This window comes from Nocardia sp. alder85J (assembly GCF_020176955.2).
Taxonomy (GTDB): Bacteria; Actinomycetota; Actinomycetes; order Mycobacteriales; family Mycobacteriaceae; genus Nocardia.
In genome coordinates this window covers 1,309,057-1,365,543 of record NZ_JAIUCZ020000001.1, presented here as the reverse complement: position 1 = coordinate 1,365,543, position 56,487 = coordinate 1,309,057, and the positions used below count along the sequence as shown (strand labels likewise).

The window sequence follows — 56,487 nt, the reverse complement described above, 5'->3', positions numbered from 1 at the left end:
GCGGCGCGGATCGCGCCGGATTCGGCCGCGGTCAGGCTGCCGAGCGAATCATGCGGTGCGACACGGCCGTTCGCGCCGATATAGGTGGTGTCGGCGCGCGAGATGGCATAGCCGCCGGTGATGTCGTCGATGAACGACAGCTCCCGCGGGATACCGGCGCCGGTGACGGCCAGTTCCACCACACCCATCCGGGCCGGGCCGATCGGCAGTTCGTGGCCGCGGGTGCGCAGCAGATCCGCGGTGTGCGGGCCGCCCGCGAGCACCACGGCGGCGCTGGTGTACGACGCGCCGTCGGCGGTGGTCACGAGCCAGCGCCGCCCGGCCGCCGGGGCCAGCGAGACCACCGTCTCGGTCGCCAGCGCGCCGCCGTGGGTGACCAGGCCGCGCTGGAACGCCGCGACCACCGCCCGCACGTCCACCGATCCGGAGGCGGCTTCGAACAGTCCGAGATCGTCTGCCCGCCAGGTGATCTCGGGCCAACGGCGGGACAGTTGCGCATGGTCCAGCAGCTGCGCGGGGTAGTCCAGCGAGTGCAGCAGCGCGACGCGGTCGAGGATCGCCTGCCGCCGACCGCGGTCGGTGATGAACACGAATCCGGCGGCGGTGTATCCGAGGCCGCCCTCCGAAGCGAGATCCATGCGGCGGTAGGCCCGCGACGACTCGACGGTCAGCACCGTCTCGGTGGTCGCGGTGTGCACCGCCCGGACGATTCCGCCGGAATTGGCGCTGGCCGCGCTCCTGCGGTGCCCGGGTTCGGCGCTGTCGAACGCGATGGTCGGGATGTGCTGCACCTGGAGGTGGTGGGCGATGCCGGCGCCGATCACACCGGCGCCGACCACCGCCACGGCGAACGGGCCCGCGCCGGTCACGACGGCAGGGCCGGGTCGTGGACGTGCTGGTCGTCGGTCCACCAGACGGCCAGGAAGAGGAGGTCGCCGGGACCGGTGTTGGTGAGCGAATGGTGCACCCCGGGTGTCATGATCGCGGTGGTGCCGGGCCGGGCCTCGACCCGTTCGGCGCCGTGCGTGAAATATCCGGTGCCTTCGACGACGAAGTACATCTCCTTCTCGTCGTGCGCGTGCGGGGTGGTGGTCTCCCCGGGCCGGACCTTCACCCACGAACCGCCCCAATTGATTTCGCGCAGATCGTGCCACGGGAACAGGCGCCGGGACAGGGTGTTGAAGCTGTGCTCCTCGGCCCAGGGTTCGTTGTCGAGATCGAAAACCAGCATTGTTCGGTCTGCTTTCTGCTGTCAGGCGGGTGCGGTGGCGGTGGGCAGCGATCGGGTGGCGGCGACCAGCGATTCGGCGAGGTCGCCGGAGCGGACGGCGAGCAGGCTGAACGAGGCCGCGCTGCCGATGCCCTGCTGCCGCTCGGCGACCCCGTGCAGGTAGACGCCGGATTCGTGGCCGGGGTCGGCGGAGCGGATCTGCCCGGCCGGGTCGACGACGGGTTCGCCGTACACGTCGAGGGCGAAGCCGTCCGCGATCGGGATGAGCACCTCGGGAATCGTCGGCTGGAGGTAGCCGGTGCACAGGATCACCGCGTCGACCCCGATCCGGTCCCGGTGCCCGCCGGTGTGCCGATCGGTGATGTCGACGGTGATCGTGGCGCTGCCGGCGTCGATGATCCGGGCGGCGCTGCGGATGTGCAGGTGCAGCCGCTGCTCCCCCAGCACCCGGCCGCGGTACCAGTCGTTGTAGAGCGCGGTGGACACGTCCGGGTCGACGGCGGCGTAATTGGTCCGGGCCTGGCCGGCGTAGACCGCCGCGCGCACCTCGGCGGGATAGGCGGCGAACGCGGCCCGCTCCTGCGGCCAGTAGGCGCGATTCACGAAGTGCCCCAGGTCGTACATGCTGAAGCCGTTGTTGCGGACGATCGAATGCACGGTGGCGCCGGGGAATCGGCTGCGCAGATCGAGGATGATCTCGCCGGCGGTCTGGGCCGCGCCGACGACGGCGATCGAGCGCGGCCGATCCAGGCCGGCGACGCGGCTCAGGTAGTGCTCGGAGTGGAAGATCCGCCGATCGCCGACCTCGAATTCCGGTGGGATGTGCGGGGTGTACCCGGTGGCGACGACCACGGCCGGGGTGCGGATCGCGTGCGCGCGGCCGGTGGCCTCGTCGTGGTATTCGACGCGATACACCGGCGGCGTCCCGTTGGCCGCGGTGTCGCGGTGGACGGCCCGGACCGCGGCGCCGTACTGCTTGTGGCCGTCGGCCCGATCGGCGACCCAGCGGCAGTAGTCGTCCCACTCCACCCGCTCGGGAGATCCACTGCGCTGGGTGAATTCGTAGAAACGCTGCTGTGCGTGCAGATAGTTGACGAAACCGAAGCGGGTGTGCGGATCGCGCGGGGTGCCGAAATCCCGGAGGTAGTGGTGCTGGATGTCGGTGCCCGCCAGCATCAGTTCCGGTTGCCACCCGGCCTCGGGCCGCCGCTCCAGATACACCGCCCGCGCCGCCAGCCCGGCCGCCTCGGGTTCCCGGTGCGGCTGGTAGCTCAGGTCGGTGAGCGCGGCCGCGAGACCGATTCCGGCAGGGCCGTATCCGATGCACACCACCGGTGCGGACGTCTGCGCGGTCATCGCACCGCTCCCGCCGTCATGACGTCGTCGACCGCGGCCGCGATGACCGCGCAGGCCTCGGCGAACAGGTCGAGGTCGATGTTCAGCGGCGGCAGCAGCCGCAGCACGCTGTCGTTGCGGCCGCCGACCTCGGTGACGATCCCGCGGCGCACACACAGTTCCTGCACCGCGCGGGCGAGCGCGCCGCCGGTGTCGCGGCGGCCGGAGTCCGCGACGAACTCGATCCCCCACATCGCGCCGATCCCGCGCACGTCGTACACGTGCGGTGAGCGTTCCGGCAGCGGGCCCAGGGTGTCGCGGACGGTCCGCTCGATCGCCGCGACGTGGCCGAGGACGTCGTCCCGATCGAGGATGTCCAGGAAGGCGCTGCCGGTGGCGAAGGCGAGCTGATTGCCGCGGAAGGTGCCGGTGTGCGTGCCGGGCCCCCAGACGTCGTGCTCACTGCGGTAGAGCAGCACCGAGATCGGCGTCCCGATCCCGGACAGGGCCTTGGACAGGCACACCACGTCCGGGCGGATGCCGTGCCGCTCGTAGGCGAAGAAGGTGCCCGTCCGGCCGCACCCAGTCTGGATCTCGTCGACGATCAGCAGTGCGCCGAGCCGGTGCGCCAGATTCGCCACGGTCGCGAGGAAGACCGGATCGCCGAGGACCACACCGCCCTCACCCTGCACGATCTCCAGGATGACGGCCGCCGGCGCCGGGATGCCACCGTTGGGATCGGTCAGCAGGCTCTCGATGAGGGTGGTGTGGTACCGGTGGTCGCCGGGTCGCTGGTCGGGGTGATTGCGGCTGTCGCTGTAGGGCAGGAAGTGCACGCCGTCACCGATCCCGGCGATGCCCGCGCGCTGCGCCAGCAGCCCGGTCAGGCCCATGGTCAGGTGGGTGGTGCCGTGGAAGCCGCCCTGGAAGCTGATCACGCCGTGCCGGCCGGTGGCGATGCGCGCCAGCTTGATCGCCGCGTCCACGGCGTTGGCTCCGGTGGGGCCGCAGAAGTGGACCTTCCAGTTACCGGTGCCGGCGTCGTAGCCGGGGATCCGGGCGAGCAGTTTGCCGGTGAACTCGGCCTTGACGGGTGTGGGCATGTCGAGCCCGTGCACGAACAGTTCCAGTTGCCGCTGCGCGATCGTCACCAGTTCGGGGTGCGAATGTCCCAGTGCCAGCACGCCGGCGCCGGACAGCAGGTCGACGTAGTGGTTCCCGTCGACATCGGTGATGATCGAGCCGCGCGCCGAGGCGATCCCGAACGGCAGCCGGCGGGGATAGGTCCGGGCGTTGGACTCCTGCCGTTCCTGATCGGCCAGCAGCCGCGCGGACCGTGGTCCGGGCAGCGTGCGGGCAGCGAACAGCTCGAGGTCGTTGTGATGCGAGGCATCGAGAATGGTGGTCATGAGGTCTCCGCTCGTCTGTGCTTGTCGTGTCCGCGGTGTCAGGCGGTGACGGTGAGGGGGGTCCGGTCGCGGGTTTCGATGATCGAGCGCGCGATCACCTCGGCCCGCAGGCTCAACAGGCTGAAGGAGCCGGAATCGCCGATGCCGTGCGTGCTCTCGCACAATCCGTTGAGGTAGATCGGCGCCGTTCCCGCGACCGGGTGGACGCTGTAATCGCGTTCGACGACGAGGTCGCCCTCGGCGTCGGTGCGCAACTGCCGGTGGACGTGTTCCAGCAGCGGGTGGTGATGTTCGTTGTCCGGGTTGCTGCCCATGTCGCGGAACCCGGTCGCGAGGACGATCCGGTCGAAGACGAGTTCGTCGTGCTCGCCGGTGGTGGCGTTGCGCGTGGCCAGGACCACGGTGTCGTCGGAAGGTGTTGTGGCGTCCAGGATTTCGGTGTCACCGTAGATCCGGGTGCGGACCCGGCCGCCGAGTTTGTCCTCGTACAGCTCCACGTAGAGGCGTTCGAGGACGTCCAGGTCGGCGGCGGAGTAGTTCGTCGGCCGGGTGAACCGGTCCAGCCGGCGGCGCGCGGCCTTCGACGAGCCGTGATAGTAGTCGGTGAACCCGGGCGTGTAGACCTCTTCGCTGAAGGGGCTGTGGTCCTTGGCGCGCAGTGACCACGAGCGGGTCAGGATGTCGACCACGGCCGACGGGAAGCGGCGGCGGATGTCCAGGGCGAGTTCGACGGCCGACTGGCTGCCGCCGACGATGCCGATGCGGCCGTCGGTGCGCGGGTCGAAGGTGCGTACCGCCGGGAGGTAGTCGGTCAGGTGCACCACCCGCCGCCGCGAGTCGAGTAGCCCGGCGAATTGGCCGGGGATCAGCGGACTGCGGCCGGGACCGAGTGAAATCTGTTGTGCGAGAATAACTTCCCTGGCACTGGTGGTGACCTGGTACAGGTCCGACGCCGGGTCGAAGCCGAGGTGGACCACCGACACCCCGTAGTCGGCGCGGGTGGTCAGGTTGCGGCGGACCCAGGACACGTAGTCCGCGTACTCGGTGCGCAGCGGGAACGGGGTCGGGAGGTTGAGATGTTCGATCAGGCGCCGGTTCTCGTGCAGGTAGTTGATGAACGAGTACCGGCTGCGCGGGTTGCGCAGGGAGACCAGGTCTCGCACCGGGTGGTGTTGGATGTCGGAGCCGGTGAGCAGCATGTTCTCCTGCCACTGCGGCACCGGCGACTTCTCCAGGAACACCGCGCGCAGGTTCGCGTCGGCCTCCTCCTCGAGCGCGATGGCCAGCGCGACGTTGGCCGGGCCGAAGCCTATGCCGATCAGATCGTAAACCTTGGAATTGGTCATCGAATTTCCTCGACTGCCGTTGTTCGTTCTTCGACGCTGTCCGGTCGTATCGGATTCTCCGGGTCGGATCCGGGGCCGCCGCCGGCCCTCGATGTCAGCTCACCGCATTGCGGCGAGGGTCTCGACGATATCGATCTCGGATGCACTTCCGGATGTCTCTGCTCAGCCTGATTCGAAATATTATTCCGGATAGCCGAGTGGAAGCTGATCCATGGGGCGATCTGGTAGCAATTGATTCGGCAACGCGATCCGCTCGCGGTGCTCCGGGAAATGATCGGCATATTCGTACGCCGTCGTCGCGGGATCGGCCCCGGGGTATCACGGCACCCCGTCGAGAGATGCATATGAAGTGCTCATATGGCGTTGTTCGGCAACCGGAGTCGAAATGAGACAGCTCCACAGTGCATCCCTTGCCGGGCGGCGTAGATCCCTGGAAAGACGATCAGATCCTGTGCGGCATCTCGCGATCGCCCCTCGCTCGAGGGAAGTTAGGAGACGGCACCGTAAACCACGCGCAACGCTGCGGCGGTCGTGTCCGGACTTGTGAAAAATATTCCGCGGAACGACGCGGTCGTCCCGACGTGATGATTCAACACTACGGCTATGTAACTGTCAAGTTATGATTCGATTTCTTGCGTTATCGGATAAATGGCGAGTGTTTCGGGAGAGTGTGCACGTGCACGTGCACACCACCTACCGGAATTGTGTGCAGCCGGACCGGGGCCCGGCGAAAAATTATCGGTTACCGGCGGCTCGGGCCCGGTTTCGGGAGGCGGCTCCCGCGGCGAGGACCACGACGGCGATCGCCACGGGCAGCAGCAGTCGCCACCCGGCGAACGGAACCGTGATCAGCAGCAGCAGGATCGTGACGACGGCGAGCAACCGTAGCCACCCGCGGAACAGCCGGGCCGCCGCGGTGGCGCCGAGCAGATAGGTGGCGAGCACGAGAACCGAAGGGACGAAGACGATGTCGTCGGTGCCCCAGCCGAACAGCGCGGCCCCCACCAGCCCGGCGGCGCCGATCGCTCCCACGGCCAGCACCGACAGATACGGGACGCCGTGCCGATTCTGCCGGGACAGCACGCGGGGAGCCCAGCCGTCCCGGGCGAGGGCATAACCCAGACGCGAGACCGAGGCGACGAACGCGTTGGTGGTGCCGAGGCAGATGACGACCGCGGCGACCGCCACCACCGTCACCGCGGACAGGCCCAGCCCGTGCTGGATGATGACGCCGAGCGAGATGCGGTCCAGGGCCCGGTCCCCGTACGAGCCCGTGCCGACGACGGCGAACGCGACGCCGAGGTAGAGCACGCTGACGATGAGGATGGTCAGCAGCGTCGCGCGGGGCAGATTGCGGCGCACGTCCTGGAACTCCGCCGACAGATGCGCGATCGCCTCCCAGCCGGCGAAGGCGAAGAACAGCACGACCACCGCCTGCCCGATGCCGGATACTCCGTGCGGCGCGAACGGGGTCAGCTCGGTGGCCCGGATCTGCGGCGCCGCAACGGCTATCACGGCGAGCAGGATCACGGCGACCCCGGCCGCGAGCCCGATCTGCACCCGTGCGCCCAGCCGCAGGCCGACCAGGTTGGCGGCGAGGGCGACCGCGAGGATCACCGCGGCGATCGCCGGGGCCCAGGTCTGGTCCACGCCGACCGCGTCGGCCACGTAGTAGCCGGCGGTCAGCGGCACGATGGTCTGCCCGACCGAACCGGCGATGAAGTACCACCAGCCCGCGATGCCGCCCGCCGACGCCCCGAAGGCGCGGGCCGCGAACGTCGCGACGCCACCCTGGTCGGGGAACTGCGAGGCCAGCGCCGCGAACGTGAATGCCAGCGGCAGACCCATCAGCGCGCTGAACCCCCAGGCGACCAGCGAGGCGGGACCGGCGAGCGAGGCTGCCTGGCCGGGGAACACCAGGACCCCGGCGCCGAGGATCGCGCACACGTAGAGCGCGACGCCCTGAACCAGCCCGATCGACTCGGTGGGGGGTGCGGCTTGTTTCGTTATCGTCACCATCTCATCCCAGACTCGTGGCGCTGCCGGGACGAGTGTCATGATCGACGTCATGCGCAAGAAAACCGACACCCATCGGGTCGCGGTCGCTGTCATGCCCGATGCGCCCATTTTCGAGCTCGCCGTGCCGTGCGAGGTGTTCGGTGTCGCCCGGCCCGAACTCGTCGATCCCTGGTACGAATTCCAGCTGTGTGCCACCGAACCCGGGGCCACCATCGCCGGCGGTTTCGCCGCCACCACCCGCTTCGGGCTCGACGAACTGGCCGCGGCCGACACGGTGATCGTGCCCGCCTGCACCAATGTCCACGCGGAGCAGCCCGCCGACCTCGTCGCCGCGATCGTCGAGGCGCACGCCCGCGGCGCGCGCATCGCCGCGCTGTGTTCCGGCGCCTTCGTCGTCGCGCAATCCGGTCTGCTCGACGGCCGCCGCGCCACCACGCACTGGATGCACGCCGACGAACTGCGCCGCCGCTTCCCGCGGGTGATCGTCGACGAGGCCGTCATCAGTGCCAGCGACGGCCGCGTGCACACCTCCGCCGGCACCGCCGCCGCCATCGACCTCTGCATCGAACTGGTGCGGCAGGACCATGGGACGGCCGTCGCGAACGCCCTTGCCCGCCGCATGGTCACCCCGCCGCACCGCGACGCCGATCAGGCCCAGTACATTCTCAGCCCGCTGCCCCCGGCGGCCTCGTCCTCACTGAGTGCGGTCACCGCATGGGCGACCGCGCACCTGCACGAGCCGATCCGGCTACGGGATCTGGCCGCCCACGCACACCTCAGCGAGCGGCAACTGACCCGTCGCTTCCTCGAGGTGCACGGCCGCACCCCCGGCGACTGGCTCGTCCGCGAACGCCTGCGGCGCGCTCAGGAACTGCTCGAACTCACCGACCTGACCATCGACCGCGTCGCGGCGCAATCCGGCTTCGCCACCGCCGCCGGTCTGCGCGCCGCCTTCGCCCGCCACCTCCACCTGGCGCCCAGCGACTACCGCAACACCTGGCGAGCCGCCTGACGCCGAATGCCTTACCGCCACAGCATATTTCCGGTCGATGGGCCGCCGGGGCGCGGTCACCGCACGCGCAACTCGTCCGCCGCGTGATCCCGCCCGTCCCCGGCGGATCAGCGTGAGCGTGCCGATGGCTTCCGCGCCCCGGGAAATGATCGACGCTGTCACTTGCCGCCGGGGTGCCCGACGACGGCGAGGGCGGTCGTCCAGTCGCCCGCGATCGCACTCTGCGCCTCGGCCAGCGGCACCGTGTTCTTGCACACCAGTTCGTGCAACTGGTTCTCCACCGCGTCCTTCGGATTGTTCGGGCCGCCACCGGGCTGGTGGCCCGGCGACGGGGGCTCCACCCACAGGTTGCGCGGGTCGTCGGGGTCGCCGCCGAGCTCCAGGGAGATCAGGTGGTCGTATTCGGCGTCGTGCAGAGCGCCGGTGTAGCCGTAGGACTTCGCGTTGGCGTCCTTCTCCCGATCGGTGATCCCGGCCGGCGGCCGGATCGAGGCGGTGTACCCGCTGTGGCAGATGGTGGTACCGATGTTCGCCTGTGTCACAGCCGGATTCGTCGCCCCCGGCGTACACGCCGGATCCGGCAACGGCTGCCCGTCCGCGGTGGTCCGGACATGGCAGCTCCCGGCGGCGGGCTGCGCCTGCACCGTATAGGTACCCTGCGGCCCCGGCCCGACCGGCACCTGCCCCGCGGAGTGCACCGCCACCGCCGACTTCGTCGGCTGCGCGGTCACCGACTGCGCCACCGGTTTCGCCGTCTCCGGCCCGCATCCGCCGACCAGCAACGCCAGCGCCGCCACGGCGAGCAGCATCCTTCGAGTTTTCATGATCTCCTCTTCCCAGCCCGTTCGCTGCGACGATTGTGCGACATGACAACTCTGCCGTCACGCCGATCGCCGGATTCCGGGCCGGGCATCGGCCGGAGGTGTCTCGCAGGGGTGCCGGACCCTGCTGTCGGCCCATCTCGTCGAAACGTGGGTCGGCTGCGTCGGATTCGTGCCGGTGGCCATGGAGAATCCGGTGTGTGGGGCGCCGCCTGGCGAGGTGGCCCGGCAGGTTAGACTGTGGCGGCAAGGTTTCCGGATCCACTGATCGTGGTTCGGTACAAGGAGTCCGATCGGATGGATCGCCGGAACGCGCGGATCGGGCGGCGCGGTGCGCTGATCGCGGCCGGTGTCGCGGTCGCACTGACCGCCTTGGCGGAGCCGACGCAGGCGGCGATGATCACGCGCACGCCGTCCACCGGGCCCGAACAGGCCGGGGCGCGTGCGGATCTGGCGGAACGGGCCGTCGTCGAACGGTATGTGCACACGCTCTGGGAGTGGCCCCGGATGCAGCTGGGGGCGCTCACCTGGCCGGCGTCGATCGTGGACCATTTCCTGCCGGCCCGATGGTGCTACTGGTGGCAGGCCCACCTGCTCGACTGTGCCGTCGACGCCGCGGCCCGCGCGCGCACACCGGAGCGCATCGACCGGATCGCGGCGCTCGCACACGGTATCCGGGCCCGCAACATCACCGGCTGGACCAACTCGTACTACGACGACATGTCGTGGCTGATCCTGGCGCTCGAACGCGCCGACCGGCTGCTCGATGTCCGGTTCGGCGCCGCGCTCGGTGATCTGCGGACCGCCCTGATCGACGGCTGGAACCCGGCCGTCGGCGCCGTCCCGTGGAAATCCGGCAACGACTACTACTCCACCTCCGCGGTCGGCCCGGCCGGAATCGCGATGGCGCGCCTGGGTGAACTGCCGCGCGCCGGGCAGCTCGCCGAATTCCTGAACACCCGACTACGCGAACCCGGCAGCGGGCTGATCTTCGACGGCTTGCACGAGCCCGGCGGGACGGTCGACCGGGTCCTGCTCACCTACTGCCAGGGTGTGGCCATCGGCCTCGAGGTCGAATTGGCAAGGCGCACCGGCGAATCGGCGCATCGCCGCCGGGCGGCGGAGTTGGTCGCCGCCACCGCCGCCCGGATGACCGAGAACGGGGTGATCACCGCGGGCGGCGGGAACGACTCCGGGCTGTTCATGGGCATCCTCGCCCGCTATCTCGCCGAAGCCGCACTGTCCCTGGGCGATACCACCGCCGCGCACATCGTGCACGCCTCCGCGCGGGCGGCCTGGGAGCACCGCGCCGAGGTGGACGGGCTCCCGCTGTTCGGCGCGGACTGGACCCGCGCGGTGACGGTGCCGGAGTACTCCGGCACCTTCCCGCCGCCGGCCGACGACTCCTCGGCCGGTCTGAGCCGCGACCTCTCGGTACAGCTGAGTGGGTGGATGGTGCTCGAAGCGGACCATCGCCTCACCACCGCGGGATACTGACCGGTCATCTCAGGTGCCGGACCAGGAACCGGTTGCCCTCCTCCCCCGCGAACGGCGGGACGCCGATATGCCCGCCCATATTGGCGGACAGGGACTTCTCCTCGGAACCGAAGGCGTCGAACAGATCCAGGGCCAGCTGCCGGTCGTTGCCCTCATCGTCCCATTGCAACAGGACGTGCAATGGGATGGTGATCCGCCGGGCCTCCTCGAACATGCTGCGCGGCACGAAACTTCCGGCGAACAGGAGCGCGGCCGCGATGCGCGGCTCGGTCACCGCCAGCCGGACGGCGACGGAGATCAATCCACCCGCGAACCCCACCGGCCCCTCGAGTTCGGGCAGTGCCAGCAGCACGTCGAGGGCGGCCTGCCATTCCGGGGCGGCCTGGTCCACCAGCGGGAGGACCAGCCGGTCGACGATCTCGTCGACCGGCTCACCGGCGGCCAGCGCCCGGCGCAGGTCGGCGCGGGCCCGGTCGGCCTCGGCGGACCGCGGCCGGTCGCCGCTGCCGGGGAGTTCGATGGTGGCCGCGGCGAAGCCCTGCGCGGCGGCGGCCCGGGCCCGGTCCGCCAGCCGCGGATACATCGTGCCCAGTCCGCCGGGGTGGCCGAGCAGGAGCAGCGGGGCCGGTGTGGCGGCGGGCGTCCACAGGATGCCGGGGATGTCGCCGAGGGTGAAACCGCGTTCGAGGACGCCGTCGGCGAGGCACTGCTCGGAGGTGAAATGCATGGTCGTGCCTTTCGGGAATGCGCGTGAAAAGGCGCTCCCGGACGACCTACCGCCCGACCGTGACCCCGGAGGAGAGCACCCATGTCGATACAGCGTTCACGGGTACCACCTCCTCGTTCTCTCGCACGGCCACCGGAAAGGTAGCAGAGTCCGCCACGAGCCGCCAACAGCTTTTCCCGGGGTGCGCGGCCGCTCCGCGCCGACCGGCGGCCCCGGCGGCTCGCCGTCCGCATCGGAAGCGGCGAATTCGACTGTGCGGGCGGCGATTCGCGGTCATACTGGGGACGGACTGCGAGCGAGGAGCCGCCATGGACCGTGGGGCGCCCATCTGTGTCGTCGGGGCGGGCCAGAGCGGTATTCTCACCGCGGCGAAGCTGCACGACCTGGGGTACCGCGATGTCGAGATCCTCGAGGCGTCGCCGGAACTCGGTGGACTGTGCCGGACCGCCGAGGCGGACGGCGAAGTCTACGACTTCCAGGCGCATCTCATCGTGCAGCAGGATTTCGGAGCGGATATGGCGGACACCGCCATCCACGAACTGATCACCAGGCACCCCGTGCCCACCCAGCCGGAGATCCTGCATTTCGTCGCCCGTTCGCCGTCCGGCGGACCGCAGCAGGCCGTGCCGCCGCACTTCGTGCCGCTGCTGTCCACCCTGACCGCCGAGCAGGCCGCCGACCAGCTGACCACGGCGTGGACCATCATCGAGCGGGCCCGCCGGGAGCGCAGCGGACCGGGCATGGCCGGCTTGGCCTTCGACCGGATTCCCGGCGAGACCTGGGAGAGCTACCGGGCCAGGCATGCGCCGCTGGTCGGCGAGATCCTGCAGGGGCTCGTGCTGTACGCCAACATGCGGCGGCCGCGCCAGCCCGCCGAGACCGTCATCAATATCAACGCGCACATCAACGGGCACGTCTCGCAGCTGGCGAAGATGCTGCTGTCGCTGTATCCGGCGGACCGGGCGGCGCTGCTGCAACGGATGCCGCCGTCGCTGGTGGCGCAGATCGGCTCCCGGCGGCCGGTCAGCCTCGGCTTCCCGGGCGGGTTCCGCACCCTGTTGCGCCGGATCGCCGACGACCACGGGCTCGCCGTCACCCTGCGCGCCCGGGTGACCCGCATCGAATCGCTCGGCCCCGAAGCGGTTCGGGTGACCTGGCGAGCGGACGGCCGCGAACACTCCCGGGACTGTGCCCGTGTCGTCATGACCGGCCGGCCGTCCCAGATCCGGGAAGTGTTCCCCGACAGCGAAATTCGCGACCTCTTCGCCGAACGCAACTGCCCGCGGGCCTGGACCCGCAGCTACCTCGTCCGGGCCGGCGCCGAGCCGATCGCGTTCCCGCGCCGCCCCGGATCGCCGGAGCCACTGGGCTTCTGGGTGATCGACCCCTACGGCAGTTACACCGACACCGACCCCGATCAGGCGCTGCACCGCATCACCGCGGCCAACAAACAGCACCCCGGCCGGAACTGGGTGTGTTTCAGCAACTCCGACACCTCGGTCACCGACGCCGAGGCCTGGGCCGTCGCCAGGGACACCCTGTTCCTGTTCGACGAGCCGGAGTTGCTCGCCGAGACCATCGCCGAATGGCCCGCCTACCCCAGCGCGGCCGCCGTGCGCGACGGCTGGTTCGATCGGGTGGAAGCCGTCCAGGGCCGCGACGGCATCTACTTCGTCGGCGAGATCCTCTCCGGTCCCACCATCGAATGCATCAGCTCCTTCGTCCGCGACACCGTTGCGGTGTGGTTCGCCTGAGCCGCCGGTCACGATGGTGGCGGGTCTCCGGGATCCCGTAGTTCGGGCCCGATTCCGGCGAGGGTCAGCGACGGCGCGAAATGCGGATCGGTGTAACAGCGCTGGACCTCGGCGGGGTCGAGCGCGCCGAGTTGCTCCGCGCCGACGGTGTCGCCGGCTCCGGCGGCCCAGGCCGACTCCCAGATCATGGCGAGGGCGCAGGCGCCGCGCAGCATCACGTCGGCGGTCTGATCGCCGAGTTCCTCCCACATGGCGTCGAGGGTCGACACGTGGACCCGGCCATCGTCGAGATGTTTCTCGAAGCATTCCAGGATGGTCCGGGGCGGCAGGACCCCGGCGACACCGTCCATCAGCGTCAGTGTCGCGTGCGCGGCGTCCTTGCCGCTGTGGCACAGCGGCAGACCGTGCCGGACGGGCAGCTTGCCGGTGATCAGTTCCATCAGGTCGCTCGCCTTCCGGGTCACCATCTGGGATTCGTAGGCGCTGTGCGAACCCTCGCCGAACTTCGCCGGGTGGCCGCGCGCGTCGAGCCGGTCGGTGAGCCGGCGCGGATCACCGTCGGCCAGGACCGAACCGTGCAGCGGCTGTGATCCGTCGCCGACGTAGTGCGCGCACACGCCTGCGGCGGTGAGGAATCCGGGAATGTCGCGCCGGTGCAGCAGCGACACCATCACCTCGAACAGCTGCCAGACCCGCAGCGGGAGCAGGCCCTGGTGCAGCGGGTCGCGATACTGCTGGGCCAGATCGTTCTCGCCGTTGTCCTGACAGTATTGCGCGATGTCGGTGTAGTGGCGTTGCCAGGCGTCGGCGGTGATGTTGCCGTCCGGATCGTCGAGGCACTGCTGCCGCCAGGTCGAATTCGTCGGCGGGTACGGGTCGTCGATGTCCGCGTAGTGGTTGGGATGTTCGGGCCCGTCACTGCCGAACGGCGTGCCGCGGTCGTCGCGTCCGCCGACCCGGCCGTTCCTGGCCGGCGGCGGCCGCTTCTTCCAGATCTCGTCGGGGACGTCGGCGGCCGGGACGAATTCACCGGTCTTCTCCCGATCGGCGAGCAGTTTCTCCAGGGTGGCACCACCGCCGACGGTGTCGAGATCGAAGCTCAGCAGGTCCAGGTTCTGCGTCAGAAATGCCTTCAGGGTGGCATTCTCGACCAGCTGCGTGGCGAAGGTGGCGATGCTGTAATGCCCGACGCGTCCCCAATATCCGCTGACACCGCGCGAAATGTCGTTGACCAGTTCGACATTCAGCAGCCGGCACACGGTGCTGAGGTTGGTGGCCACGGCGAAGGTGGAACGCCGGTGACCGTCGACGAGCGGCTGGCCGCCCCATTCCATCGCCAGCGGACGCAGGTCCCGGTTCTTCAGGGGCGCCGGCGGCCCGCCCGCGCGTTCCTGGGTGAGGTCGAGACACCAGACCATGCCCGAATCGCCGTGCCGGGTGCTCGCGCCCTCGGGGCTGATCAGGAAATCGCCGATGTAGTCGAAACCGCCGACCGACCGGTAGCGATAGAACAGGGCCTTGATGCGGCCGCTCAGCAGGCCCGAGGCGGCGCCGTGACCGACCACCCGGCGGTCGATGATCCGCAGCGACACGTTCCGCTCGTGCACGTCCTCGATCGGCCCCAACGGCGGTAGGCCGTAGATGTTGCTGGTCCAGGCATTGGCGTCGTCGAGCCGGATCAGCCCGGCGTCCACCGAGGACAGTGAGCGGCGGCTGGGGAAATCGGGATAGACCGTCGCGAAGTCGATACAGCCGACCGTGCGGTCGCTGTGACCGGCCGGCACCGGACCGCCGCGGAGCATGCTGGTCACCGGGGTCTGCGGGTCACCGCAGACGTGCGCGGCGGTCAGCGCGTACAGGTAGTGCCCGTCGCCGACCAGGCAGCCGGCGGTGGCGAGATGGTCGACACCCTGGGAGAACACCCGCAGCGGCATCCCGCCGCCCAGCTTCCAGGCGGGCCGCACCTCCGGCGGCGCCGAGCGCGCGGGCTCGGGCGTGAGGTCCGGTTCGGCCTGCACCACGCAGACCGGCACCGCCTGCCCGTCCGGCAGGAACAATGTCTTCGGAACCAGCTGTGCCGGACTGTATCTGCCGCCGGCGGAGAATTCCTCCTCGTCCTCCCACCGCGAGACCAGCACCAGCACACACGGCCATGAATAGTCGCGGACCGAGGAATTCCCGAACGTCCGGATCCGATTTACGGTGCGGGAGTTCGGTTTTACCGATCGGCCCGTCCGATCGCCGTCGTCGCGGACGAGATAATATCCGATGGCGGTGCCGATGACATTCGCCTTGTTCATCAGATGGAAATGGTAGGCGTCGCGAGCGCGCAGCAGATCGGCGAGATTCAGCTGGGAATAGTCGTAGTGCAGTGCCAGCGGGTCCTGCCGATCGAGACGATCCTTTCTCGTGGCCACGATGCTGTTCTCCCTCCGGAACGTCGTCTGCCGAGGCGCCGGTACAGTGTCGGGAGGCTGCTACCGGCGTCGGATTCCCGGGCGCCACTTCGAATTCCTCGATAATGTCGATTCGTGCCCGGCGCGCCGGTCGTGCGGGTATATCCGTTGAGTCGCGCATACTGATGTGATCTAATTCACATGATAGGCTCGCGCGAGGGATCGCAGTAGGGGCCGGTAGCGGTCGAAGAGAACTCTCCCGTTTTCGCCACCGAATTGATGTCCAGTGCACACCCCGGCCGTCCTCGCGGGGCGGTCCAGGAGGAGGGCGCATGCACGACGATGGCGCACCGGGTGCGGCGGCGACGCCCCGCCGGACCGTCCCCCGCAGCGCCCGGACGGGACTCGCCCTCGCGGCGATCGTGACCGGCGCGGCGTTGACCGGATCGCGGTTGCGGGCCGCGCAACTCGCCGATCTCGCCCGGTACGCCTACCGTGATCGGGGCGATCCCACCGGGCCGGCCCCGGAATGGATCGACACCGTCCGGCAGCACCTCCCCGCGGCCCTGCCCGCCGATGTCGCGGTGGTGGTCGGCGGCGGGCTGGTGCTCGGCGGGTGCGCGTGGCTGTTCCGGCTGTGGGCGATCTCCCGGTTCGGGCGGACCGCGTCCGGCTGTGTGCTCACCGCGGTCGGGGTCGCGCTGGTCGCGGGCCTGGTGGAGGACGCACTGCTGTACTGGACGCTGCATTGGCGGCCGAATCCGGCGCCGCTGGTCATCGCGACGGCGGCGACGGCGACGATCAGGTGGTCCACCGTGCTGCTGGTGATGATCGGCGGGATTCCCGCGGTCGCCGGGATCGGCGTGCGAGCGCTGCGGGCCGGTTACGAGCGGGGACGGACCCGCGGGCACACACCGCCGTGGTGGGATCGAGTCTGGGTGGGGGCCGCGCTGCCGGTCGCGCGGTGCGGCGCCGAACAGGACAGCTGGCGCCGCGCCTACAACGTCCCCGGCGCCGAAGCCGTCATCGAGAACCGCAAACCCGAACCGGTACAAGCCATCTGCCTGTCCGGCGGCGGCGTGCGGTCGGCGTGCGTCGCGATGGGCGTCATGCAGGAATTCTCGAAGGCCCCGGCGCTGGCCCCGCCGCCGGATCCGCGGGCCCGGCTGCTCGACACCGCCGACTACGTGATCTCGGTATCGGGCGGCGGTTACAGCGCCGGGGCCCGGCTGCTGGCCGTGCAGCGATCGCCGGGCAGCGCCGAATCACCGCTGCTGTCACAGCGATTCGAGCAGGGATCACCGGAGTTCGACTATTTCCGCCGGCACTCGAGCTATATCGCGGACTCGCCGACGGGACTGATCCGGGCACTGTGGGAAGTGCTCCGGAATCTGCTCGCGTCGATGATCATCCTGTTCACCCCGGCCGTCGTCCTGGGTGCGGTGGCCGGTTATCTGCTGGCGCTGCCGTGTTTCTCGTTCGCCGTACTCGTTCCCGTACCCGCCGATATCGCCATCGATCCGGCGCATCCGCAGCGATATCCGGCCGCGCTGGTACCGCATCCGGCGTCGTGGGGCGCGGTGGTGTTCTTCGCCGTCGGCGCGGGGCTGCTGACGCTGTGGGCGATTCTGGTGGAATGCGTTTCGTCGAGTGAGCGCACCCGGGCCGCGGTATCGCACTCGGCCCGCGCCAGCGTGGTGTTCGCGCTGGCGATCCTGGTGGTGATCGCCGGACTGCCGGGGCTGATGCGGTTCTGTTCGACGGTGAGCGTCCCCGCCGGCCAGCACGTCGGCAAGACGGTGGCGACCCTCACCGGTGTCGTGGGCCTGAACTACGTCGCGGCGATCGCGGCGATGGCCTGGAAGAAGCGCACCGCGTTCCCGCTCGGGGCGGCGGCCGAGCCGTCGTGGTGGAAACGGGTGCTGCCGCCGAGCGTGCTGTGGCTGACGCTGGTGCTGGTGACCCTCGCCGTGCTGCTGCTGGTGTGGCTGCTCCTGCTGGGCAGCTTCGCGGCCGGCGTGTTCGGGCGGGTGACCGGCGACGGGCACACCGTGGACATCGACCGGGTGCCCTACTGGGAACTGTGGTTCGTGGTCCTGCTGCTGACGGTGCTGTCCTTCGGCCTGGTGGATGTCACGTCGTTGAGCCTGCACCCGTTCTACCGGACCCGGCTGGCCCGCACCTTCGCCGTCCGGCGGATACCGCCCGCGCCGGGCACCCGGCAGTGGCGCGCCGAATGCTACGGCGCCGACGAATGGACGTGGTTGCACGAACTCGGCAGCGTCCCCGCCGGTGGGCCGCGTTTCGTCTTCGCCGCCGCGGCGACACTCGGCGGCGACGCGAAACCGGCGCCCGGCCTGAATGCGGTGTCCTATGTGCTGAGCGCCGACCATATCGGCGGTCCGGAACTCGGCTGGCTGCGGACCGCCGCACTGCTCGACGTGGTGCCGCCACGAATCAAACGCGACCTCACCGTCGAGGCCGCGATGGCGGTCAGCGGCGCGGCGTTCGCTTCGGCGATGGGCCGGAAGAATCGCGGATTCCAGAAACTGCTGGCGGTATCGGGGGCCCGGCTGGGCACCTGGCTGCCCAACCCGAACTTCGTCGCCACCCTGGTCTGCGCCGCGAAGGGGAACTGCGCGGATCCGATCGACAACGAGACGCCGTGGCAGAAATTTCTGCCCAGGATCCGGGGCGCCGGATACTTCTACCGCGAATTGTTCGGCCTGAACTACGGGGACGCGCGGCTGGTCCAGGTCACCGACGGCGGTCACTACGAGAATCTCGGGCTGGTGGAGGCATTGCGCCGCCGCTGCGGACTGATCTTCTGCATCGACGGCGGCGGCGATACCCCGCCGCTGCTGACCGGGCTGAGCGACGCGATGCGACTGGCGGAATACGAACTGGGCGTGACGATCACACTCGACGACGAGGGTGATTACGCCGTCGACGCCATCGCCCCCGGTTCCGGAACGCCCTTCGGCGACGGCCACCCCCTGGCCCGCCTGAACCGCCGGCTCACGAAGGGAACGGTGGTGGCCGGCCGGATCAGCTACCCCGCGGCCGCAGGCCTGGACACCGGCGAGGGCCTGCTCGTCTTCGCGAAAGCCGTGGTGTGGGAAGGGTGTCCGGAATGGCTGCTCACCTACGCCGCGTCGAACGACAGCTTCCCCCACGATCCGACCGCGGACCAGTGGTTCACCGAGGACCATTTCGCGGCGTACACCGAGTTGGGCCGGATCATGGGCCGGGCAGCGGTGGAATGCGCCGAGGCCGCCCGGTGACGACCCGGCACACCGGCCCACGGTAGGCCGGGCCCACCGGCCCACGGGCGGGGCCGCTCAGGCGGGGTGGGTGATCGGCGTGAACGGCTCCTCGTCGCCGGTGCGCTGTGACCAGGTCCCCACCCCGCCGATGGCTCGGCCGTGGCCGTCGCACAGCAGCGAGAAGGTCCCGGGGAAGCTGCGGGCCCGGCCGTCCGCGCATCGGATCGGGATGTTGAACCTGCCGCCGGAACTCGCCGCCTCGCCGGTCTCCATCGCCTTGCGGAATCCGGACCAGTGCTGCGCCCGGAATTCGTCGGGAACGATGACGTCGAGGGTCTGGCCGACCGCGTCGGGATGGCCGAAAAGTGTTGTCGCACCGGCACTCCAGTATCGAATGGTGCCGGTGGTGTCGACCAGGACGACCGCGATCGACTCGTGTGATTCCATGCCTAGCTCGTTTTCGGTCGGTGGTCGCGGTCGATCAGGAGTTGCTGGAATTCGGAATAGCTCAGGAGGGGTTCGCCGCCGACCAGCCGAGCGGATTTCTGGAGCACCTCGAGCGGGCCGACGCGATCGGCGAGGTACTTCGCCTTGTGGTCGAGGCCGTCCAGGTTGTAATCGATGACACTGGATTTGGTGAGATCGGTGTGTTCCCAGATGATGTAGCAGTCCTTCAGCATGGGAGTGTCTTTCTCGGTCGCCTTCCGGCTGGCCCACAAGAACTGCCAGAGGTAACCGGAATAGTAATCCGCATTGTTCTCCACGGGAGTTATCCCGTGTCTGTCCGAATTCAGGAGCAGGCAATAGCTGAAGTCCTTCGGCAGTCCACTTCCGAGGATGCTCGCCAGTTCCGGATCGCGCCTGCCGAAGTAGTCACGGTGGCAGAGTAAACCGTTCACGACGGCGGGGTAGGCCAGGTTCCGGCGGTCGACGAGCAGGCTGTTCGCCTCGCTCCTGACGCGCTGTGTGCATTCCTTGACGGCCACCACCAGGATCGAGTTGACCTCGTCGCCCTCTCCGAGTTGTCCGAGAAAATATGGCGACTCGTCCGCCGAATTGCTCGTGAAGTCCCAGGAGGGCCCCCATTCGTCGAATCCCGTATACGTCCAGCGCTGGATGTAGTCGGCCCATTCACCGGAGGTCTCCTTCTTCACGCGAGACCTTTCCCACCATCCGGGGCTCAGGAGTACCGCCGGGGAGAACACTCCTCTGAGCCGGACCGGAATCGGCTGCTCCGACGGCTCGACCCGAGCGATCTTTTCGCGCAGCTCGGTGACGGTGTAGTTCAGATTTCCGGTCAGTGGACGATTGATCGGATCGTCTGCCACGAACCATTGGGTGTGTATCACTTTCCGGATCAACAACGAAGACGAGGCCACGGGATCGTCCAGGTTGTTTTCCGACGTCTGCGATGCGCCCGATTCATCGGGCTGCCACAGTGGATCCCCGCCCTTGTCGCTCATATCTCCATCACCTTCCGTACTCGAATGTGCATTCCCCGCGCCGGCTTTCTCGCGATCCGGTTCATTCCTGCAATCGGGTCAGCACGCGCTGTGCGCGCGGCATGCCGATCGCTGCCACCGGCGGATTGTGTTCGGCCAGTCGGCGATAGAGGTCGACAGCCTCGGTGGCGGCGGCCCGCCCCTCCTTCCGCCGACCCGTCTCACCGAGAGCTGCGGCGAGGTTGGTCACGGTCATCGCAAGGCTGGGCAGGTGGGCGCCGGGGTTGCCGGCGGCCAGTGTCCGGTAGAGTTCGACGGCTTCGGTGGCGGCCATCAGCTGGTCGTCCCGGCGGTTCACTCCGCCCAGCTGGACAGCGCGGTTGTTCAGGCTCGCCGCGAGATCGGGACGGTAGGCATCGGGATTGTCGGCGGCGAGTTTCCGGTAGAGTTCGACGGCTTCGGTGGCGGCGCCCAGCCCTTCCGCACGGCGGCCCGTTTCACTGAGCGGGACCGCGAGATTGTTGAGGCCGGCCGCGAGATCGGGCAGGTAGGTGCCGGGGTCGTCGGCGGCGAGCTTCCGATAGAGGTCGACTGCCTCGGTGGCGGCGGCCAGCCTCTTGTCCCGCTGGTGCGCATCACGCAGATCGACGACGAGGTTGCTCACGCTCATCGCGACTTTCGGCAGGTAGGCGTCCGGATCGTCGGCGGCCAGTGTGCGATAGATGTCGACGGCCTCGGTGGCGCCGCGCAGTCCTTCTTCCCGGCGGTCCATTTCACCCAGCGGGACCGCGAGATTGTTGAGGCCGGCCGCGAGATCGGGCAGGTAGGTGCCGGGGTCGTCGGCGGCCAGCGCCCGGTAGAGGTCGACGGCCTCGGTGGCGGCGGCCAGCCCCTCTTCGTGCCGGCCCAGTGTGCCCAACCGGATCGCGAGGTTGTTCAGACTACCCGCCAGCAGACTCCGATCCTCTGATGTGGGGCTGGTGCGGCGACGGCGTTCGACCAGGGCGCGGGCCACCGACGCGGCGACCGGGGCGAGCACCTGGGTGCGGTCGGGAAAGCTGTCGTACAGCTGGGCGAGGGCGGTCGTGCCGACGTCGGGATCGCTGGTGAGGTGATCGAAGGCGGCCAGCAGCGGAGCGGGCGCCTCGACGTGCGTCGCCACGCGAATCGCGGCCGGCATCAAGACATTCGGGTGATTCGTGCACCATGCGGTGAGTCGCTCACCGGCGGCCGGGGTGAGAGTATGGTGTGCGGCGGCGCGCACGCAGACACTGAGCAGGTGCTCGGTCTCGGTCTCGGTGAGAGTGCCGCTGGTCGCGACGGTTTCGATGAGGCACGGGCGGGTGCGGTCGAGCATCAGCCGCCCCACCAACTGCTCGGCCAGCCGGTCCGGCGCCAATCCGCCGAACACCCCCGCGGTCTGCCCCGGATACAAGCTCGTCAACCAGTCCCGCACCTCGATACTCGGCACCACACGTTCGGCGGCCACTTCCGGCACGCGGGTCAGCACTGCGTCCAAGTCCTCGAAGGTCTGCGGTTTGAGCACGATGGTGACAGCGATCAAGTCTTTCAACGTGGCCAGGCCGAGCTTGGCCACACCGCGATCGGTGTTGGTGTCCCAGTGGCGGTACTCGTGAGCGAGCACCTGATCCTCCAGGCCGCGCAGCCCCGCCGACTCCACGGCGGCCGTGGGCACCGTGGCGTCGAGGAGTTCGACCAGCGCTGCCATCTGTACTCCCAGCACGGTCGTTTCCGAGCCGAATTCCGGCACCGGGCGTGCGGCGACAGCGTCGGCGACGCCGGTCCAGTCGGTATCGGCCGGGCCGGGGACGTCGAGAGCGGGTAGTGCGGCGGCGAAGGCGCGGATCGCGTCCCGGTAGGTTTCCCGCCGGGCTGCGGCGGTGGTGTCCAGGGGTTCCAACGCCGTGGTCCGCACCCCGCTGAGAATTTCGGCCGCACTGTCGCTACCGACGGAGAGGTGTTGCAGCCATTCCCCGCCTACCCGGGCCAGCAGCAACACCTTCACCGGCGTCCCACCCGGACGGCCGGTGAGCGCGTCGAACAGGTCGGCCAGTTGCCGGGTGCGGATCTCGGCGTAATCGACGATCACCAGCAACGGGGCGCCGACCACCTGACCGGCTCGCCGCAGCCGATCCCGGTCGGCCCGGGAGTCCAGCCACAGCACCGCCCAGCCCGCGGCGGCCAGTTCCTCGCCGAAGAAGTGCGCCAAGCGGGTCTTGCCCTGCCCACCCGAGCCGTGCAGCAACCACATTCCGATCCCGGGCTCGGCGGCCCAGTCGCGCAGGCCGGTCAGCAGCTGGTCGCGACCGTGGAACGGGACGACCGCGCGGCGTGCGGTCAGCAGGCCCGCCGGGGTTCTCGCCGCCGTGGCGCGCAGCGGGGACTGCTGGTCCATCAGCTCCTGCAATTCGACCGACTCGCAACGGATTCCGAGCCCGTACGGTGTGACCGCCGCCCGGAATCCGGGGTCGTGCAGCAACAGGTAGACCGGAACCGCGACCAGCGCGGAATGACCCAGGTGGGCGGAGTCGGCGGCGACCACGCCGGTCAGCAGGTCCCCGCAGAACACGGCCGCGCCGGAGATCCCCCGCCACGGTGACGCGGTCCCGTCGTCCGGTGGAAAGCCGTCGAGTTTCACGACATACCGGTCACCGACGTAGCCGTCACCGGGATTCAGAATGCCGGTGGACTGCGCCACCTCCAGCGGGTGACCGGTCCGCTGCGCGAACTCCGGCAGTCCCCAGGTGATGCATCGGATGCCCGGTTCGTGGGTGACGGTCCGCCCCCACACCACCGGCCCGGGCTCCGGTTCGGGCCAGTCCGGGTCGTCGACCTCGGCCAGGGCCGCATCGGTGCCGTGGGCGGAGACGCCACGCCACACCACGGTGGCGGTGAATATCTCCACCCGGCCGGGCCGGAACACCGTCACCCGGGACGTGTCGGCGCCTGTGACGTGTGCGGATGTCAGCACCAGCCGAGGGGCGATCACGTACCCCGACCCCGACTCGGCGCCCGACACTCCGACCACTCGATCCCATCGCATGTCTTCCTCCCCCGACGTTGTCAGCGTCCGAGGGGACCGGACACGGGACCGGGTCCCGGGGCCCGATCACTGCTGCCGACCAGGATGTCGCCGCCGCCTCGATTCTTCGGGGTCAAGGTGATCGTCACTTTCTGGTGGCGAACCCGCGATGCGCCGGCCTCGATCTCGCCGGTGACCACATAGGCCTTCAGGCCGCCCTTGACCTTGGTGTCCAGATGCAGCTCGACCTCGAACGACAATTCGACCGGGCCCACGACGAATCGCAGATTCTCGTCCGCGCCGCGGGCTGCCGCGTCCAGCAATTGGTCCCGGAGCGCGGCGACCGCGTCCCCCAACTCGATTTCCATATCCCACCCTCTGTCGCGTCCGGGCCGGCGGCCGGAATCGCCGGCGCCGAATTTCCCCTTGACACAAGGCACATCCTGCCCCTCCGCAGCAGAAGTTACGACCCCGTCCGAGTATCCATCTCGGTGAAACGGCAACTGGCAACAGGCAACCGCGCCGGCCGCTTCGGCTGGGTCACCGATCCGGAGGGCAATCGGATCGAGCTCCGGCAACCGCCCTGAGCCCGGTGGTCATCGAATATCGTTGCGCTGCCACGGGAACGGTGTGAGGTCGGGCTCGACCCAGCCGGTCCTGGCCGCGGCGCCGGCCAGGGTGGCCGGTCGGTAGAACCGCAGGAGCAACCTCTTGTCCAGTAGTGCGGGGTTGGCGCCGAGGAAGGCGTCGAAGTCCCGCGGCGGGGATTCCAGGGTGTGGTGGGCGACCAGTTCGACCCAGGCCCGGCTGACGGTCGCGTGATATTTCTGCGGTGCGCCCTTGTCGCGGGCGGTGCGCCGGATCCCGTCGCCGATCAGTTCGATCGCCCGGGGTGTGCCGTAGCGGCGGACGGCGAGGTAGGTGAGGTGCAGGTGCTCCCGATGCCCGAAATGCCCACTGTCGGCGGTCACCTCGGCCACGAGTCCCGGGAAGGGTGTCATCGGTTCTCCTCGGTCAGGGCGCGCAGCACCGCGTGGAAACCGGCGATCGCGTCCGCCGGCAGGCCGCCGAGCAGGCGGGATTCCAGCGCGGTGAAGGTGTCGCGGATGGTGCCGGCGGTGGCGCGGCCAGTATCGGTCAACTCGATCAGGACCGAGCGCCGGTCGCCGGCGCGGGTGGTGCGGCTGATCAGGCCGCGTTTCTCCAGCCGGTCGAGCACGCTGGTCAAGGTGGTGGGGCGGGCCCCGATGGCGGCGGCCAGCTGGGAGACGGTGCGCGCGTGCCCGTCGGCGAGATTGGCCAGGGCGTTGAGGTCGGAGGCGGTCATATCGAGATCGACCAGCTCGGTGCTGATCCGGTGCAGCGTGGCATGGGTGGCGCGTTGTAACGCCAGCAGTGCCGATCGCTCGGATGATACGAAATCGGACTTCACGATTTCATATAGTACGAAATCGTTGTAACTGGGGCAAGTGCGGCCGCTGATCGGGGTCCCGGTAGTAATCGTGCGAAAAACAACGACAATGGCTTGACCAGCGGTGATGCCGGGCTTCCGGTTCGGGCTGCGGGGCAACGGGATTGGTGCTTGGCTTGGCTGCCGATGAGGTTGGTCGGCGCGGGTGGAGGTCGGGGTTCGTGGCGATACAGGTGTTCGCGGACGAGGAGTTGGCGCGTCTGCGGGAGTTTCCCGATATCAGCCGCGAGGAGTTGTACCGGTACTTCACGCTCACCCCGGCCGATATCGCGTTCCTTACGCCTGGTCGCGGGCGCGGCCCGGCGGAGCGACTCGGTCTGTCGGTGTCGCTGTGCACACTGCCGTGGCTGGGGTTCGTCCCGGACAAGGTGGCCGCCGCGCCGCCGGTGGCGGTGGCACGGCTGGCCGAACAGCTGAAAGTCGATGCGTCACTTGATCCGTTCGTACGGCAAGCGGGCGCAGACGCGCACCGAGCACCTGCGGTTGGCGGCGCAGTATCTGGGCTGGCGGACAGGGGGATCGATGGAGCTCAAGGAGCTGGACGAGTTCCTGTTGGCGCGGGCGATGGAGCATGATTCGCCGACCTTGTTGTTCCGGTTGGGGTGTGAGTATCGTGCGCCACGAGGCGCCGCTGTCCATATTGGAGGTGGAATGACTCCGAAGTGATTGTGTCGCAGCATGATCGCTGTAGCCGGGGGCAGCCTGATCCGGGAGACGCCGGGGAGGGTGGGAGCAGCCCCGACAAAGCCGGGACGTGTCAGCACTGCCGGATGGTGCGGGTCCGGTGAGCGTGGGACAAAGGTGGACGCGAGGAACCGGTGTCATAAAGCTCCTCAAGCAGGCCGTCAGCTCGAACTCGGTGGATCTGGGCTGGCTTGCGGCGCGTATCCGACTCCTCATTACGAGTCGGGGAACTCTCTCGAGGGCTGGTATGCCCGACAGGGAGGTCACGGTGAAGGTCTGCGGCGTAGCCGTGACGAGGCCGCTGGAGCAAAGCCGGCCACCTCCTGTCCCGAATGGATAGCGGTGAACGTGGGAACCATCCTGTCTCGCCCATTGTGGCTCGTAGCCAACGGGTTTCGGTGGGCGGGCCCGTCGTCGGCTGAAGGGACGTGGATGGGGCGGAGGGGCCGTAGTACTTCGAGCCGGGGAAAGCCCGGTGCATGGGGAAGGGCCCCAGTGGATGTCAACGGTGAGGAACTGTAATGGACGGAGCCATCTGTGAACTCGGATGAGTCGTGGCCGGACTTCGATGAAGCCTGGTCACGGGTACGACGGATGCAGGCCAAACTGTACTTGTGGGCGACCCGCGATGCGGGTCGAGTGTTCGACGATCTACACAATTTGGTGTGTGATCCGGCGTTTCTGGTGCATGCGTGGGAACGGGTTCACAGCAACATCGGCGGGCGGACTGCCGGGGTCGACGGGGTTGTGCCTCGGGCGATCCCGAAAGATTCGACGGTGTTGTTGTCCAGGCTTCGGGTCGAGTTGCGGGGCAAAATGTTTCATCCCGAACCGGTCCGTGAGAAGCTGATCCCGAAACCAGGCGATCCGCTGAAGAAACGCCGGTTGGGGATACCGACGGCAGCGGACCGAGTGATGCAGGCCGCGCTGAAGTTGGTGCTCGAGCCGATCTTCGAGGCCGGATTCCAGTCCAGTTCTTATGGATTCCGGCCGCGGAGGCGTGCTCAGGACGCGATCGCAGAGATTCATCTTTTCGGATCCCAGGGTTATCATTGGGTGCTCGAAGCTGATATCGAGGCGTGTTTCGACCGGATCGACCATACGGCCCTGATGGATCGGGTACGTCGCCGGATCGGAGATAAGCGCGTGCTGGCCCTGGTCAAAGCCTTCCTCAAAGCCGGGGTTCTCGGTGAGGACGGCGTGAATCGGGATACCCACACGGGAACTCCGCAGGGCGGGATTCTTTCGCCGCTTTTGGCGAATATCGCCTTGTCGGTGCTGGACGACCACTATCAACACAAGTGGGACGCCGACGTCGTGGGCCGTAAATACCCAGGCAGGCGGCGGAGTTACCTGCACCGTGTCGGAAGAGCGACTTATCGGCTCGTCCGTTTCGCGGACGATTTCGTGGTCCTGGTCCACGGCGGGCAACATCACGCCGAACAGGCCAGGACCGAGGTTGCTGAGGTTCTGCGGCCGATGGGATTGTCCCTGTCACCGGAGAAAACTTGCGTGGTACACATCGACAACGGGTTCGACTTCCTCGGCTGGCGCATCCAGCGCCGGGTGAAGCAGGGAACGAACCGCAGAAAGAAAGTGATCTATACCTACCCGTCGAAGAAATCGCTGCACTCGATCGTCGGGAAGGTCCGGATCATGACGAGTAGATCGACAACCGGTAAACCGCTGGAAGAGTTGCTCAAATACCTGAACAGTGTGGTTCGGGGCTGGTGTATGTATTTCCGGCACGGTGTCTCATCGGCGACCTTTCGCTACCTCCGCCACTACATGTGGCGGGAAGTGGGAAATTGGCTGAGAATGAAACACCGGCGAATGAGCTGGCCGAATCTGAGACGCCGGTATTCCGACCCTCGGTACCCGGTGTATTGGCCAGCCGCCAATGGGACCGTGCTCTATGACCCTGCGACAATAGTTATCGAGCGATATCGATGGCGGGGTTACACGATCCCGACACCATGGAGCGCTCGGGCGGAACAACTCGAAGCACTCGCACAGGCATGACATCCATGGAGAGCCCGTTGCGTCGAGAGGCGCACGGCGGGTTCGGCGGGCGGCCACGGGAAACAGACCCGAGGCAACTCGGGCACTGCGCCCGTGGCCGACCCAACTGCTCTCGGCGCGGGTGATCCGGCCCAGCCCCGACACGGTCGTTCGCCGCATCGTGCACGCGCGCGAGCAGGCACAACGGGAGACCTACGACCGGCTCGCGCACGAGCTGACGCCGCAACGATGCGCGGAGTTGGACGGGCTGCTGGTCACCGATGCGTCGATCCGGATGTCGCGATTGCGGTGGCTGTCGATCGGCCCGGTGGAGGCGTCGGCGGCCGCAGTGCGCAACGAGGTCGAGAAGCTGGGTTTTGTGCGCAGCCTGGGCGCGGACACCCTGGACATGTCGGTGTTGCCGGCCGAACGCCGCCGGTTCCTGGCGACCATGGGCCGCCGCCTGACCGGTCAAGCCCTGGAACGGCGCGATCCGCAGCGCCGGTATCCGATCCTGTTGACGGTGCTGGCACAGTCGGCCGCCGAGGTGCTCGATGAGGTGGTGGCGCTGTTCGATCAGTCGCTGTCGGCGAAATTCAGTGCCGCCGAGAACCGGATGCGTGAGGAACTGGCCGAACGCGGCAAATCCGGCGAAGACCGGCAAGCGCTGCTCGATGACCTGCTCTCGATCATCATCGACCCGCAGATCCCCGATGAGGACGTCGGTGGATTGATCCGGGGCGAAGCCGTCGGGTGGGAGCGGTTGCGGGCCGCGAAAGCCCAGGCCCGCCCGCGGTTGCCGCGCGATCATGGTCACCTGGCCGCCCTCGATACGTCGTATTCGTATCTGCGGAAGTTCACTCCGGCGGTGTTGTCGGCGGTGCGCTTCGCCGGCGGCACGGCATCGACGGAGTTGCTGATCGCGGTGAACATGTTGCGCGAGCTCAACGCGACCGGCCGCCGGAAGGTATTCGACGACGCACCAACGGGATTCGTGCCGACCAAGTGGCGCGGCTATCTCGATGAAGCGCGCAAGAGCGGGAACACCGTGGCCTATCGGCACTTTTGGGAGCTGTGCGTGCTGCTCGGATTACGGGACGGGCTGCGCACCGGGGACGTGTTCGTGCCCGGGTCGCGCCGCTACGCCGACCCGACCGCCTATCTGCTCATTCCGCAGCAGTGGGAGCCTCAACGCGGCGAATTCTGCCGCCTGGTCGGCAAATCCGGGGATCCGGCTCGTGCGCTGGCCGCGCTCACTGATGAGTGGGGTCAGGCGGTCGGCGAGCTGGAGCAGGTCCTGGCCGCAGGTGACGGGCCGGTGCGCGTGGATGAGGCCGGGGAGCTGGTGATCTCGCCGCTGACCGCGGAGGACATCCCGACCGAGGCCACCGCGTTGAAGGCGGAGCTGACGGAAATGCTGCCGTTCGCGCCGATCGTGTCGCTGCTGATCGAGCTGGACAAGCGCACCGGTTACCTGGACTGTTTCACTCACGCGGGTGGTAAGCACGCCCGCAGCCCGGAATTGAAGCGCAACCTGATCGCGGTGCTGCTGGCCTCGGCGACCAATCTGGGGTTGACCCGCATGTCCGAGGCGTCCGGGATCTCCTACGACATCCTGACGTGGACGGAAGAATGGTACGTGCGGGAGGAGACGCTGCGGGCGGCGAACCTGGCGCTGATCGGCTATCACCAAAGACTGCCGCTGACAGCGGTTTTCGGCACCGGCACCCTGTCCTCCTCGGACGGGCAGCGGTTCCCCACGCGCGGTAAATCGGTCACCGCCCGTACCGTGCCGCAATTCTTCGCTGACCAGGGCTTGTCGACCTATACCCATGTCACCGACCAGCACACCACCTACGGCACCAAAGTGATCGTCACCACCAGACGCGAAGCCCACTACGTGCTCGACGAAATCCTCGGCAACGCAACCGATCTGCCGATCACCGAACACGCGACCGATACCCACGGGGTCACCCTGGTGAACTTCGCGTTGTTCGATCTGCTCGGGATGCAGCTCTCCCCACGCATCCGGGACCTGGGCAAGATCACTCTCTACCGGCCGGGCCCGCGCGCCGATGTCGAAGCCCGGTTCCCACACACGGGTCCGCTGCTCACACGCAAGCTGAATCTGGACCTGATTGCCGAGCACTACGACGACCTACTGCGGCTGGCCGGATCGCTGAAGTTCGGACACGCCACCGCGTCCCTGCTGGTCGGCAAGCTGTCGGCATCGGGCCGACAGAACACCCTCGCCGCGGCACTGAAGGAATACGGCGCTGCGCGCCGCACCATCTACGCCTGCCGGTATCTCAGCGATCCGGACTACCGACGCAAGATCTCTCGCCAGCTCAACAAGGGCGAATCCATCCACGCGCTCAAACGCGACCTCATCTACGCCCACGAAGGAGCCTTCCGCGCCCGCCACCTGGAAGCCCAGACCGAACAGGCATGGTGCCTGACCCTGGCCACCAATGCAGTAATCGCCTGGACGACAGAGTATTACGGGCTCGCGGTCGATCAGATGCGCCGAGCCGGGCGGCGAGTGGACGACGAGGTCCTGGCCCACATCTCGCCCGCGCACAGCGCGAACATCAACTTCTTCGGCGCGATCGAGGTCGACATCGACGCCGAACTCGCCCAGCTCGGGCCGACCGGGTACCGGCCGCTGCGGGTCCGCGACACCCTGTTCTGATACCCAGCCCGCTACCATCCGCAAAGTAACAGCTGTTACATTTTTATCTGTGACAGATGAGCGTGGTGTGGTGCGGTGGCTGGTGCTGGTCGTGCGGATACCGGCCGAGCCGTCGCGGCATCGGGTGGCGGTGTGGCGGGAGCTGCGCCGGGTCGGGGCGTTGCAGATCGGTCAGGGCGTGTGGGTGGTGCCCGATGTCGCGGTGTTCGCCGACGGAGTCGCCCGGGTCATCGAGCTGGCACGTCGCGGCGACGGCGAGGTCCTGGTCCTGGACGCGGCCGGGCGCGAGGAGGCCGACGCGGCCCGGTTGGAGGGTTTGTTCACCGCTGAGCGTGGCGAGGAGTGGGCGGAGTTCCTCACCGAGTGCTCCCGCTTCGACGCCGAGATCGACAAGGAGATCAGCACCGGCAAGTTCACGATGGCCGAGCTGGAGGAGGAGGAACACAGCCTGGAACGGCTACGCCGCTGGCATCGCGATATCAAGGCCCGCGACGTGTTCACCGCGCCGGCCGCCGCCGAGGCCGCCGCGCGGCTCGAGCATTGTGCAGGCCGGTTGGCCGATTACACCGAGCGGGTCTTCGCGGCCCTGCACCAGATGTGACCGCCGAGAGACCAGGAAACCGACCGATGAACCTCGATACGCGAATCTTCCTCGATATCAACGACTTCGCCCGCAACACACCGTGGCTGCACCCGATCATGTCCGGCTATGCGAACTACGGCGTCGCGCTCTTCGCGATCCTGCTGCTGGCAGGGTGGTGGGTCGCCCTTCGGCAAGTGAGCCGAGAGAAAATGGTCGCGGCCGTGTGGGCGCCGCTCGGTGCGCTCGCCGCGCTGGCGATCAACCAGCCGATCTCGGGTGCGGTGAACGAGACCCGCCCGTGCAACGCGTTGCACGACATCGTGGTGTTGCACTGCAATACCGACGGGTCGTTCCCCAGTGATCACGCGATGATGGCCGGCGCGGTCGCGGCCGGTCTGTGGCTGGTGGACCGGCGTCTGAGCGTCCTGGCGACAGTGGCGGCGCTGCTGATGGCTTTTACCCGTGTCTACATCGCCGCCCACTACCCCCAGGACGTACTCGCCGGGCTCGTGTTGGGCGCGGTCGTGAGCCTGGCCGGGTTCTGGTTGGCGCGGCCCGCGCTGCGCTGGCTGCTCACACAGCTCACCCACACCCCACTGCGAATCCTGATCACCGCGCAATCGACTGCCGCGCAGGAGAACTCACGATGAGTACGCCACCGGCAGAACAGGCCGTCGTGCCACGGGCGCGGTTGCTGCCGCTGTATGCGGCCGGGTTCGTCACCGCGTTCGGCGCGCACAGTATCGCGGCCAGTCTCGGCGGCTACACCCGTTCCGAGCACGCCAGCCTGTTGACCCTGGGCCTGCTGCTGGCGGTTTACGACGGCGCGGAGATACTGCTCAAACCCGTGTTCGGGACGTTGGCCGACCGCATCGGCCCGCGCCCGGTGCTACTCGGTGGGCTGATCGCGTTCGCGGTCGCGTCGGCGGCGTTCGTCCTGGCGGGCAACCCTGCCCTCGTCGGGTTCGCCCGGCTCGGTCAAGGCACCGCCGCGGCGGCGTTCTCCCCGGCGGCGGGGGCGATGGTGGCGCGGCTGACCCCCAGCGGCGGTCACGGCCGCGCGTTCGGCGGATACGGCGCCTGGAAAGGGCTCGGCTACACCCTCGGCCCCCTCCTCGGCGGTGTCCTGATCACGATCGGCGGCTACAACCTGCTGTTCGCCGTCCTCACCGTTCTCGCCATCATGGTCGCGGGCTGGGCGGCGATCACCGTTCCCACCGTTCCCGCGCTGCCGCGCGCCCGCCAGACCGTGCTGGATCTGGTGCGGCGCCTGGGCAGTTCGAACTTTCTGCGCCCCACCGTCGCTCTCGCCGGGGCCACCGCGGCCCTGGCGGTCGGGATCGGGTTTCTTCCCGTGATCGGGGCCGGTCACGGCCTCGGTCCGCTAGCCACCGGCGCGGCGGTATCGCTGCTGGCCGCCACCGCCGCGCTCGTCCAGCCGCGCGTCGGCCGCGCTCGCGATGCCGGGCGGCTGCGCGACGGCGCGACGATGGCGGCCGGGCTGGTCCTGGCCGCAATCGGCATGGCCGCGGCCACCGTGGTTCCCGGGATCGCGGGAATGCTGGTCGCGGCGTTCGTGATCGGCGCGGGGACCGGGCTGGTGACCCCGATCGGATTCGCGTACCTGGCCACCACCACACCACCGGAACGGCTCGGCCAGACCCTGGGTGCCGCCGAGATCGGCCGCGAACTCGGCGACGCCGGCGGCCCGCTGCTCGTCGGCGCGATCGCTGTCGCCGCCACGCTCAACGCCGGACTCCTCGCACTCGCCGTCCTGCTGGCACTCCTGGCCGTCCTCGTCGCCGCCGCGCTCACACCACACGGCGGCGGGAAAGCCGACACCGCCGGATGAACCGGAATCTGAACTGCCACAGTCCTATTGGTGCCGGTTCCGCGGGTGGCTGTCGCGTTCGAGGTTGCGGTAGATAGTTTTCCGGGACACCGAGAAGGTTTCGGCGATCTGATCGACGGTGTATTTGCGTTTTCCGCGCTCGTCTAGTTCGTCGTACATCTCCCGCGCTTTGAGCACCTGCAACGCAGTCATGCTCGGTGCCCGGCCGCCGACCCGGCCTCGGGCACGGGCGGATTCGAGGCCCTCGAGGGTGCCCTCGCTGATCAAGTCGGCGGTCATCTCGTCCATCGCGGCGATGACGTGGAACAGGAACCGCCCAGCCGGGGTGGTGGTGTCGATGCCCTGTTTGAGCACGATGAGGTCGATACCGCGCTCGTCGAGCCGGGCGGCGAGTTCGGTCATGTGCCGCACCGAACGGAACGGCCGCGACAGCCGGGTGATCACCAGCTCGTCGCCCCGGCGCAGATGCTCGAAGCACTTGTCCCACTCCGGCCGCCGCGCGAGCTTGCCGGAGGCCTTGTCCACCCAGATCCGCTCGCAGCCAGCCGCGTTGAGCGCATCGAGCTGGGAGTCGTCTTTCTGCCCGCGGGTGGAGACCCGCGCGTATCCGAACCGAGCCATGCCCCGAACTGTCCAACAAAGGGCTGACAGGTCCGGTTTCGTCCCGTAGATAACGCACACGGGTTCTGTCCCAAATCATGCTCGGGCTGACCTGCGGATTCGCGATCGCGCCCGCGGCGGTGCGGATCGGGTCACAGACGATCGTTTCCGACCCAACCCCAAGCGCCCCACCGTGGCGAGGGCATCGTCGCATCACGGAATCACCGCTGGTGTGCGAGAACACCGCCACTTATCGCTGCGAGTTGCCGTCAGGTGGCGCCGATGACGAGGGTGCTGCGGGCGGTTTCGACGACGTCGGCGGTGATGTGTGACTCGCGGTGATGACCGACGGTATTTTCGCGATGTCGGGTGGCGCCGACGGGAAAGGTCACGCGTTTGTCCGCAGCTGTGGCGTGGCCCGCATCAGGGTTTCGGCCGCCGACTCCGCCACGCCCGCAGGCCCGCTGCGGTCAGTACGTCACCATGGCCGACACAGACGACGTCGGCATCCAGGTCGGTCAGCCGGTGGGCGGCTACTTCGACGGCGGTGCTGTCGAGGTTGAACACGCCCGCCATGGTGGCACCACGAACGTTGGCCAGTGTGTCACCGGTGAACAGCACGCGGTGGCGCGGCAGATGCAACGCCATACTGCCTTCGGTGTGACCGGGGACAGCCAGGACCTCGGCTCCGGCCCCGAAGTCGAGCACCTCACCGCCGCGCAGTTCGCGGTGCACCGGGGCCGGCCGCGGCCGTGGGCCCGGTGCCAGGGCGTCGGCGATCGGGCGTTCCCAGTCGCGCAGCAGCGGGGCCGGCGGCCGGCGTTCACCCCGCACGATATCGGCATCGGCGTAATGGGCCCAGATCTCGGCTCCCCACTCGGCAAGATCGGCCGCCGAACCGATGTGATCGTCGTGGGCATGGGTCAGAACCACCCGCCGCACCTGGTCGCAGGCGAAACCCAATGCACGAAGCCCGTTTTCGATCTCGCCGGCGGTGCCGGGCAGACCACTGTCGATCAGCGTCACCTCTGCTCCGTCGTTCCACACATAGACATTGAGGTCGTTCACCTCGGCAAACCGCAGCGCTGCAAGCTGCGGCAACACAGATACGATCTCCATACGGCGAACCTATCGAGGGCGAGCCGGTCCTATCCACCGGATCTGCTCTGGGCAGCGGCGACACATCAACACCGGACCCACAGGTACTATCGCCGTCCTCGACGCTTGCCCGCAGCGCCCTCGTCATCAGCGCCACCTGAGAGTGCGAGAACACCGCCACATATCGCTGCGAGTCACACACCGCTGGTCAAGCCATTGTCGTTGTTTTTCGCACGATTACTACCGGGACCCCTGATCCCGCCGACCTTCGAAAGCTTCCTCTCCGAGGAGGTGAATTGTATTCTTGTACAGATGAGCAACAAGGAGGACGGGCGGATGGCTGCCGGTACGACGGATCTCGAACAACGGCTGCGGCGCCTGGAGGATCGGGCGGAGATCCTCGACTGCGTCGCCCGGCACGCGCGCGGCTGCGATCGGCACGACGCCGAATTGATCAGCAGCGCATACCATCCCGACGCGAGCGACCAGCACGGCAACGCCACCAACACCGGCGCCGACTACGCGGACTGGGCCAATGCCGCGCACGCCGCCACCTCGCAGGTGCACACCCACAACATCACCACCCACAGCTGCGAGATCGACGGCGACACCGCGCACGCCGAGAGCTACTCGATCGTGGTTCTGCTCGGCGCCGACGGCCGCACCGCGCAATTCGTCAGCGGTCGCTACCTGGATCGGCTCGAACGCCGGAACGGGCACTGGCGCATCGCATTACGGCGCTCCACCGTCGAGGTCATGTTCACCGCCGACGCGCGGGTGCTGCACTCGCCGTTCTTCACCGGACAGGGATATCCCAAGGGCACGCGCGACACCGGAGATCTGTCATATCAGCGCCCGCTGCAAGCGGATTCACCCGCCCCCGCCCGCTGGGGCGACGTGCCGGTCCCGGATGCGGCGGCCGCCGGGCAGCCGGAGCGGAGGTAGCCGATGCCGGGAGCGCGCGGGGTCGGGTCGCGCAGTTCGCAGACCCGGGCCGATATCGTCCGGGCCGCCGCGGATCTCATGCTGGAGCAGGGGTACGCGTCCGTCACCTACCGCAGCGTCGGCGCTCGCGCGCAGGTGACCCCGGGCCTGGTCCAGTACTACTTCCCGGTGTTGGACGACCTGTTCGTGGAGATCCTGGAAGCGGGCACCGACGATCTGGTGCGGCGGCTGGAGCGGGCCGCCGGCGCCGACCGGCCGCTGCGCGCGATCTGGGCCTACGCCAACGACAAGGCCGGCGCCGCGCTACTGCTCGAATTCATGGCACTGGCCAACCACCGCAAGGCCGTCGGGCCGGTGATCGGCCGCGGCGGTGAGCGCCTGCGGCAGGCCCTGGTGGCCGCACTCGTACCCGCCCTGCGGCGCTACGGGCTGGCGGCCGACGAGCGGGTGCCCGCGGCCGTGGTGTTCCTGATGTCGGCCGTCCCCCGGATGATCCAGCTGGAGGAGAGCTTCGGCACCGTCACCGGTCACGCGGAGATGATCGACCTGGTCGAGGACTATCTCGACCGGGTCGAGCCACTGGCCGGTGCGGAGACGGACGGTCCGCCGATCACCAGGGGGTGAGCACGAGTTTCCCACGGACGCGGCCGGATTCGCTGAGGCGATGCGCCTCGGCGGCCTCCGCCAGCGACAGCACCCGGTCGATCCGGACCCGCACCAGGCCGGCGTCGACGAGCTTTCCGATCGCCGTCAGGTCCGCGGGCGACGGCCGGCCGGTCACCCGGGCGGCGCGGGGATCGTCACCGGCGTCCGACGATTGGGCCGTCACATAGCGTCCGCCGGTGCGCAGCACCCGCAGCGAGCGGGACCCGTACCCGCCGCCGACCAGATCCAGCACGACGTCGACATCGGCGATGGTCGTGGTGAAATCGGTTGTGGTGTAGTCGATCAGCTCGTGGGCGCCGAGGTCACGCAGGAAGTCGTGGTTGGCGGCGCGAGCGGTCCCGACGACGTGCGCGCCCCGCAGGGCGGCGAACTGGACGGCCAGGTGCCCGACCCCACCGGCGGCCGCGTGGATCAGGATGCGCTCGCCGGCCCGCAGCCCGGCCAGTTCCAGGGCCTGCCAGGCCGTCAGCGCCGCGGTCGGCAGCGCCGCGGCGTGCACGTGATCCAGGCTCGCCGGCCGCGCGGCCAGGCTGTCCGCGCGGGCGAGGACATATTCGCCGTAGGTGCCGGTGCGGCTGTGCACCATACCGAAAACCTCGTCGCCGGAACGGAATTCGGTCACGCCGTCGCCGATCTCGGTGACCGTGCCGGAGACGTCGAAGCCGAGGGTGAACGGTGGCTCGCCCAGGAAGGTCACCGCCCCGGCGCGCAGCTTGCAGTCGGCGGGGTTCACCGAGGTCGCACCCAGCCGGATCAGCACCTGCCCGGCCCGCGGTGCCGGACACGGCACCTCGACGGTCTCCAGGACCTCGGGTCCGCCGAGGGACCGCTGACCTACCGCTTTCACAGGGTGTCCTTCTGTTCGACAATCACGACCGGCTGCTGTACGAGAATATCATTCTTGTACAGATGGCCAACAGGAGCGCCGCTGCCGCCGGTCAGGCTCGGTCGATGGCCCGCTCGGCGCGACGGCGGCGGTGCACGACCACCGCGATCGCGAGCGCGGCCACCGCCGCGACGAGATAACTGGGTCCGCGCAGGGTCTGTTCGAGGTGGTGCCAGTTGGCGCCGACGCCGTATCCGGCGAAGGCCAGGGCGGCGGTCCACGGCAGGCAGCCGGCCAGGGTGTACAGGGCCGGTCGGCCGCCGAAGCGCCCGGCCAGCCAGGCGAGATAGCTGCCCGCGACGTTGCCGAGGGTGCCGGCGGCGATCACCGTGGCGAGATCGGGGTGGGAGCCGCCGACCGCCCCGGCGGCCAGCGCGCCGCCGAGGAGCATGGTGACCTCCGAGGGAATCGGGATACAGGCCGACTCCGCGACCATGAGCAGGAAGATCGCGGCCGGGCCGTAGGTGACGATCAGATGTTGCACGCGGCCACTGTCACCGATCGGTGCTGTGAACACGCTGAGATCGTGCGTGCGTTCGGCCGGGGACTGCTCGAGAATGGCGCCGTGATGGATCTCGCGATGCTGTGGAGCCCGGCGCGGTGGGGCCTGCGGGTACGGTCGGCGCTCACCGCGGCGGGCGTGGTCGCGGTGGTGGTGCTGTTCGGTGGGATCGTGATGATGGCCATGCTGTACCGGTCGCTGTACGGGTCGGTCGATTCGTTCGCGGTGGCGCGCGTCGGCGAGATCACCGGCCGGCTGCGCACCACGCCGGTGGCGGGACTGGATCCGGGATTGCTGTCCACCGCCGGGCGCATCGAAGCGGTGCGCGTTCTCGACAGCACCGGCGCTGTGCTGCTCGAATCGCCGGAATCCGCCGGGCTGGGCCGGATGACGCTGCCGTCCGGGACGGTCACCGGGTGGGAGGCGCCCGGCGACAACGACATGCGGGTGTCCGCGCGGCAGGTGACCGGCCCGGACGGGCAGCTGACGGTGCTGGCGGTGGTCAGCGGCGAGCCGGTCGAGGACGCGTTGCACGAGGTGGCGATCGCGCTGGCGCTCGGCGGCCCGCTGGTGGTGCTCGCGGCCGCGGCCGCCACCTACGGGCTGGTCGGACGGTCGTTGCGGTCGGTGGAGGAGATCCGCGCGCGGGTCGCCGAGATCGGCGCGGGTGAGTTGTCGCAACGGGTGCCGGTGCCGCCGTCGCGCGACGAGATCGCCGGACTGGCCACCACGATGAACGAGATGCTGGTGCGGATCGAGGCCGCGCATCGAGCGCAGCAGCGGTTCCTGTCGGACGCCTCGCACGAATTGCGCAGTCCGCTGGCCACCCTGCGCGCTGGTCTGGACCTGGCGGTCAGCCATCCCGAGGCCGCCGACGAGCAGCTGTTCACCGGTGCGCTGCTGCCGGAGGCGATCCGGATGCAGCAGCTGATCGAGGATCTGCTCACCCTGGCCGCCGCCGACGAACGCGGAATGACGCTGCGCCGCACCGATGTCGACCTCGACGACATCGCCGCCACGGTGGTCGCCGCGGTCCGCGGCCGGCGCGGGCTGCGGATCGGGACGCGGTTGCCGCCGGTCCGGTCGATCGGTGACCCGCACGCGCTGACCCGGCTGCTGCGCAATCTGCTGGACAATGCGATCACTCACGCGAACAAGCGAATCCTGGTGTCGCTCATCGAGTCCAGTGATCACGTCGATTTCGTCGTCGACGACGACGGGCCCGGAGTGCCTGTCGCACAACGGGACCGGATCCTGGAGCGGTTCGTGCGGCTCCAGGACGACCGATCCCGGGACAGCGGCGGCACCGGACTCGGCCTGGCCATCGCCGCCGAAATCGTTGCCGCACATCACGGCCGGATCCACGTCGAGGACTCCCCGCTCGGCGGCGCGCGATTGCGGGTCCGGCTGCCGCTCGCGCCGTGAGCGGTCTTGTGTGGGCTTCCTCAGCGTCGTCACAGCGAGAACTCGTCAGCGTCCGGGCGCCGTGCGGGCCCACAGTCCCGACCCGGCGACCGAAACCCGCACTCTCACAGCCTTTATCACCGCCCTCGGTCGAGATGCGTTCCGGCCGAACACCTCCGGCGGCCGCTCCCGTCCTCGGCAACGGGTGAACCGCGGCGCGGCCGGAGATTTCTCGTGCGCGGCGCCGCCACGGCCCGGGGTCCGCCCGGACGGGCCCGGCGGCGCCGTCTGGCATGCTGGGGCCGTGCGGGTGCTGGTGGTGGAGGACGAGGTGCGCTTGGCGCAGACGCTCCGGCGCGGGCTGGAGCTGGAGGGTTTCGTGGTCCAGACCGCCCGTGACGGCGCCGAGGGGCTGTGGCTGGCGCGGGAGAATCCGTTCGACGTCATCGTGCTGGACATCATGCTGCCGCAGCTCAGCGGCTACGAGGTGGTGCGGCGGCTGCGCGCCCGGGACGTGAGCACCCCGGTGCTCGTGCTGACGGCCAAGGACGGCGACTACGACCTGGCCGACGCGCTGGAACTGGGCGCCGACGACTACCTCACCAAACCGTTCTCGTTCGTGGTCCTGATCGCCCGGCTGCACGCCTTGCTGCGCCGCCGGGCGACTCCCCAGCAACCGGCCCTGCTGCGTGCGGACGATCTGGTGCTGGATCAGGCGCAGCGCACCGTCCACCGCGGCGGCGATCTGCTCACGCTGACCCCGCGGGAATTCGGTCTGCTCCGATTCTTCCTGCGGCACAAGGGAATCGCGGTCACCAAGACCGAGATCCTGCAGAACGTGTGGGACGCGCACTACGACGGACCGGAGAACGTGGTCGAGGTCTACGTGGGATATCTGCGCAAGAAGATCGATGCACCGTACGGGCGCAACAGCATCGAGACCCTGCGCGGTGTCGGCTACCGGATGGTCGACCCCGGACCGGTGGCCGCCGAGCAGCTCTGACCCCGGTCGCGGCACGATCTCAGCGTGCTCTCAGCGACAGCTTGCCAGGCTGGCCCAGCGACCCGGCAATCACTCGTCGACAGGGACGGTATGGTTCTCACGTACAGGTTCGAAACCAGAACCCTCACCCCGTTCGCCGTCTACTGCCTGATCGCCGGGGCGGTCAGCACGGCGTACTTCACGCTGCGCTGATGCAGCCGGGGGCCGGTCAGTACTGGGTGAGGCCCTGGTCGACGGGGATCTGTGCGGCGGTGACGTAGCGCGATTCGTCGGAGGCCAGCCAGCAGACGGCGTCCGCGACATCCTCCGGTTCGGAGACCCAGCCGGACAGGAAGGGGGTGTTCATGTTCGCCAGTCGCGGGAAGGTGTCCAGTGCGCGGCTGATGGCGGCCGCCATGTCGGTGGTGCCCATCGGGGTGTTGACCGGTCCGGGGTGCACGCTGTTGACCCGGATGTCGTGTCTGCCGAGTTCGGCGGCCAGGGCGCGGGCCATGCCGGTGACGGCGAGCCGGTCGGTCATGGCGATCTCCTGTCGGGTGGATCGGTTGTTCGGTGTTGGCCCTGCTCGCTCCGAGTGTCGCTGACCAGAGACTACTGTATCTACGGCATCGGCATTCAGGATGTATCTGAATATGTTGTACTGCAACAGATATGCTTGATTTCCTGATTTCTTGACACCAATCCTATTGACTCGAGTCAGTAAAATGCTCTACAACTAGCAGACGAGACGACGACCTCCCCGACCGCAGGGCTTCGCTTGCGGACGCGAAAGGGTAAGGCGCGCATGCTCATCTGTGCATACAGCCGTTCGAACGACCGCATCGCCATCGCGGAAGTGATTGCGCCCGAAAGTGTTCGCGCGACCCGTGACCGGGCCGGTGCACACACTGCGGCGGCCGGCGAGGTTCGTCACCGCACATCACCGAGGAGGTTCGGCCATGTCATGGCTCTGGGAAGGCGTTCGCTATCTCGCCGCGTACGGCGGCACCGCGCTGATCATCGCGTTCTGGTACTGGATGTTCAGCAGGCTGGGCACATTCTGAGCGCGGCCGGCGGCGGTGTCCGGCCGTGACCGCGCCGGCCTCCGCGGCGGCGACCGCCCTCGAACGCAGTTGCGGGATCACCGCGGTGGCGTTCGGGGAGACCCGGCGGGCGGGCGCGCGGCTGGTGACCGGCGCGCGGCGGCGCTTCGGACTCGACGCCACGCTGACCGTGGTCCACGTTCCCTATCCGATTGCCCCGGACTGGACTCGCCGGACCGTGACATGCGCTGTGGCGCTGCAATGTTCACCGTCGAAGGAGCGCATCGCCGGATATCGGCTCGGCGAGCTGCCGGCTCGGGAGCTGCGGGCGCTGGTCTATGTCGAGGCCGGGGTGGCGCTGGGCTGGATCGCGTCGCGCTGGCCCGGCCTGCTTAGCGAATTCCGCAGGGCGCTACCCGAATTGGAACCCGAGGCCGAGGACATGGCCGCCGCCACGATGTTCGATCGCGCGATCGCCCTGGCCGGCAGCGACCGGCCGCTGGATCCGCCTCCGCTGCTCGGCGCGCTGCCGCTGTCCGCCGCCGGGCCGGGCGGGGCGCTGGAGCGACTGCGGCGCACCCGCGGCCGCCTGCCGTGGACCAGCGGATCGCGGCGGCGGCGGCCGCGGCCGCGGCCCTGGTCGGTGCCGGTGGGCGGGGACGGCGGTGCGCCCAACCGGAATCCACCGCCGCCGAGCCGCCCGGACGACAACGATCCCGACCTCACCCCCGAGCATCGGCCGGGCATCCCCTACCCGGAATGGAACATGTGGACACAGAGTTTCCGGCGCGATCACGTCGCCGTCGTGGAACGCGCGGACGCCGCGCGGATTCCCGAACAGACCTCGGCCGCAAGCGATCTGCGCCACTGGTTCGAGCAGCACACCCACCGTGCGATGACCGGACGGCTGGAGGACGGCGCGGACCTCGACGTCGATCGCTACGTCGGCCACTACATCGATGCGCTGACCGGCGCGGCGGCCCAGCCGCGGGTGTTCCGGGATCTGGCGCGCGCCGACCGGGACGTCACCACCGCCGTACTCCTGGACGGCAGCTCGTCGCTGGGGATGCGCGGCGGGGAGGCCTTCCGGCTGGAACTGGCCTGCGCGGACGCCTTGTCCAGCGCCATGACCCGAGCCCGGGAACGGCACGGCGTCTTCGTGTTCACCGGCAACACCCGGCACCGGGTGGAGGTCCGCTGCCTGAAGAACTTCACCGACCGGCGTTTCGTCCCGCCCAGCGCACAGGGACTGGTCACCGGCGGATACACCCGGCTGGGCGCACCGCTGCGGCACCTGACCGCGCGGTTGCTGGCGCAGCCGGCGCAACGGCGGCTGCTGCTGGTCATCGGGGACGGACTGCTCTCGGACGAGGGATACGAGGGGCGCTACGCCTGGGCCGACGCGGCGCACGCCGTCGAGGAGGCGGACCGGGCGGGTGTCCGCATCTACTACCTCGGCGTCGGCCCGGTCCGCGTCGACCCGCTGCCGGAGGTGTTCGGCCCCCGTCGCTCCCGGCGCATCCGGCGCGTGGACGAGCTGCCGCGGGTGCTCGCCCGGGTCCACCGCGAACTGACCGCACCGTGACCACCATCGGGACAGGACGACGATGACCGGCACCTACCGATCCAGCGGCAACGAACAGGCGCTGTTCGAGCACGCGTTCCGCAGTGGCGTCCCGGTGATGCTGACCGGGCCCACCGGGTGCGGGAAGACGCGGTTCGTCGAGCACATGGCCGAACTGCTGCACCGGCCCCTGGTCACGGTCAGTTGCCACGACGATCTGACCGCGTCCGATCTCGTCGGCCGCTTCCTGGTGACCGGTGGCGACGTCGTCTGGACCGACGGTCCGCTGACCAGGGCCGTGAAGTCCGGCGCGATCTGCTATCTCGACGAGGTGGCCGAGGCCCGGCAGGACTCGCTGGCCGTCCTGCACTCGCTGACCGACCACCGGCGCACGCTGTATCTGGACCGGGCCGCGGAAACCGTCACCGCCCCGTGCACATTCATGCTGGTGGGCTCCTACAACCCGGCCTACCGCAGCTCGTTCAAGGAGCTCAAACCCTCGTTCCGGCAACGCTTCGTCACCATCGCGATGGACTATCTGCCAGCGGATGCGGAAGCGGCGACGATCGTCGCGGAGACCTCGGTCGCGCTGCCGGTCGCGCAGCGACTCGTGCGCTGCGCCAACGCAGTTCGATCCGCCGATCGGGCCTTCCACTTCGAGCCGCCCTCGACCCGGGTACTGGTGACCGCAGCCCGGCTGATCGCCTCCGGCGCAACGGAATCCGACGCCGCCGAGGCCTGCATCCTCGCTCCGACGAGTACCGACGCGGCGATCATCGACGGGTTGCGCGAAATCGCCGCCGCCACACTGCAACCCGCCGACACCACGACAACGTCCTGAGTACGGGAAAGGAATCGGCATGGATCGACAGGAACAGGGCAGGAAGCGGGCGCTGATCGTCCTGCAGATCGTCATCTACGGCTTCCTGCTGACGATGTTCGGCATTCAGCTCTACATGTCCTTCGCCCGAGGGTGGTGGGACCTGTGACCCTCGAGGTACACGAGGACGATTCCCGCCGCGCGCAACGCACGGCCGACAAGTGGATGATCACCGGCGCGGCCCTGATGGGGATGTGGGCGCCGGGCATCATCGGACTGCCGATCTTCCTGCGCGGCGTGGTATTACAACGCCGCGCCCTGCGCGCCGGACTGTCGGTGCGGCCGATGATCGTCACCCTGCTCGGCTATCTGGTGCTCATCGACGGCTGTCTCAACAGCCTGGGCTGGGCCATGGACATGGTCGCCAACCACACCCTGCTCAGCCGGGTGCTGCTGGTCGGCTGGGGCGATATGTTCGACGGCGGCTACTTCTGGCACTACAACGAGATGTGGGTCGGCGGCGCCTCCGGGCCGGGCGAGAAATCCTATGTGTACGGCCTGATCCTGACCGTGTTCTCGATGCGGGTCGCCGCCGCGATCGGCTTCCTCCAGATGAAGCGCTGGGGCCAGCAGTGGATGATCGTCACCTGCTGGATGGGCATCGTGATCTGGTGCGCCTACGTGTTCAACATGACCATGTACGCCGATGTCCGCTTCCGCGGCACCATCTTCCCGGTCGTGGGCTGGTGGCTCTACGACATCTTCTATATCAGCCCCTTCCTGGCGATCCCGTACCTGCACACGGTGAACCGCGAGATCTTCACCGACTGAACGCATCGGAGCACTGCCGTGACCACCTCACCTGCCGCGAAAGACGCTGTGGCCCAGGATCTCCCGGCCGGGACCACCCCCTACTACGCGAACATGCACACATGGATCCAGCGCGTGACCCTGATCTGCCTGGTCGCCCTGGTCGTCGAAGGCGCGTTCACGCTGCCGTTCATGGCCGTCTACTACGGCTACCCGACCCTGAGCCTCACCCAGATCTGTAGTGAACTGCGCAAGATCCAATACTCCGACGACACCCAGGAATGCCAGGTTCCCTACCCGATCCTCGGACCGCCGGAGGGCGCGCGGGCCAAGGACAAGGCCCAGGACCGGTGGGGTGTCCAGCCCACGCCCGGCTACCATCGGCTGGGCTTCCGGGAACTGGTTCGCATCCACGACCAGCGCGCGGCCCGCGACGCCGCCGCGCACGCGACACCGAAATAGCCCCGCCGTCCCGCGGTACCCAGCGATTGCCCCGAGGTGTCTGCGCGATACTGTGCGGAGGACCGGCTGGGGTCCGCACGGAGAGGGGATGGCGGCGATGGTGACGGACGGGCCGTCGGTGCGCGAGGTCAAGCGCATGCAGACCCGCGAACGCCTGCTCGGCGCCGCGATGGCCGAGTTCAAGCGGGCCGGGATGGCTGAGGCGGACGTGAGCGCCATCGTCACCGCCGCGGGCGTCGCCCACGGCACCTTCTACTTCCACTTCCCCACCAAGGAACATGTGCTGCTCGAACTGGAGAACCGCGAGGAGGATCGGATCGCGGCCCAGCTGAACCGCTTCGCCGATCAGCACCGCGATCTCGCGGCGATCCTCGCGGAGACGGTCCGGCGGGTGCTCGGACTCGAGCGGCGCCTCGGCCAGGCCCTGTTCCGGGATCTGCTGGCGCTGCACTTCTCCCAGACCCGGCCACCGGTCGACGACAGCGAGAACCACGCCGTCATCGTCCTGATCGCCCGCGAGATCGGCGCGGCGCAGGACCGCGGCGAGGTCGGCGCACAGGTGCAGCCGATGAACAGCGCGGTCTTCTTCCTCCTCGGGCTGTACGCCCTGCTGACCACGATGAACGACTGGGCGAACCGGGACGGCGTGCTCGCCGACTTCCTGGCGCGGACGCTGGACAGCGTCCGCTCCCGCTGAGCCGCTCAGACCCGGGCGAGGATTTCGCCGTGCACCAACGAGATCCACCCGTCCTCGGCGTCCGTCCACCGACGCCAGGCGCGGCTGATGCGCTCGAGGTCGGCGGTGGTGGCGAGGCCGGAGTCGACCAACTGCCGCGACAGCGCCGATTCGAGGATCCGGTCCGCCCACATGCCGCCCCACCCCTCGCGCTCGTCGGGAGTCGCATAACACCAGGTCGACGACGTCGCGACGATATCGGTCAGCCCGGCGGCCCGGGCCCAGGACAGCAGCCGGCGCCCGGCGTCGGGCTCGCCGCCGTTGGCGCGCGCGGCGGTGCGGTACAGCCGCAGCCACTCGTCGAGTTCGGGTAGTCGCGGCCACCAGACGAATCCCGCGTAATCGGCGTCGCGCGCCGCGACCAGCCCGCCCGGCCGCGCGACGCGCGCCATTTCCCGCAGTGCCGCAACGGGATCCGCGACATGCTGGAGCACCTGGTGCGCGTGCACGACATCGAACGACGCGTCGGCGAACGTCAGGGCGTGGACATCCTGGACGCTGAACTCGATACCGGTCACCCCGCGTTCGGCGGCGAGCTCGCGCGACAGCGCGAGCTCCGCCTCACCGATCTCGGTGGCCGTCACCCGGGCCACCCGCGCCGCCAGGTCCACGGTGATGGTCCCGGGGCCGGCCCCGACATCGAGCAGCGAGAGATCCGGACCCAGCTGGGGCAGCAGGTACGCGGCCGAGTTGGCGGCCGTGCGCTGCCGATGCGAACGCAGCACCGACTCATGATGACCGTGGGTGTACTTGCTCATCGGGGCTCTCCTCTCCGTGCCGTCGATTCTGCCCGCCCGCCCGAGCGGGGTCCACATTCGAAGATGACAGTCTCGAATATTGGGATGCTGCCCTCGCGGCAGTGCCCGGTACTCGCGGTGGTCGCGAGGAGCCGGCTACTCCCGGGGAGGATCTTTGCGGTGGCGGATTCCGCAGTCCGAATCTGGAGAATGTGCTGGTCAGCGCTTTTCGAGGGGGGTGCCGTGCGGGGCGTGGGGAGCGGGAGCGTTGCTACGGTTCGTCCGTGGTCACGGCGCTGCGTTCTGGTGATGCTCGCCTATCGGTCCGGGCCGGTCGCGACCGGCGGTCCTGACGGTCCAGCCGGGCCGCCACGCCGTCGAGGAAGATCTGCACGCCGTGCGTGAAGACCTCGTCCGCGGGCGCGGCGACGTAGTCGGCGCCGGCGGTGCGGATGGCGGTGAAGCGGTCGGCGGGCAGGTCGTGTACGAGTTCGGCGAATCCGGCGGACCGGGTGGCGCCGCGCGCGCCGCGTCCCACGGCGCTGCGCTGGATGTCGGCGCCGCCGGCGACGAGCTGGATCATCGCGGTGGTGGTGTACGCGGCCTGTGCCGGATCCAGCCCGGCCGCGAGGAACAGTTCCAGTGCGGCGTCGATCAGGCGCAGGGTGTTCGGCCCGTATCCGGCGGTGTTGCGGGCCGCGGACGCGGGCAGCGGCTGCGAGAGCATGACGCGGCGCATCTCGTGCATCAGCGCCTCGACGTCGGCGCGCCAGCCGCGATCGGTGCGTTCGATGCGGATATCGCCCATGACGTGATCGGCGATGAGCGCGATCAGCTCCTCGCGGCCGGCGATGTGCCGGTACAGCGAGGCGCTGCGGGTACCCAGCCGATCGGCGACCGCGCGCACGGTGAGCGCCTCCACGCCGCCCTCGCGGAGCAATTCCAGTGCGGCGTCGATGATCCGCGCGGTGGACAGGCCACCCGAGCGCGGGCGGCGGCGATGCTCGGTCGCGGCGCGGTCGGCCCACCAGCGGGCCGAACCCGGTTCGGCCTCCGAAGACGTGCCCAGATCGTCCTGCGAAGACACGTGCGGTTCGATCTCCGGAGACAGGCCCGGCTCCGCCTTTGCGGGCGTGCCCGGGTCTGTCTCGATCTCGCTCCGGGGTGCGAGAGGCGGCGGGTGAGAGTGCATGTCGCTCCGTCCTCCGAGTCCCGGCCTTGACACTGTGCGATCAACGCTCGCATAATACCGAATCGAGTAATGCGATCGGTGATCGCATACCAGTGGGCGACACCGACCGTCGTGATTCGGCGACCGCGCCCGAATTCTCTTTCGGTACCAGGGATTCCGCGGGCAGGCGCCGCGGCCGAGCAGGAGGTCGTCCGTGACCGCGGTGATGCAGGGTGTCAGGATCATCGAGGTCGCCGAGCGCACCTTCGTGCCCGCGGCCTCGGCGTTGCTGTCCGACTGGGGTGCGGACGTGATCAAGATCGAGCACGTGGAACGCGGCGACGCGATGCGCGGCCTGGCGTCGTCGGGCATCGCGGTCGTGCCGGACGACGTGCACGTGCTGTTCGAGCATTCCAATCGCGGCAAGCGCAGCCTCGGCCTGGACCTGACCTCCGAGGCCGGACGCGACATCCTGCACCGGCTGGTCGTGGCCCCGGTGCAGTTCGGCGAACGGCCCGTGACACCGCGGCGCGCGCCGGAATTCAACGAGCACGGTGACGAGGTGCTCGCCGAACTCGGACTCGATCCGGACGCGGTGCTGGATCTCGAGATCCGTGGCGTCGTCACGTAATCGGCGCGAAAGACCGTGCGGCAACTCGAATCACAGGAGAGACGAATGACGTCGTTCGATGCGTTCCGGTTCGACGGCAAGCGAGTGCTGGTCGTCGGCGGGGCCAGGGCAAGGCCGACTACATGTTCTCGAAGCAGGCGGTCTGCGCCTATGTCGCCACCCAGGCATTGACATTGCGGGCCAGGGGAATTCGCATCAACGCGATCTGCCCCGGCGCCACCGACACCCCGCTGGCGCGTGCGAACGCCGAGCGCTGGCTCGGATTCGGCACCGACTACCGGGAAGCGGCCGGGGTCGAGGTGTCGCAGCCGATCGAGCAGGCCGGGCCGCTGCTGTTCCTGTGCAGCGATGCGGCCTCCTCGATCACCGGCACCATCCTCACCGCCGACCACGGGTATTTCACCGCCGGCGTCTCCGGGTCGTTCCCGGCGGCGACGCCCGTCGTCACATTCATGCTCGGCCGGTAAAACTTTGGAAGGGAACAGTTTTCGATGAAAGAACAACGCCGCGGCCGCAAGATCGCGATGAGCCCGGAGGAAGTCGACGCGTTCCTCACCGAGGAGCGCACCTGCCGGGTGGCCACCGCCGGCCCGGACGGGCCGCACCTGACCCCGCTGTGGTTCGTCTGGGACGGCGCCGCGCTGTGGCTGAACTCCGTGGTGAAGAGTCAGCGCTGGACCGATATCGCGCGCGATCCACAGGTCGCCGTGCTGATCGACGGCGGCCACGCGTTCAACGAGCTGCGCGGCGTGGAGATCCGCGGCCGGCTGGAATCGGTGGGCGAGGTACCGCGCACCGGCACACCGGATTCCGCGCTCGCGGAACCGGAGCGGCGGTTCGCCCGCAAGTACACCGGCCGCGACGAGATGCACTACGACGGCCGGCACGCCTGGCTGCGGCTGACGCCGCAGAAGATCACCAGCTGGGATTTCCGGAAGATGTGACCCCGAAGAAAGGCGGACAATGCAATACCGGAAGTTCGGTACCACCGGCGTCACCGTCAGCACCCAGTGCCTCGGCACGATGAACTTCGGGCGGTTGGGACATACCGATGTCGCCGACTGTCTCCGAATCATCGGCCACGCCTTGGACAACGGGATCACCTTCATCGACACCGCCGACGTGTACTCCGGTGGCCAGAGCGAGGAGATCGTCGGACAGGCGGTGCGGTCGCGGCGCGACGAGGTGGTGATCGCGACCAAATGCTTCTACCCGATGGGTTCCGGCGCCAATCAGCGCGGCGGTTCCCGGCGGTGGATCACCCGGGCGGTCGAGGGCAGCCTCCGTCGGCTCGGCACCGACTACATCGACCTCTACCAGGTGCACAAGCTGGACTGGGACACCGATGTGGAGGAAACCCTCGGCGCGCTCAGCGATCTGGTGCGCCAGGGCAAGGTGCTCTACCTGGGTTCGTCCTCGTATCCGGCGGACTGGATCGTGGAGGCCCAGTGGGCGGCCGCCCGGCGGCGCACCGAGCGGTTCGTGTGCGAGCAGTCACAGTACTCGATCTTCGCGCGCTCGGTCGAGCAGGCGGTGCTGCCCGCCTGCGCGCGGCACCGGATGGCGATGATCCCGTGGAGCCCGCTGGCCGGTGGCTGGCTGACCGGGAAGTACCGGCGCGGCGAAAAGGCGCCCGCGGGTTCACGATTCGATCCGGCGAGCCCGTTCATGCGGGGATCGGTCAGCACCGAGGAGGAGCGCACGTCCCCGGCACGCTTCGACGCGGTGGAGGCCCTGCGCGTGATCGCCGACCAGGCGGGTGTCTCGCTGACCGCGCTGGCCCTGGCCTTCGTCGGCAGTCATCCCGCCGTCACCTCGACCATCGTCGGGCCGCGCACCGGACGCCATCTCGACGACGCGCTGGCCGCCGCCGACGTCCGGCTGGACGAGGACACCCTGGACGCGATCGACAAGGTCGTCCCGCCCGGCACCGATCTGCCCGGCATCGACCATTTCGTCCACCATCCCGCACTCGCCGCCGGGGCCCGGCGCCGGCCCCGCGGATAGAAACCGGCCCGGCGGCGCCGCTCCAGACCGCGGTCCCGCAGGTCAGGGGCATTCGCGTCGCCGCTCGCCGGGTTCGGCCGGTGTACTCTCCTCGCTTCACCACGATCGTGCCGCCGGCCGCGACGGTGAGCATCCTGCTCGCCCACCCCGTCGGCGCCGCGATGCCGTCGCACGACGGTGTCGTCGCACCGCCGCTGACCGATGGCGGCGTGCTGCGCGCCCTGCCGGACAGCTGGTCCGGGGTGCTGAAATACCTGCCCGCCAACGCCGGCGCCGCGTGCTCCCGCTACACCCGCTCGCCCGAACTGCTCACCCCGCGGGCGGGATCGTCTTCGCGATGTGGGTAGTCCTGGCGGTGAGTGGTTGCGCGTACGCGGTACGACAGCGCGACGTGTGATCGGCCGCTCCGCACCGCCGGTACCGGCGGCGTGACCGAGGTTCGGATCGAAACACGCTGGGCGGCACAGGCTCAGAGGGAGGTCGGACATGGCTCTGCGGCACGGAGTACGTCGTCGGATCGGCGCGGCGATCGTCGCCGGGATGGCGGTCGCCACCGCGACCGGAACAGCCGGTGCGGACACCGATCCCCCGAACACGGTGGAGGCGGTCTTCCCGCAGGCCCGGCCGGCGTCCGACGGTTCCCGCATCGTCGGGGTCACGCCGGTGGACACCCGCCGGTTCGTCGTCGAGGTCCGATCCGCGGCGATGGACCGGACCGTCCGGCTCCAGGTGATCCGGCCCGCCGACACCGACACTCCCGCGCCGACGTTGTACCTGCTCGACGGCGCCGAGGACGGCGACACCCCGCACGGCGTCAAGACCTGGGAATCCACCACCGATCTGATCCCGTTCACCGCCGACAAACACGTCAACGTGGTGACCGTGATCGACGGCGCCTACACCTATTACACCGACTGGCTGCGCGATGACCCGATCCTCGGCCGCAACCGGTGGCAGACCTTCCTCACCGAGGAACTACCGCCGGTGCTGGACACCGCCTTCGGCGCGACGGGCCGCAACGCGATCGCCGGGCTGTCGATGTCGGCGACCTCCGTGCTGCAACTGGCGGAATCCGCGCCGGGCCTGTACCGCGGCGTCGGTTCGTTCAGCGGCTGCAACGATCTCGATGATCAGGTCTGCGCGGCGGCGGTGCAGGCCGTGCTCGCGCTGGGCCACGGCGATCCGGCGAACATGTGGGGTCCCGTCGGCGGCCCGGAGTGGACCGCCCACGATCCCGCGGCACCGGAGAATCTGGAGAAGCTGCGCGGGGTCGATGTCGTCTTCGCCGCCGGCAACGGCACTCCCGGAAAACACGACACCGCTGTGGCCGCCGGTGACCCGCTACGGCTGGGCCGCGAGCTCATCCTCGGCGGCGGCCCGGAGGAGGCGCTCATCGCGCAATCCAATCATCGTGTACAGCAACGGATGTCGGATCTGCGCATCCCGGCGACCTTCACCTTCACCGCGGCGGGCACCCACTCGTGGCCGTACTGGCAGGACGACCTGCACGCGGCCTGGCCGAGATTCGCTGCCGCGCTGGATATTCCGGTATCCGGATCGCGCTGACGCCGCCGGTAGGTCCGAGATGGTCAGCGACGGAGCGAATTCCACCACCACGTCGATGCCGCACCGTCGGCCAGATCGGTGAGCTGCCCGATCTGGCCGACGGTGCGGCGCTGGTCGGCGCGTCGTCTCGGCCGTCAGTGCCGGGGCGTACTCATGGCGAGGACGGCACTGCGCCGGTCCAGCGAGCCGAACGGCGATCCGCCGGTGGGGTTGTCGCTGCCGTGGATCCAGGTGGGGCCGTCGGCGAGATGGTCGAGGGCCTGCTCGGCGACATCGCGGGGATCGGCCAGGGGCCGGTCGCCGGGATCCATCGTGCGGTGCAGCGAAGGTGTGTCGGTGGCGCCGAGGACCAGGGACAGCACGTCCACGCCATGGTCCCGCCATTCGGCCCACAACCCTTCGCCGAGAACGAGATCGAACGCCTTGGTGGCGCCGTAGGAGGACAGCGTGCGGCCACCGGCCCAGGCCGCGCCGGAGGTGACCAGCACCACCGCGCCCCGGCCGCGGGTGACCATCGGCCCGCCGAAGCGGTAGGCGGCCTCCAGCACGCTGACACAATTGCGCTGGACCAGGGCGCGGTGATCGTCGAGAGTCCGGTCCAGGAATTCGGCGCTGCGGGTGTCACTGCCGGCGTTGTAGACGAACACCCCGATCTCGAGGTCCGCGGTGGCCTGCGCCAGAGCGGCGATCGCGGTGTCGGCGGCGAGGTCCAGGGCGACCGTGCGCACCTGCACGGGGTGCTTCGCGGTGACGGCCGCGGCGCACTCGTCGAGGACCGCGGTGCGGCGGGCGACGAGTACGAGGTTCATGCCGCGTGCGGCCAGGCCGTCCGCGAAGGCGGCGCCGACGCCGTCGGAACCACCGGCGATCACGGCCCAGGAACCGTAGCGGCGGGAGAAATCGGTCACGATACTGTCCTTTCGACTGAGCGGCCGGGCCGCTCGACGGCAGCGAGCCGGGTCAGCGGGCCGGGGGCGGGGCCAGCATCTCGCGATGGGCGGCGGTGCCGTCCAGGGCGGCGTTGATGCGCTCGGCCACTCGCCAGCCGTCCGGGGTGCGGACCCAGGTCCAGGTGTTGGCCGAGACACGGGCGACCCAGAACCGGTCCGCGGCGGCATCCCAGCGGATGTTCAGGGCGTAGCTGCGCCCGGTCGCCCGGTCGCCGTCGATCTCGATGTGCGGCACGGTCAGTACGTGCGCGCAGCCGTTGTGGATCAGGCTCTGGTGCCCGGCGCCGTGCACCATGGCCGCGATGTCCGCATGCCCGTTCATGGTCAGTTGCGGAACGGCGGCGAAAAGGCCGTCCTCGGTCCACAATTCGGCGGCGGCCTCCCCCGAGCCGCTGTCCACCGCGGGCCCGTAACCGGCGACCAGCTGGCCGATCTCCCTGTGGTCCTCCAGTATTCGCACGCGCTCGGTCAGTGCCGCCACCGCCGCGCGCAGCTCTTCGATCTCACTCATGGGTGCTCCTCGGTGAATTGCCTCAGGGGACGACGACGATGCGGGCCGGGCCTGCGGCGTCGCGGGCGGCGTCCAGGGCCGCGGGTACCTCGTCGAGCCCGACCGTGCGGCCGAGCATCGGGGTGACGTCCAGCCGTCCGGAGCAGACCGCCTCGAACGCGTCGTCCCAGTGCGCCGGCAGCGGGCCACCGCCGAACTGGATGTTGAGGCCCTTGCGTTTCGCCGTCAACGTATTGAGATGTTCCCCGCTGGGTGGCCCGCCGACGGAGTAGATCCGGGTACCGCGCTGACATCCGGTGATGATCGAATCCAGCACCCCGGGCACCCCCACACATTCGAACACCACGCACCCGGGCCCGCCCCCGGCGGCCACCAGCGCCGAAACCGATTGCGCGGCACCGGATGCGACATCGCGCCAGGCGTGGAAGGGGGCGACCTCGGCGGGGTCGACGAGAATGTGCGCACCCATCGCCCGCGCGGTCTCCCGCCGCGACGCCACGAAATCCACCGCCACGATCGGCCCCACGCCGAGCGCGGCCAGATGCGCGATCACCGACAAACCGATCGCGCCGCAGCCGATGACCAGCGGCACCTCCGCCGCGGTCACCTGTGCGCGGGCGGCGGCGGACCAGCCGACGGAGATCGCGTCGGCGACACACACGACCGCGCTGGGCAACTCCGACACCACCGGCCGCGCGAGGGCCTCGTCCAGCAGCAGAAATTCGCCGAAACCGCCCGGGGCGTCCGGATTCTGCCCGATGATCCTGCGCCCGTGGGCAGTTCGCAGGATCGGCAGCGAGCCGACCCGGGTCCCGAGCGGGATCCGCCGTTCGGTATCGGGACCGTAGTCGATAACTGCCGCGCAGTATTCGTGGCCCATCACGATGTCGACGTCCTGATCGTAGGTCGACATGCCACTGTCGTCCTCGGCGCCGGCTTCGGGATGGTCCATGAAATGCAGGTCCGACGCGCAGATCCCGCACGCCAGCGACCGCACCAGCAACTGCCCCGGACCCGGCACCGGATCCTCGATCACCCGCGTCTCGACCCGGCCGCCACGCAACACCGCCGCACGCATCGTCGGCTCCTTCCCACGGGACGCGCTGTCCCGCCGGCCACGACCATAACCACACGCCGACCCGATACGGAAGTGAGTCTCCTATAACTTATAGGAGGATGACGGCCGTAATATACGTACTGAACTGGTTATTGTTGTAATTTCACGAGCAAGTTACGGTAGGGCCCATGCCGTATATGCAACAGGTCGGCCGCCCCCGCGACTCCACCATCGACGACCGGGCCCTCGCGGCGGCGCGCACACTGCTGGTCGAGCGCGGATTCGAGGCGACCACCATGGCCGCGATCGCCGAACGCGCCGGTGTGCACGCCTCGGCGCTGTACCGCCGCTGGCCCTCACGCATCGAGGTGATCGAGGACGCCGCCTTCCCGGCCGCCGCGCCGGTCGAGCTCACCCCCACCGGCGATCTGCGCCGCGATCTGCGCCGATTCATCCGCGTCTACATCGCCGTATTCGGCGAACCCGCCGCCCGGGTCGCGGCCGCCGGCCTGCTCGCCCACCACCGCACCTCCGACAAACCCGGCGCCCCCGCCGTCTACCTGCGCGTCTCCTCCCGCCCCCAGTTCCGCGCCCTCATCGCCGCCGCCCCACCGGGCAGCGTCGACCCCACCGTCGACCCCGACGACGTCTTCGACATGCTGCTGGGCGCGATCTGGACCCGCGTGGTCCTGTTCACCGTCACCACCCGGCAGCGCCCGATAGAACGCACCGTCGACATGGTGCTCCGCATGCTCAGACCCGTCCCGCCGCATTCCTGACGGATGTCCGGTGCGGTCAGCGGTTGAGATAGGCAGCCAGGCCGCCGAGTTCCGAGCCGGCGATGAACACCGAGCGCACGTTGAACAGGGCCTCCTCGACATGGGCCGGGCAACCCCACGCCGAATCCCCCCACGAATCCGCGATCTTGATCTCGGCCGGTTCGGTACACCCGGCGGGGCCGCCCAGCTGACAGTGCTCGGGGTGCGGCGCCGCGGCCTGTGCGGCCGCGGCGGTGCGCATGCGGGCGGCGAGTTCCGCGGCGGCCGCGGCCCGCTGCTCGGCCTCCGCGCGCAGGGCATGTTCGGCGCGCAACGCCTCGGCCAGTTCGGCGCGGGCCGTCTCGGCCCGTGCCTCGGCGGCGGCCTTGTCCGCTTCGATGTGGTGGCGTTCGATGGCCAGGGCCGCGGTGTCGGCGAAGACCCGAGCGAGCGCGAGATCGCTGTCGTGCGGGACGCGCGGAGTGCGGTGATACATCGCGAAGGTCCCCAGCAGGCTCCCGTCGCGGGCCAGGATCGGCGTCGACCAGCCCGCGCCCAGCCCCGCCCGCTCGGCCAGCTCCCGGAAGTCGTCCCAGAACGGATCGGTGCCGATATCGGTGACGATGACCGGTTCCCGCCGATGTGCGGCGGTACCGCACGAACCGACCCCTTCCCCGGTGGCGATCCCGTCGATGGCCTGGTTGTAGAACTCGGGCAGGCTCGGCGCGGCGCCGTGCCGCAGATGCCGCCCGTCGAGGTCGGCGAGCAGCACGGAGACCAGCACCTGCTGCGGTACCAGCCGTTCGATACAGCGCGCCATCCCGTCCAGCACCTCCGCCAGCGGCGCCTGACGAGCGATCTGCTGCAACAGGGCCCGCTGTTCGGCCAGCAGCCGCTGCGCATACCGGACCTGAGTGGTCTCCAGCCCGATCAGCCGCACCCCGGTGACCGTCCCGTCGATGTCCCGGCGCGGTTCGTAGCTGAAGTCGAAGAGGGCCTGCGCCCCGCTGCCCAGCACGACCGGCACATCACGACCGGTGGACGGCACACCGGTGGACCGGACCCGGTCCAGCACCGTGACCATGTCCCGACCGGCCGGCCCGGGCAGCAATTCGACCGGCGTCGAGCCGATCCGAGCGTCGCCTTCCCCTACTGCGGCGAAGAATGCCGCATTCGCCGTCTCCAGCCGATGCGCGGGCCCCGTGAACGACGCGTACACCGCGAGGGCCTGCCCGAACAACGCGCGCAGATCCGCCTCCGCCGCGGCGTCGGCCACGGCCGGATCCGCACCGGCAGGTTGTTGCCCCGATATCGCCGTCATGTCACGCCTCGCCTCTTCGTGGAACGATCACCCGGACTCGACGGGACACCACCTGGTCGAAACGCTACCGGGTCGGCCGGCCGGCCTGCTCAGTCGGCACCGCCATGGTTCTCCGGCCCCCCGGTCGATCGGATACGGCCGAGGAGGAATTCCTGTTCGGCGGCGTTGGCGCTGAGGTCGAGCGCGGCGCGGTAGGCCGCGACGGCCTCGGTGTCACGGCCGAGACGGTGCAGGAGATCGGCCTTGCTCGCATGGAGGTATCGGTAACCGGCCAGGCGGCCGTCCTGTTCGAGCTGCTCGATCCGGGCCAGGGCGGCCTCGGGACCGTCGGTCATCGACAGGGCGATCGCGCGGTTGAGGGCGACGACCGGCGAGGGCCAGATCCGGAAGAGTTCGTCGTAGAGGACGAGGATCTGCGGCCAGTCCGTATCGGCATAGCCGGGAGCCAGGGCAAGCACGGCGGCGATGGCGGCCTGAAGGGTGAAGCGGCCGGGCGGGCCGGCGGTGAGGCCGGCGACCAGGAGCCGGTCGGCCTCGCCGATCATGTCGTGGTCCCACCGGGAGCGGTCCTGGTCCGCCAGGCGCAGCAGTCGGCCTTCTGGACTCGTGCGGGTGGCGCGGCGCGCGTGGTGAACCAGTAGCAGTGCCAGCAAGCCGCCGGTTTCTCCGCTGTCCGGCA

Annotated in this window: 52 protein-coding genes and 4 pseudogenes (2 of these 56 cut by a window edge); 28 read left to right on the top strand and 28 right to left on the bottom strand. The window is 69.1% G+C overall.

Features of this window, described 5'->3' with window-relative positions:
- From LBW94_RS06430 to LBW94_RS06405, 6 genes are all read right to left on the bottom strand, one after another.
- Window positions 1–869, bottom strand: partial view of an NAD(P)/FAD-dependent oxidoreductase gene (locus tag LBW94_RS06430; RefSeq protein WP_225060213.1) — the 5' portion only. The gene continues 304 nt to the left of window position 1, outside the view; only the first 869 of its 1,173 coding nucleotides appear in the window; the start codon lies at window positions 867–869; its stop codon lies beyond the left edge, outside the window.
- Window positions 866–1,231: a cupin domain-containing protein gene (locus LBW94_RS06425; protein WP_225060214.1), complete on the bottom strand. Its 366-nt coding sequence runs from the start codon at window positions 1,229–1,231 to the stop codon at window positions 866–868. Before LBW94_RS06425 ends, LBW94_RS06430 begins: the two co-directional genes overlap by 4 nt.
- Before the next feature lie 21 nt (window positions 1,232–1,252).
- On the bottom strand, window positions 1,253–2,587 hold the full coding sequence (locus tag LBW94_RS06420) for a SidA/IucD/PvdA family monooxygenase (RefSeq protein WP_225060215.1): 1,335 nt from the start codon (window positions 2,585–2,587) through the stop codon (window positions 1,253–1,255).
- On the bottom strand, window positions 2,584–3,975 hold the full coding sequence (locus LBW94_RS06415; RefSeq protein ID WP_225060216.1) for an aspartate aminotransferase family protein: 1,392 nt from the start codon (window positions 3,973–3,975) through the stop codon (window positions 2,584–2,586). The genes LBW94_RS06420 and LBW94_RS06415 overlap by 4 nt, the downstream gene beginning before the upstream one ends.
- A 38-nt stretch (window positions 3,976–4,013) precedes the next feature.
- On the bottom strand, window positions 4,014–5,321 hold the full coding sequence (locus LBW94_RS06410) for a SidA/IucD/PvdA family monooxygenase (protein ID WP_225060217.1): 1,308 nt from the start codon (window positions 5,319–5,321) through the stop codon (window positions 4,014–4,016).
- Window positions 5,322–6,056: 735 nt separating this feature from the next.
- On the bottom strand, window positions 6,057–7,340 hold the full coding sequence (locus LBW94_RS06405) for an APC family permease (protein WP_225060218.1): 1,284 nt from the start codon (window positions 7,338–7,340) through the stop codon (window positions 6,057–6,059).
- 49 nt (window positions 7,341–7,389) lie between these two features.
- On the opposite strand from LBW94_RS06405, the gene LBW94_RS06400 reads away from it, so the two are divergent.
- Window positions 7,390–8,352 carry a GlxA family transcriptional regulator gene (locus LBW94_RS06400; protein WP_225060219.1) on the top strand — a complete coding sequence of 321 codons (963 nt, stop codon included), beginning with the start codon at window positions 7,390–7,392 and terminating at the stop codon, window positions 8,350–8,352.
- A 158-nt stretch (window positions 8,353–8,510) separates the two neighbouring features.
- Here the strand turns inward: LBW94_RS06400 and LBW94_RS06395 are convergent, their stop codons facing one another.
- Complete coding sequence (locus LBW94_RS06395; RefSeq protein ID WP_225060220.1) at window positions 8,511–9,176, bottom strand: hypothetical protein; 666 nt, start codon at window positions 9,174–9,176, stop codon at window positions 8,511–8,513.
- Between the two features lie 294 nt (window positions 9,177–9,470).
- Here LBW94_RS06395 and LBW94_RS06390 point away from each other — a divergent pair, with 294 nt between their 5' ends.
- Window positions 9,471–10,670, top strand: coding sequence for a glycoside hydrolase family 76 protein (locus LBW94_RS06390; protein ID WP_225060221.1), 1,200 nt, complete (start codon window positions 9,471–9,473; stop codon window positions 10,668–10,670).
- A 4-nt stretch (window positions 10,671–10,674) separates the two neighbouring features.
- Here LBW94_RS06390 and LBW94_RS06385 read toward each other — a convergent pair whose 3' ends face one another.
- On the bottom strand, window positions 10,675–11,397 hold the full coding sequence (locus LBW94_RS06385) for an alpha/beta hydrolase (protein WP_225060222.1): 723 nt from the start codon (window positions 11,395–11,397) through the stop codon (window positions 10,675–10,677).
- Between the two features lie 308 nt (window positions 11,398–11,705).
- Here LBW94_RS06385 and LBW94_RS06380 point away from each other — a divergent pair, with 308 nt between their 5' ends.
- Window positions 11,706–13,151, top strand: coding sequence for an FAD-dependent oxidoreductase (locus LBW94_RS06380; RefSeq protein ID WP_225060223.1), 1,446 nt, complete (start codon window positions 11,706–11,708; stop codon window positions 13,149–13,151).
- 8 nt (window positions 13,152–13,159) lie between these two features.
- Here the strand turns inward: LBW94_RS06380 and LBW94_RS06375 are convergent, their stop codons facing one another.
- Entirely contained in the window at window positions 13,160–15,568 is a 2,409-nt protein-coding gene (locus LBW94_RS06375; protein ID WP_225060224.1) for a hypothetical protein, read from the bottom strand.
- 311 nt (window positions 15,569–15,879) lie between these two features.
- Between LBW94_RS06375 and LBW94_RS06370 the strand changes: the two genes are divergently transcribed.
- The gene (locus tag LBW94_RS06370; protein ID WP_225060225.1) at window positions 15,880–18,831 is read left to right on the top strand and encodes a hypothetical protein; all 2,952 of its coding nucleotides are present in this window, start codon (window positions 15,880–15,882) and stop codon (window positions 18,829–18,831) included.
- A gap of 57 nt (window positions 18,832–18,888) precedes the next feature.
- On the opposite strand, the gene LBW94_RS06365 is transcribed toward LBW94_RS06370, so the two are convergent.
- The 6 genes from LBW94_RS06365 to LBW94_RS06340 form a co-directional block, all read right to left on the bottom strand.
- The gene (locus LBW94_RS06365; protein ID WP_225060226.1) at window positions 18,889–19,260 is read right to left on the bottom strand and encodes a PAS domain-containing protein; all 372 of its coding nucleotides are present in this window, start codon (window positions 19,258–19,260) and stop codon (window positions 18,889–18,891) included.
- Between the two features lie 2 nt (window positions 19,261–19,262).
- Window positions 19,263–20,276 carry a hypothetical protein gene (locus LBW94_RS06360; protein WP_225060227.1) on the bottom strand — a complete coding sequence of 338 codons (1,014 nt, stop codon included), beginning with the start codon at window positions 20,274–20,276 and terminating at the stop codon, window positions 19,263–19,265.
- 61 nt (window positions 20,277–20,337) lie between these two features.
- Window positions 20,338–23,319, bottom strand: coding sequence for a tetratricopeptide repeat protein (locus tag LBW94_RS06355; protein ID WP_266270034.1), 2,982 nt, complete (start codon window positions 23,317–23,319; stop codon window positions 20,338–20,340).
- Window positions 23,320–23,339: 20 nt separating this feature from the next.
- A complete protein-coding gene (locus LBW94_RS06350) occupies window positions 23,340–23,666 on the bottom strand; it encodes a trypco2 family protein (RefSeq protein WP_225060229.1) in 327 nt (108 codons plus the stop codon).
- A 228-nt stretch (window positions 23,667–23,894) separates the two neighbouring features.
- Window positions 23,895–24,299, bottom strand: a complete 405-nt coding sequence (locus LBW94_RS06345; RefSeq protein WP_225060230.1) for a hypothetical protein — start codon at window positions 24,297–24,299, stop codon at window positions 23,895–23,897.
- Entirely contained in the window at window positions 24,296–24,730 is a 435-nt protein-coding gene (locus LBW94_RS06340) for a MarR family winged helix-turn-helix transcriptional regulator (protein ID WP_225060231.1), read from the bottom strand. Before LBW94_RS06340 ends, LBW94_RS06345 begins: the two co-directional genes overlap by 4 nt.
- 200 nt (window positions 24,731–24,930) lie before the next feature.
- Between LBW94_RS06340 and LBW94_RS44190 the strand changes: the two are divergent.
- The 6 genes and pseudogenes from LBW94_RS44190 to LBW94_RS06305 all read left to right on the top strand — a co-directional run.
- Window positions 24,931–25,381, top strand: a pseudogene (locus LBW94_RS44190) (DUF4158 domain-containing protein); the annotation flags it as partial.
- 609 nt (window positions 25,382–25,990) lie between these two features.
- Window positions 25,991–27,475, top strand: a complete 1,485-nt coding sequence (gene ltrA / locus LBW94_RS06325; RefSeq protein WP_266270024.1) for a group II intron reverse transcriptase/maturase — start codon at window positions 25,991–25,993, stop codon at window positions 27,473–27,475.
- Window positions 27,476–27,581: 106 nt separating this feature from the next.
- Window positions 27,582–30,146 (top strand): annotated as a pseudogene (locus LBW94_RS06320) (Tn3 family transposase); the annotation flags it as partial.
- A gap of 49 nt (window positions 30,147–30,195) precedes the next feature.
- Window positions 30,196–30,747 (top strand): Chromate resistance protein ChrB, encoded by a 552-nt coding sequence (locus LBW94_RS06315; protein WP_225060817.1) that lies wholly within the window; start codon window positions 30,196–30,198, stop codon window positions 30,745–30,747.
- 26 nt (window positions 30,748–30,773) lie between these two features.
- Window positions 30,774–31,379, top strand: coding sequence for a phosphatase PAP2 family protein (locus LBW94_RS06310; RefSeq protein WP_225060818.1), 606 nt, complete (start codon window positions 30,774–30,776; stop codon window positions 31,377–31,379).
- Window positions 31,376–32,581 carry an MFS transporter gene (locus LBW94_RS06305; RefSeq protein WP_225060819.1) on the top strand — a complete coding sequence of 402 codons (1,206 nt, stop codon included), beginning with the start codon at window positions 31,376–31,378 and terminating at the stop codon, window positions 32,579–32,581. Before LBW94_RS06310 ends, LBW94_RS06305 begins: the two co-directional genes overlap by 4 nt.
- 24 nt (window positions 32,582–32,605) lie before the next feature.
- On the opposite strand, the gene LBW94_RS06300 is transcribed toward LBW94_RS06305, so the two are convergent.
- The 3 genes from LBW94_RS06300 to LBW94_RS06290 form a co-directional block, all read right to left on the bottom strand.
- A complete protein-coding gene (locus tag LBW94_RS06300) occupies window positions 32,606–33,202 on the bottom strand; it encodes a recombinase family protein (RefSeq protein ID WP_225060820.1) in 597 nt (198 codons plus the stop codon).
- Window positions 33,203–33,450: 248 nt separating this feature from the next.
- Window positions 33,451–33,573, bottom strand: coding sequence for a hypothetical protein (locus LBW94_RS06295; protein ID WP_255634932.1), 123 nt, complete (start codon window positions 33,571–33,573; stop codon window positions 33,451–33,453).
- A 31-nt stretch (window positions 33,574–33,604) separates the two neighbouring features.
- Window positions 33,605–34,300, bottom strand: coding sequence for an MBL fold metallo-hydrolase (locus LBW94_RS06290; RefSeq protein ID WP_225060821.1), 696 nt, complete (start codon window positions 34,298–34,300; stop codon window positions 33,605–33,607).
- A 291-nt stretch (window positions 34,301–34,591) separates the two neighbouring features.
- On the opposite strand from LBW94_RS06290, the gene LBW94_RS06285 reads away from it, so the two are divergent.
- Window positions 34,592–35,224, top strand: a complete 633-nt coding sequence (locus LBW94_RS06285) for a nuclear transport factor 2 family protein (RefSeq protein WP_225060822.1) — start codon at window positions 34,592–34,594, stop codon at window positions 35,222–35,224.
- A 3-nt stretch (window positions 35,225–35,227) separates the two neighbouring features.
- Window positions 35,228–35,848 carry a TetR/AcrR family transcriptional regulator gene (locus LBW94_RS06280; protein ID WP_225060823.1) on the top strand — a complete coding sequence of 207 codons (621 nt, stop codon included), beginning with the start codon at window positions 35,228–35,230 and terminating at the stop codon, window positions 35,846–35,848.
- Here the strand turns inward: LBW94_RS06280 and LBW94_RS06275 are convergent.
- Both LBW94_RS06275 and LBW94_RS06270 read right to left on the bottom strand, forming a co-directional pair.
- The gene (locus LBW94_RS06275; protein WP_225060824.1) at window positions 35,835–36,737 is read right to left on the bottom strand and encodes an NADP-dependent oxidoreductase; all 903 of its coding nucleotides are present in this window, start codon (window positions 36,735–36,737) and stop codon (window positions 35,835–35,837) included. The two genes, LBW94_RS06280 and LBW94_RS06275, sit on opposite strands and share 14 nt — an antisense overlap.
- Window positions 36,738–36,828: 91 nt before the next feature.
- Entirely contained in the window at window positions 36,829–37,293 is a 465-nt protein-coding gene (locus LBW94_RS06270) for a DedA family protein (protein ID WP_225060825.1), read from the bottom strand.
- A gap of 51 nt (window positions 37,294–37,344) precedes the next feature.
- Here LBW94_RS06270 and LBW94_RS06265 point away from each other — a divergent pair, with 51 nt between their 5' ends.
- From LBW94_RS06265 to LBW94_RS06255, 3 genes and pseudogenes are all read left to right on the top strand, one after another.
- Window positions 37,345–38,703, top strand: a complete 1,359-nt coding sequence (locus LBW94_RS06265; protein ID WP_266270085.1) for a sensor histidine kinase — start codon at window positions 37,345–37,347, stop codon at window positions 38,701–38,703.
- A gap of 283 nt (window positions 38,704–38,986) precedes the next feature.
- Window positions 38,987–39,685 (top strand): response regulator transcription factor, encoded by a 699-nt coding sequence (locus LBW94_RS06260; RefSeq protein ID WP_225060827.1) that lies wholly within the window; start codon window positions 38,987–38,989, stop codon window positions 39,683–39,685.
- Window positions 39,686–39,781: 96 nt separating this feature from the next.
- Window positions 39,782–39,877: pseudogene (locus LBW94_RS06255) on the top strand (undecaprenyl-diphosphatase); the annotation flags it as partial.
- Between the two features lie 16 nt (window positions 39,878–39,893).
- Here LBW94_RS06255 and LBW94_RS06250 read toward each other — a convergent pair.
- Window positions 39,894–40,190: pseudogene (locus LBW94_RS06250) on the bottom strand (SDR family oxidoreductase); the annotation flags it as partial.
- A 563-nt stretch (window positions 40,191–40,753) separates the two neighbouring features.
- Between LBW94_RS06250 and LBW94_RS06245 the strand changes: the two are divergent.
- From LBW94_RS06245 to LBW94_RS06220, 6 genes are all read left to right on the top strand, one after another.
- Window positions 40,754–42,292 (top strand): nitric oxide reductase activation protein NorD, encoded by a 1,539-nt coding sequence (locus LBW94_RS06245; protein ID WP_225060828.1) that lies wholly within the window; start codon window positions 40,754–40,756, stop codon window positions 42,290–42,292.
- 22 nt (window positions 42,293–42,314) lie between these two features.
- Window positions 42,315–43,112: a CbbQ/NirQ/NorQ/GpvN family protein gene (locus tag LBW94_RS06240; RefSeq protein ID WP_225060829.1), complete on the top strand. Its 798-nt coding sequence runs from the start codon at window positions 42,315–42,317 to the stop codon at window positions 43,110–43,112.
- A 19-nt stretch (window positions 43,113–43,131) separates the two neighbouring features.
- On the top strand, window positions 43,132–43,260 hold the full coding sequence (locus tag LBW94_RS06235; protein WP_255634933.1) for a hypothetical protein: 129 nt from the start codon (window positions 43,132–43,134) through the stop codon (window positions 43,258–43,260).
- 56 nt (window positions 43,261–43,316) lie between these two features.
- On the top strand, window positions 43,317–43,922 hold the full coding sequence (locus tag LBW94_RS06230; RefSeq protein WP_225060897.1) for a hypothetical protein: 606 nt from the start codon (window positions 43,317–43,319) through the stop codon (window positions 43,920–43,922).
- A 93-nt stretch (window positions 43,923–44,015) separates the two neighbouring features.
- Window positions 44,016–44,363 carry a hypothetical protein gene (locus LBW94_RS06225; RefSeq protein ID WP_255634947.1) on the top strand — a complete coding sequence of 116 codons (348 nt, stop codon included), beginning with the start codon at window positions 44,016–44,018 and terminating at the stop codon, window positions 44,361–44,363.
- A gap of 97 nt (window positions 44,364–44,460) precedes the next feature.
- Window positions 44,461–45,060: a TetR/AcrR family transcriptional regulator gene (locus LBW94_RS06220; protein ID WP_225060898.1), complete on the top strand. Its 600-nt coding sequence runs from the start codon at window positions 44,461–44,463 to the stop codon at window positions 45,058–45,060.
- Between the two features lie 5 nt (window positions 45,061–45,065).
- On the opposite strand, the gene LBW94_RS06215 is transcribed toward LBW94_RS06220, so the two are convergent.
- Window positions 45,066–45,857, bottom strand: coding sequence for a class I SAM-dependent methyltransferase (locus tag LBW94_RS06215; RefSeq protein WP_225060831.1), 792 nt, complete (start codon window positions 45,855–45,857; stop codon window positions 45,066–45,068).
- 250 nt (window positions 45,858–46,107) lie between these two features.
- Window positions 46,108–46,923, bottom strand: coding sequence for a TetR/AcrR family transcriptional regulator (locus LBW94_RS06210; protein WP_225060832.1), 816 nt, complete (start codon window positions 46,921–46,923; stop codon window positions 46,108–46,110).
- 298 nt (window positions 46,924–47,221) lie between these two features.
- Between LBW94_RS06210 and LBW94_RS06205 the strand changes: the two genes are divergently transcribed.
- The 6 genes from LBW94_RS06205 (at window position 47,222) to LBW94_RS06180 (ending at window position 51,211) form a co-directional block, all read left to right on the top strand.
- Window positions 47,222–47,638 (top strand): CoA transferase, encoded by a 417-nt coding sequence (locus tag LBW94_RS06205; RefSeq protein ID WP_225060833.1) that lies wholly within the window; start codon window positions 47,222–47,224, stop codon window positions 47,636–47,638.
- Window positions 47,638–48,105 (top strand): SDR family oxidoreductase, encoded by a 468-nt coding sequence (locus LBW94_RS06200; protein WP_323137793.1) that lies wholly within the window; start codon window positions 47,638–47,640, stop codon window positions 48,103–48,105. The genes LBW94_RS06205 and LBW94_RS06200 overlap by 1 nt, the downstream gene beginning before the upstream one ends.
- 24 nt (window positions 48,106–48,129) lie before the next feature.
- Window positions 48,130–48,582: a pyridoxamine 5'-phosphate oxidase family protein gene (locus tag LBW94_RS06195; RefSeq protein WP_225060834.1), complete on the top strand. Its 453-nt coding sequence runs from the start codon at window positions 48,130–48,132 to the stop codon at window positions 48,580–48,582.
- A 19-nt stretch (window positions 48,583–48,601) separates the two neighbouring features.
- A complete protein-coding gene (locus tag LBW94_RS06190) occupies window positions 48,602–49,645 on the top strand; it encodes an aldo/keto reductase (protein ID WP_225060835.1) in 1,044 nt (347 codons plus the stop codon).
- An 80-nt stretch (window positions 49,646–49,725) separates the two neighbouring features.
- Complete coding sequence (locus tag LBW94_RS06185; protein WP_225060836.1) at window positions 49,726–49,992, top strand: hypothetical protein; 267 nt, start codon at window positions 49,726–49,728, stop codon at window positions 49,990–49,992.
- A 139-nt stretch (window positions 49,993–50,131) separates the two neighbouring features.
- Complete coding sequence (locus LBW94_RS06180) at window positions 50,132–51,211, top strand: alpha/beta hydrolase (RefSeq protein WP_225060837.1); 1,080 nt, start codon at window positions 50,132–50,134, stop codon at window positions 51,209–51,211.
- A 134-nt stretch (window positions 51,212–51,345) separates the two neighbouring features.
- On the opposite strand, the gene LBW94_RS06175 is transcribed toward LBW94_RS06180, so the two are convergent.
- Genes LBW94_RS06175 through LBW94_RS06165 form a run of 3 tightly spaced genes read right to left on the bottom strand, consistent with a single transcriptional unit; the run spans window position 51,346 to window position 53,750 of the window.
- The gene (locus LBW94_RS06175) at window positions 51,346–52,119 is read right to left on the bottom strand and encodes an SDR family NAD(P)-dependent oxidoreductase (RefSeq protein ID WP_225060838.1); all 774 of its coding nucleotides are present in this window, start codon (window positions 52,117–52,119) and stop codon (window positions 51,346–51,348) included.
- Window positions 52,120–52,171: 52 nt separating this feature from the next.
- Window positions 52,172–52,672, bottom strand: a complete 501-nt coding sequence (locus tag LBW94_RS06170; protein WP_225060839.1) for a nuclear transport factor 2 family protein — start codon at window positions 52,670–52,672, stop codon at window positions 52,172–52,174.
- Between the two features lie 22 nt (window positions 52,673–52,694).
- Window positions 52,695–53,750 (bottom strand): zinc-binding dehydrogenase, encoded by a 1,056-nt coding sequence (locus LBW94_RS06165; protein WP_225060840.1) that lies wholly within the window; start codon window positions 53,748–53,750, stop codon window positions 52,695–52,697.
- Window positions 53,751–53,917: 167 nt separating this feature from the next.
- On the opposite strand from LBW94_RS06165, the gene LBW94_RS06160 reads away from it, so the two are divergent.
- Window positions 53,918–54,508 carry a TetR/AcrR family transcriptional regulator gene (locus LBW94_RS06160; protein WP_255634934.1) on the top strand — a complete coding sequence of 197 codons (591 nt, stop codon included), beginning with the start codon at window positions 53,918–53,920 and terminating at the stop codon, window positions 54,506–54,508.
- Between the two features lie 16 nt (window positions 54,509–54,524).
- Here the strand turns inward: LBW94_RS06160 and LBW94_RS06155 are convergent, their stop codons facing one another.
- Both LBW94_RS06155 and LBW94_RS06150 read right to left on the bottom strand, forming a co-directional pair.
- Complete coding sequence (locus LBW94_RS06155; RefSeq protein ID WP_225060841.1) at window positions 54,525–55,808, bottom strand: GAF domain-containing protein; 1,284 nt, start codon at window positions 55,806–55,808, stop codon at window positions 54,525–54,527.
- An 89-nt stretch (window positions 55,809–55,897) separates the two neighbouring features.
- Window positions 55,898–56,487: the final stretch of an RNA polymerase sigma factor gene (locus LBW94_RS06150; protein ID WP_225060842.1), read on the bottom strand. Its footprint extends 619 nt past the window's final position; the window shows 590 of its 1,209 coding nt (coding positions 620–1,209); the start codon falls outside the window, past its right edge — the gene reads right to left on this strand; it ends in the stop codon at window positions 55,898–55,900.

Bases quoted from the DNA above. Each gene is read 5' to 3' on its own strand.
- LBW94_RS06360 (WP_225060227.1), bottom strand. From the start codon at position 20,276: ATGAGCGACAAGGGCGGGGATCCACTGTGGCAGCCCGATGAATCGGGC.
- LBW94_RS06365 (WP_225060226.1), bottom strand. From the start codon at position 19,260: ATGGAATCACACGAGTCGATCGCGGTCGTCCTGGTCGACACCACCGGC.
- LBW94_RS06230 (WP_225060897.1), top strand. From the start codon at position 43,317: ATGATCACCGGCGCGGCCCTGATGGGGATGTGGGCGCCGGGCATCATC.
- LBW94_RS06380 (WP_225060223.1), top strand. From the start codon at position 11,706: ATGGACCGTGGGGCGCCCATCTGTGTCGTCGGGGCGGGCCAGAGCGGT.
- LBW94_RS06305 (WP_225060819.1), top strand. From the start codon at position 31,376: ATGAGTACGCCACCGGCAGAACAGGCCGTCGTGCCACGGGCGCGGTTG.
- LBW94_RS06390 (WP_225060221.1), top strand. From the start codon at position 9,471: ATGGATCGCCGGAACGCGCGGATCGGGCGGCGCGGTGCGCTGATCGCG.
- LBW94_RS06350 (WP_225060229.1), bottom strand. From the start codon at position 23,666: ATGGAAATCGAGTTGGGGGACGCGGTCGCCGCGCTCCGGGACCAATTG.
- LBW94_RS06215 (WP_225060831.1), bottom strand. From the start codon at position 45,857: ATGAGCAAGTACACCCACGGTCATCATGAGTCGGTGCTGCGTTCGCAT.
- LBW94_RS06170 (WP_225060839.1), bottom strand. From the start codon at position 52,672: ATGAGTGAGATCGAAGAGCTGCGCGCGGCGGTGGCGGCACTGACCGAG.
- LBW94_RS06265 (WP_266270085.1), top strand. From the start codon at position 37,345: ATGGATCTCGCGATGCTGTGGAGCCCGGCGCGGTGGGGCCTGCGGGTA.
- LBW94_RS06425 (WP_225060214.1), bottom strand. From the start codon at position 1,231: ATGCTGGTTTTCGATCTCGACAACGAACCCTGGGCCGAGGAGCACAGC.
- LBW94_RS06165 (WP_225060840.1), bottom strand. From the start codon at position 53,750: ATGCGTGCGGCGGTGTTGCGTGGCGGCCGGGTCGAGACGCGGGTGATC.
- LBW94_RS06290 (WP_225060821.1), bottom strand. From the start codon at position 34,300: ATGGAGATCGTATCTGTGTTGCCGCAGCTTGCAGCGCTGCGGTTTGCC.
- LBW94_RS06180 (WP_225060837.1), top strand. From the start codon at position 50,132: ATGGCTCTGCGGCACGGAGTACGTCGTCGGATCGGCGCGGCGATCGTC.
- LBW94_RS06190 (WP_225060835.1), top strand. From the start codon at position 48,602: ATGCAATACCGGAAGTTCGGTACCACCGGCGTCACCGTCAGCACCCAG.
- LBW94_RS06410 (WP_225060217.1), bottom strand. From the start codon at position 5,321: ATGACCAATTCCAAGGTTTACGATCTGATCGGCATAGGCTTCGGCCCG.
- LBW94_RS06280 (WP_225060823.1), top strand. From the start codon at position 35,228: ATGCCGGGAGCGCGCGGGGTCGGGTCGCGCAGTTCGCAGACCCGGGCC.
- LBW94_RS06400 (WP_225060219.1), top strand. From the start codon at position 7,390: ATGCGCAAGAAAACCGACACCCATCGGGTCGCGGTCGCTGTCATGCCC.
- LBW94_RS06395 (WP_225060220.1), bottom strand. From the start codon at position 9,176: ATGAAAACTCGAAGGATGCTGCTCGCCGTGGCGGCGCTGGCGTTGCTG.
- LBW94_RS06345 (WP_225060230.1), bottom strand. From the start codon at position 24,299: ATGACACCCTTCCCGGGACTCGTGGCCGAGGTGACCGCCGACAGTGGG.
- LBW94_RS06415 (WP_225060216.1), bottom strand. From the start codon at position 3,975: ATGACCACCATTCTCGATGCCTCGCATCACAACGACCTCGAGCTGTTC.
- LBW94_RS06300 (WP_225060820.1), bottom strand. From the start codon at position 33,202: ATGGCTCGGTTCGGATACGCGCGGGTCTCCACCCGCGGGCAGAAAGAC.
- LBW94_RS06285 (WP_225060822.1), top strand. From the start codon at position 34,592: ATGAGCAACAAGGAGGACGGGCGGATGGCTGCCGGTACGACGGATCTC.
- LBW94_RS06385 (WP_225060222.1), bottom strand. From the start codon at position 11,397: ATGCATTTCACCTCCGAGCAGTGCCTCGCCGACGGCGTCCTCGAACGC.
- LBW94_RS06370 (WP_225060225.1), top strand. From the start codon at position 15,880: ATGCACGACGATGGCGCACCGGGTGCGGCGGCGACGCCCCGCCGGACC.
- LBW94_RS06220 (WP_225060898.1), top strand. From the start codon at position 44,461: ATGGTGACGGACGGGCCGTCGGTGCGCGAGGTCAAGCGCATGCAGACC.
- LBW94_RS06155 (WP_225060841.1), bottom strand. From the start codon at position 55,808: ATGACGGCGATATCGGGGCAACAACCTGCCGGTGCGGATCCGGCCGTG.
- LBW94_RS06240 (WP_225060829.1), top strand. From the start codon at position 42,315: ATGACCGGCACCTACCGATCCAGCGGCAACGAACAGGCGCTGTTCGAG.
- LBW94_RS06195 (WP_225060834.1), top strand. From the start codon at position 48,130: ATGAAAGAACAACGCCGCGGCCGCAAGATCGCGATGAGCCCGGAGGAA.
- LBW94_RS06225 (WP_255634947.1), top strand. From the start codon at position 44,016: ATGCACACATGGATCCAGCGCGTGACCCTGATCTGCCTGGTCGCCCTG.
- LBW94_RS06310 (WP_225060818.1), top strand. From the start codon at position 30,774: ATGAACCTCGATACGCGAATCTTCCTCGATATCAACGACTTCGCCCGC.
- LBW94_RS06420 (WP_225060215.1), bottom strand. From the start codon at position 2,587: ATGACCGCGCAGACGTCCGCACCGGTGGTGTGCATCGGATACGGCCCT.
- LBW94_RS06235 (WP_255634933.1), top strand. From the start codon at position 43,132: ATGGATCGACAGGAACAGGGCAGGAAGCGGGCGCTGATCGTCCTGCAG.
- LBW94_RS06405 (WP_225060218.1), bottom strand. From the start codon at position 7,340: ATGGTGACGATAACGAAACAAGCCGCACCCCCCACCGAGTCGATCGGG.
- LBW94_RS06355 (WP_266270034.1), bottom strand. From the start codon at position 23,319: ATGCGATGGGATCGAGTGGTCGGAGTGTCGGGCGCCGAGTCGGGGTCG.
- LBW94_RS06160 (WP_255634934.1), top strand. From the start codon at position 53,918: ATGCCGTATATGCAACAGGTCGGCCGCCCCCGCGACTCCACCATCGAC.